The following is a 52405-nucleotide window of genomic DNA, read 5'->3' as shown; positions in this document are numbered from 1 at the left end:
GGGGTATCGCCAAGCGGTAAGGCACCAGGTTTTGATCCTGGCATCCCCAGGTTCGAATCCTGGTACCCCAGCCATTCTCTTCTCAATTCCCTATCTAAAACATGACGTAAATACATTTATTACGGTATTTATTTAATGCTTTTAAAAATTACTTTTTGCCTTTAAATTTCCTTTTAACTTTTTCAAAAAACATTTGATACATCCCATTTACCTTTACGCAACTTTTATATCGGAATTGTGATATGAGTCATTTTCACGTAACCAAGTAAAGTGGTAATCTTGCGGCGAATTGCAGTTAGATTAGATTAGTAATACGTAAGCCCCCTTTCGTCTGAAATAATTAGTCCAACTTTCCAATCCATCTCAACTCAGTTGTAAAAAAACCAATAATTATAATTGCTATAACACAATATTTTTACAGAGAAAACTTATGCGAAACATAATAAAACAACCACTATATAAAATTTTATATGTGCAGGTCATTGTCGCCATCACTCTTGGTATTGCCCTTGGGCATTTTTTCCCAGACATCGGAGAGTCGTTAAAACCGTTGGGTGATGCGTTTATCAAAATCGTGAAAATGATCATTGCCCCAGTCATCTTCTTAACCGTTGTGACGGGTATTTCTGGCATGACAAACATGAGAGCGGTCGGAAGCGTGGCAGGTAAAGCTATGCTGTATTTCATCACGTTCTCAACCGTTGCTCTGATCATTGGTTTGATCGTCGCAAATATCATCCAGCCAGGCGCTGGACTGAATATCGACCCAGCAACATTGGATAATGCTAAGGTTGCAGGTTATGTAGAAAAAGCTCACGAATCTTCCATCGTTGGGTTCTTCATGAATATCATCCCTGACACAGTCATCAGCCCCCTCGTTAACGGGAATATTCTGCAAGTTCTATTTATTTCTGTAATTTTTGGTTTAGCGCTGGCAGCAACGGGTAAACACGGTGAGCCAATTGTTAAACTGCTACAGAATTTCTCTGAGCCAGTTTTCAAGATGGTTGCTATGTTGATGAAACTGGCACCTATCGGGGCATTCGGTGCGATGGCATTTACCATTGGTAAATACGGAATTTCGTCTATCGGTAACTTAATGATGCTGATTATGACGTTCTACATCACCTCGCTGCTGTTTGTTCTAGTCGTACTGGGTGCAGTGGCTAAATATAACGGCTTCTCGATTATCGAGCTTATCAAATACATCAAAGATGAATTATGGTTAGTTCTGGGTACCTCTTCCTCTGAAGCGGCATTACCAAGCTTAATGAGAAAAATGGAGCACGCTGGTTGCGAAAAATCCGTCGTTGGATTAGTGATCCCTACCGGTTATTCATTTAACCTCGACGGCACCAACATCTATATGACGATGGCGGCGCTGTTTATTGCTCAAGCAACCAATATTGAACTCACGCTCTGGCAGCAAATTTCCCTGCTGTTAGTTGCAATGATCAGCTCTAAAGGCGCAGCGGGTGTAACGGGGGCTGGTTTCATTACCTTAGCAGCAACGCTGATGGTAGTACCAAGTATTCCAGTTGCGGGTATGGCACTGATTCTAGGTATTGACCGCTTTATGTCTGAATGTCGTGCTCTGACCAACTTAGTGGGCAACGCTTGTGCCTGTATCGTGGTTGCTCGTTGGGAAAAAGAGTTAGACACTGAAAAACTGGCTCATGCATTCGCAACCAAAAACGAATCATTAGATTCAATGATCACTGAAGATGAAGCGGCTCAAGCTACAACTTCTGTTGATATTGCTAATAATAAATAATTTACTTATACCCTACGAAAATAAGCCGCAAATGCGGCTTATTTTTTATGGCGTGAATTAAAGTTCAGTCACAATCTCATCCAATGGAAGCCTAGCCTTAGGTAATGACGAATTAAAATCGTCATCTGTTTTATACCCAAGAGCTACAACCGTCACCGCATTCAGTCCTTTCTCATCTAAACCAAACTCATCATTCAGTATTGAGAAGTCAATGCCTTCCATCGGTAATGCATCAACTCCCAATACCGCGGCACCCAATAATAAAGCCCCCATATTTAAATAGACTTGTTTTTCTATCCAATGAGGTAAATCCTGAAACTCATTCTTATGCAAATTCACGAAAAATGTTCGAGCCATATGGTTCTGCTCTTTAAATTCACTTTTCAGATACCGCCCCTCTTGCTCTTCAATATCTAAAAGATGAAGTAAGTAATCTTCAGGCAGCTCTCTTTTTCCACACATCACAATCACATGAGACGCATTGCGGATTTTTTCTTCATTAAAAGAATATCCCCCAGCCGTAGCATTAATAATTTTTTGTTTCGCTTCGGGGCTACTCGCTAACAAAAAATGCCAAGGTTGTACGTTAACACTAGAAGGGCTTAACTGGAGCAGCTCTTTTATTTGAACCAATATTTCATCGGGGATAATTTTATTAGGATCAAAGCTTTTTGTCGCATAACGAGAGTTCAAAATATTTGTTAAGTTCATGGTGTCCTCTAAGTAAAAACAAACTTTATTGAATTTTGGTCATCCTAATGTTAAAAGTACAAACTAACAAGTACGCACAATAATGGCACATACTATACAAATGGATACTGTCAAAAAAAGACGATATAGCAACTACACCTACGATGGATGCCCTGTTGAAGCCTCATTAGAGCTAATGGGAGGAAAAGGCAAAGGTGTGATTCTGTATCATTTACAGGGAAAAACGCTTCGATTTAATGAGTTAAAAAGAAAATTAATTTCTATCACACCGCGTATGCTGACAAAACAGTTACGGGAACTCGAAAGTGATGGGTTAATTATTCGACATGTCTACCCTGAAGTTCCCCCTAAAGTCGAGTATTCAATGACCCCAGAAGGGGAATCATTGAGTGACGTGCTTCATGCCCTACAAGCGTGGGGGGCAAAATATGGGATCCCGCTATTAGATAAAAGAGAACAAGATCTAAGTACTAGAGAACAATAACGGGAAAGTTACCCAGAACAATAATCTGGGTAACTGATTGCAATAGGCGAGTTCAACACTGTGACTAGCAAGTGAAACTACAATCCCAACGCATATTTTAGCGCTAATTTTTTCGCCTCACCCGCACGTTGTGCAGCCATCAAACCAAAATTTCTCAGCATTTTTAAACCAGGCAAGTTTTCACTAAATGCCATATAGAAAACATCCATTCCCGCTTGCATCATGAGATTATCAGGTAAACGACGACGCTGGTAACGCTTAAGCACATCCAAAGACTCCCATGCTTCGACACACTCACGCGCTTGATAAATTACCTTCAATAACACGTCCACATCACGATAGCCAAGGTTTACCCCTTGTCCCGCTAATGGGTTAATCGTATGAGCTGCATCACCGATCAGAACCAAACCATCCAGAACATAACGGCTAGCATGATGGCGTGTCAGAGGGAATGCGCCTGACGCTATCGCTTTTACTTCGCCAAGTCGCTCAGGGAACGCTTCAGTAATCGCACCGGTGAGTTGCTCCATAGACATACTTTGCAAACGGCGGATTTTCGCAGGGCTGTCATACCAAACAAGTGACGCCCAATTGTCATATAGAGGTAAAAAGGCTCTTGGACCCGAAGGGAAAAACTGCTGCCATGTCCGGTCTTGTTGTGGTTGATTCGTTTGAATCGTGATCAACATACAAGATTGGCGATATTGCCAGCCTCGGCTACCAATACCTGCCATTTTACGCACTTGAGAATTTGCCCCATCAGCGCCTACCACGAGTTTAGTTTCCAGAACGAGACCATCTTCAAGCTCAACCATCCAATGCTTTTGCCCATGCGGTTGGTATAAATTGACCAACGTGGCTGGGCACACCAATTCTAGATTGCTGTACTGTTCACATTCACGCCATAATGCCAGCTGTAACACGCGATTTTCTACCATAAAGCCAAGTTCAGGCAACCCCAAACTTTTAGCATCAAAAATGACATTACTTCCCGGCTCTTCCCATGTTTCTAACTCACGATAAGGCACACTGCGCATTGCTTCCACGTGCTTCCATGTACCTAATTGTTTTAGCAATTCAATGGAAGCGCTGCTAATTGCAGAAATGCGGACATCCGGCCTACTGTTTGCGTCAAACTCCACAGGCTTGGCTTTCTCAAGTAAAGCCACTTTCATCCCTTCTTGGGCAAAGCCGAGCGCTGCCGCTGCGCCAGTCATTCCTGCGCCAACAACGACAACATCATAAAATTCAGTTAGTTTATTCATCATGATAGCTACTATTAACTGTTTGATTTCGTTAGTATACCGAAAAATTCTTACCCCCGCAGGCAATATCTGCGCTTGGGCTCTGGTCACTGATGCCTCAAATGAATACAATACTCGTTAATCTTTAAAACAATAGGCAAATAGCCTGCCCTTAAGCATTTGGTGATGATATTATTTTAGCATGTTATTACTGGGTAATTTTTGCATTTAATCCAATCAAGAACGCTGTTCTTAATCAAAATGCGGTGAATTCCCTCATCATCAAAGGGTAGGACTTTGGATTTACAACGCGTTTCGAAGTCCACATTTTAGGATTCGAAAACACCGGATATACGACATGTCGACAAATAAAAAGTTATATATGAAAACTTGGGGCTGCCAGATGAACGAATACGATTCATCTAAAATGGTCTCTTTATTAGAAAGCACCCACGGCTATCAACTGACTGACATTGCTGAAGAAGCAGATCTGTTGTTATTAAACACTTGTTCTATCCGTGAAAAAGCCCAAGAGAAGGTCTTCCACCAGCTTGGTCGTTGGAAATTCTTCAAAGATAAAAAACCTGACATCATTATTGGTGTGGGTGGCTGTGTAGCCTCTCAAGAAGGTGACTTTATTCGCCAACGTGCACCTTGTGTTGATATTGTTTTCGGACCGCAAACACTGCATCGTTTACCGGAAATGATTAACCAAATTCAGGGTAACCGTAGCCCGATTATTGATATCAGCTTCCCTGAAATTGAGAAATTTGACCGCCTACCAGAGCCACGCGCTGAAGGTCCGACCGCGTTTGTCTCTATTATGGAAGGCTGTAACAAATACTGCACATTCTGTGTAGTTCCATACACTCGTGGGGAAGAAGTTAGCCGTCCATGTGACGATATTCTGTTTGAAATCGCTCAGTTAGCCGCTCAAGGTGTACGTGAAGTTAACTTATTAGGTCAGAACGTTAACGCATATCGCGGCGAAACCTTTGACGGCGAAATCTGTTCATTCGCAGAATTATTACGCTTAGTCGCGTCTATCGATGGTATTGACCGTGTACGCTTCACCACCAGTCATCCAATTGAATTTACCGATGACATTATCGAGGTTTATCGCGATACACCAGAGCTAGTCAGCTTCTTACATTTGCCTGTGCAAAGTGGTTCCGACCGCATACTGACCATGATGAAACGCGCACATACTGCATTAGAATACAAAGCGATTATCCGTAAATTACGTGAAGCACGCCCAGGTATTCTGATCAGTTCCGACTTTATCGTTGGCTTCCCAGGGGAGACTACCGATGATTTCGAAAAAACCATGAAGCTGATCGCGGATGTGAATTTCGATATGAGCTATAGCTTTGTCTATTCAGCTCGCCCGGGTACACCAGCGGCAGATTTACCGGATGATGTCAGCGAAGATGAGAAAAAAGAGCGCCTGTACTTACTGCAACAGCGCATTAATCAGCAAGCAATGAGCTTCAGCCGTGCCATGCTGGGAACAGTGCAACGTATTTTAGTGGAAGGCACTTCACGCAAAAATGTGATGGAGCTTTCAGGTCGTACCGAAAATAACCGCGTAGTGAACTTTGAAGGCACACCGGACATGATCGGTAAATTTGTGGATGTCGAAATCGTCGATGTTTATACCAACTCTTTACGCGGCAAAGTGATTCGTACCGAAGATCAAATGGATCTGCGTGTTCACGAAACACCAGCATCCGTGATTGCACGTACTCGTAAAGAAGATGAACTTGGCGTTGGCAACTTCCAACCCTAAAGATAGGATACTCAGTGACCGATAACAAACCTTTGCAAATCGCAACACAAGAGATTTTTTTAGAGCCCGCAGATAATCAGCGTTTAATGAGCCTTTGCGGGCCATTTGACGACAATATTAAGCAATTAGAGCGTCGTCTTGGCATTGAAATCAATCGCCGAGACAACCGTTTTAAGCTTTCGGGTAAAGCGCTTAATATCCAAGCTGCCAGTAAAATTTTACGCCAGCTATACGTTGATACCGCGCCAATCCGCGGTGTGATCCCCGACATTGATCCTGAAAATATTCACCTTGCGATTGTTGATAGCCGAGTGCTTGAGCAATCCGCAGAAAGCGTACCAGACTACGGCAAAGCGGTGAATATCAAGACCAAGCGCGGAGTGATCAAACCACGTACCCCAAATCAGGCACAGTACATTGCCAATATCTTAGACCATGATATTACGTTTGGGATCGGTCCTGCGGGAACCGGTAAAACTTATCTTGCTGTTGCCGCTGCTGTCGATGCATTAGAGCGCCAAGAAGTGCGCCGCATTTTACTCACCCGCCCTGCGGTTGAAGCGGGAGAAAAATTGGGGTTCTTACCGGGTGATTTAAGCCAAAAAGTTGACCCGTACTTACGCCCACTGTACGACGCACTATTTGAAATGCTAGGTTTTGAAAAGGTTGAAAAACTGATTGAGCGTAACGTCATTGAAGTCGCACCACTGGCTTACATGCGCGGTCGCACACTCAACGATGCGTTTATTATTTTAGATGAAAGCCAAAACACCACCATCGAACAAATGAAAATGTTTTTAACCCGTATTGGCTTTAACTCTAAGGCGGTCGTGACTGGAGATATCACTCAAGTCGACTTGCCAAGAGGGAGTAAATCCGGCTTGAGACATGCCATCGAAGTGTTATCGAATGTGGATGATTTAAGCTTTAACTTCTTCCATAGCGAAGACGTGGTACGTCACCCTGTCGTGGCTAAAGTCGTCATGGCATATGAAGCGTGGGAAGAGCAAGACAGTAAGCGTCGCCAGCAATTGAAAGCAGAAAAAGAGCAGCAACGTGAGCTTGAAAAGCAGGAAAATAACTAAATGAGCGATGTTATTCTCGATTTACAGATAGCAAGCGAAAATACCGCGGGCTTACCCACTGAAGCTATGTTCCAGCGCTGGGTTAATGCGGTATTACCTAAGTTCCAAGCAGAAAGTGAAGTCACTATTCGTGTCGTTGATGAAGCCGAAAGCCATGAATTGAATCTCACTTATCGCGGGAAAGATAAACCAACCAACGTATTGTCATTCCCCTTTGAAGCACCGCCTGAAGTCGAGTTACCGCTGTTAGGTGATTTAATTATTTGCCGCCAAGTTGTGGAACAAGAAGCAGCTGAGCAGCAAAAAAGTGAAGAAGAACATTGGGCACACATGGTGGTTCACGGTTGCCTACATTTACTGGGTTATGATCATATCGAAGATGATGAAGCCGAGGAAATGGAAGGATTAGAAACTGAGATCCTCGCAGAAATGGGTTATGCCGATCCGTATCTTGCGGAAAAAGAGTGAGCTCTCTATAATTTTCATTCGAATGCAATTTTTCGATATTCGACACAAATTTGTACCGCTAACCCATAAATTGTCTAGCCAATAAAAATGTTTTAAGCTAAACAATTCATTACCCAATCATATGGGTTAGCCATTTTTATTAATTAACTGAGGAATAATAAATTTAACGCCATGAGCGACGATAACTCTTCGAGTAGTGATAACCCTGGACCTAAGAAAGGTTTTTTTGCGCTATTAAATCAACTTTTCCATGGTGAACCAAAGAACCGTGATGATTTGGTCGAATTAATTCGTGATTCTGAACAAAACGATTTAATTGACCCAGATACCCGTGAAATGCTGGAAGGCGTGATGGATATCGCCGATCAGCGGGTACGTGACATCATGATCCCTCGCTCTCAAATTGTTACCTTAAAACGTAACCAAAGCCTTGATGAGTGCCTCGATGTCATCATCGATTCTGCCCACTCTCGCTTCCCTGTTATCAGCGAAGATAAAGATCATATTGAAGGGCTGCTAATGGCTAAAGATTTACTGCCATTTATGCGAACTGATGCAGAACCTTTCAGTATCGATAAAGTGTTACGTCAGGCTGTTGTTGTTCCTGAAAGTAAACGAGTAGACCGCTTACTCAAAGAATTCCGTTCTCAGCGCTACCATATGGCCATCGTTATCGATGAATTTGGCGGTGTCTCTGGTCTCGTGACCATCGAAGATATTTTAGAGCTGATTGTCGGTGAAATTGAAGATGAGTATGACGACCAAGATGATGTGGATATCCGTCAACTGAGCCGCCATTCATACTCAGTTCGTGCTTTGACCCAAATTGAAGACTTTAATGATGCCTTTGGCACGCATTTTAGTGATGAAGAGGTAGATACCGTTGGAGGCTTAGTGATGCAAGCCTTTGGTCACTTACCATCCCGTGGTGAAACCATTACCATTGATAACTACCAGTTTAAGGTTTCTATGGCTGATAGCCGTCGAATTTTACTGCTTCAAGTTAAAATTCCTGACGACGCGCCAGTGCCTACTTTGGATGAAGAACAGAGTTAATGAACTTATCCTCTCGTTATCAAAGCCAGTGGCTGCGTCTGCTGCTGGCCTTACTATTCGGAGCCAGTGGTACACTGGCTTTTTCGCCTTTTGACTTCTGGCCAGCCGCACTTCTTTCTGTTTTATTTCTCCAATTATTAACTCTACAAAGAACCGCTAAGCAAGCTTTTGCAATTGCATTCGCTTGGGGATTTGGTTTATTTGGTAGCGGTGTCAATTGGGTATACGTCAGTATCGCGGATTTTGGCGGTATGCCGGAGGCCGTTAACGTCTTTATCGTTATCTTGCTGGCGGCATACTTATCACTCTACCCAGCCCTGTTCGGAGCACTACTCACCAAATTGACCCCTAATGCCAACGTATGGCGTTTGGTCTTTATGGCTCCCGCGTTATGGCAAGTGACCGAGTTCCTTCGAGGCTGGGTACTAACAGGCTTCCCATGGCTACAGTTTGGGTATACCCAAATTGACGGACCAATGAAATCATTAGCACCGATTTTTGGTGTTGAGATGATCACCCTACTGCTATTTAGCATTAGTGGTTTGATTGCCCTTGCAATCATTCGCCGTAACCTGATCCCTCTTGCGTGTGCTGCCGTTTTATTACTGGCACCGTTGCTCGCTAAAAATCTTCAGTGGTTTACGCCATTGAACGATAAAACAATGGAAGTCGCGCTAGTACAAGGAAATATTCCTCAATCCATGAAATGGGAAGCGGGCTTTTTACAGCAAACCAAAGATCGCTATATCAAACTTTCTAGCCCTTATATTGGCAAGGCCGACATGATTATTTGGCCCGAATCCGCCATTCCTGTCGTTGAGCTGGAAAACCAAGCTTGGTTAAAAGCACTAGATACTCTGCTGAATGAAACTAAAACACGGTTAATCACAGGGACCGTGGATGCCAAACCTGTCAATGGTGACTCTGTATTCTATAATTCCATTATTGTATTGGGAGACAGAAAGCCGTATCTCTATCCCACTCAAAACCGGTATAACAAACACCATTTAGTGCCGTTTGGTGAATTTGTGCCTTTAGAAGATTTACTGCGCCCACTGGCTCCATTCTTTAACTTACCAATGTCAGGCTTTAGTCGTGGAGATTATCAACAAGCCCAATTGGCTATTGGTAATATTCATCTGACAGCAACCATCTGCTATGAAATCATTCTAGGTTCCCAAGTCAGAGACAATTTCAAACCAGATAGCGATTATTTGTTAACGATTTCAAATGATGCATGGTTTGGCGAATCTATTGGTCCATGGCAACATTTCCAAATGGCAAGAATGCGCTCACTTGAGCTGGGTCGCCCACTGTTACGTGCAACAAATAACGGTGTGACTGCGGTGATCAACGCGGATGGCTCTATTCAAGATATGCTACCACAATTCCAAGCTGCGGTTCTGGCTACTGAAGTGACACCAACGACAGGATTAACCCCTTATGCTCGCTGGAGTAATTGGCCGATGTGGGGTCTGGTCGCTATATTTGGCATTGTCGGATTTACGCTTAACCGCCGTCAAAAACGTCACTAATTGACGCTTTAAACCAATTAAAAATCCCCGACATCTCGATTGATAATTCGGGGATTTTTTTAACCTAACCAATTAATAACCCCTGAGTTTCTGCTATCCCAATAGATGCAATGCAACCTGCATTAAAATTCAAATAATCCTCCTCGAGACCATCTGAAAAAATCACCCCGTTTTCAGGCATTAAAGATTCTAGCTGTAATGGCGTATTTGGCTCGATAGTGCCAAAAACTAATGTCGTTCCCGTCGTTTTACTACGAAAAGGTTCTCGTACACTAAACTGCAACCGCTTTTCTCCCCAACCAAATCCTTCAGATAAAGGATGTGACTGAGTTCCAGCGATGGCTTGTGCCCCAGCAAGAATAGACTGAAACCATCCAGTAGAGCCCAACCCTGTCGACACAATAATACCTGATGAGGATTGAAACTCTTGCTGTCCTTGCCACGCTAACCGATAGCGGGCAGAAGTATGACTTTTAGGTCCAATGAACAAATCATTGACGGCGAGTAACGTTTGCCCATCATTGGTTGTTGCCTGTGCAAACGTCACGGATTTTTGTTCCACTTTTCCACTGAGTGTACGAGTGACCACATCAGATAGCTGTCCGATTTCAAAGGGAAGTAACTGCCCATCCCAACGTGCTGGTTCAGGATTGATGGCTATCACAGGCTGTCCATTAAGATATTTGAGTGTATTCGCCACTAAGCCATCTTGCCCTATCACCACAACAATATCCCGCGCCGAAAACTGATAGCTAGGCAACAGCTTCCTTTCCAGTAATTGAAAGCGCCCTATCGCTTTTAAAATCGATTCTGCCTGAATCAACTGCCGCTGATAAATATCATGTTCGAGTAAATAATCACTTACTTCAACATCGTTATGCTCTAGATAAAACTTCGCTTGCGACCATGTATTAAAACGTTCAATTAATTCCTGCATACGTGTTTTACGCATCACTAACACGAAGCGAACATCATCAAAATGGCTCATTATTTCGCGCCTTTTTTCATCAATTGACCAAATAAATCAGGCGAGAAATTAATTTCACCAATTTTGCCAGCATTTTGTGCCAATGATTCGAATGCCATCGCCATCAACTGCTCTGGGTTCATTTTTGCTAATGCCATCGCTTTCAAGTTTTCAACTGGCAGCTGGCTATACGCTTTCATTTTCGCTTCAATAGCATAAGCGTCAGCCTCCGATTGAGTGCGCTGATTTTCGACACTTAGTGCCACCAGCTCATTACGCTTAGCTTCTAGATTAACCTGTGCAATTAATTCTTCTTGCTCAATTTCAGCACGGTCTCGCAATAATGTCCGTTCATTTTCGAGTCTCGCTTCTTCAATTTGCTGCTGCTTGGCTTGTACCGATAAATCCGTTTCTAATTCGGCTTCTTTTATCGTTCTTTCCTGTTCAACGGAGAATTTACGTCTCGCGTAAATCGCATCATCCGCTTCTTTTAAAATTGACTCTCTCGCTTGTGCTTCAAGTGCTTTGAGTGTCTCTGGAGAAGGCGTAATGGCTGAAATCGCCACATCCAAAATTTCGATCCCCAAGGATTCAAGAGCAGGATGCTCAGACAGTTGTTGAGAAACCAACATCACCAATGGTTGCCCCATGAGTAATGCATCTCGCAAATTGGTACTTTGCGTTTTTGCTTGGATGACAGTTTGCGCACTACGAACCACCCTATCACTCAGCTTTAAAGGGTCTTCTGACGCATAAGATTTACCATCTTGAGCAAGGTTAAAATTCAAGACATCCGCTGTTTTTTCTGGGTATTTCACCTGAAATGAAATTTGTCCTTGAATACGTAAGCTTTGGAAATCCGCCGTCTGTAAATTAAAAATAAATGGCGCTTCTTGGGCGTTCAAAGGTAATGCCGCAATGGACGTTTTATCTGCGTTATACCAAAAACTTAATCCTTTACCTTGCTTATGTACTGCCCCATTGATGGATTGAATAATGAATGTCGATGAATCTGATTTGAAGTATTTAAAATTTAACATGTCCTACCCCGCTTAGTGTCTTTGTGAAATTAATTAGTGTCTTTATGACCTTAATTAATTATTGTCCTATAGACACAAATAAGTCAACACATAAATGTCTTAATGACACTAAATATGTTTTCACGTATGATTTAACGCAAGACTAAAAACAGGGGAAAGGATCTTAATCACATGACAGAAAAAGAATTTTTATCTAATTATGATCGGCGAGATTATTTAACTCCTTTGCTCACGGTGGATACCGTATTATTCACTTATCATGAAAACACCTTAAAAGTGCTGCTCGTGGAACGCGCTAATTACCCGCAAAAAGGCCAATGGGGGTTACCGGGTGGGTTCGTTGATGAAAATTGTGATACCACGTTAGACGATACGGTATATCGCAAACTAAAAGAGAAAACGGGGGTTGTTCCTCCTTATATCGAGCAGTTATGTACCGTAGGAAATTCAGAGCGAGATCCTCGCGGCTGGTCCGTAACAGTCTGCTATACCGCACTTATTGCTCACCAAGCCTGCGAAGCGCACATTGAAAGCGTTCATTCCGTTAAATGGGTCTCCATCGAAGAAATTGAAGGCATGGCACTGGCTTTCGATCACTACCAGCTTTATTTACAAGCCCGCGAACGTTTACGCCAGAAATCCCTTTATTCCATTGTGCCGGGATTTGCGCTACCAGAAGTATTCACCTTAGCCGAGCTGCAACATGTTCATGAGGTTTTAATCGGCAAAGCCATACAGAATAAATCCTTCCGCCGCCGTTTAGAGCAAGCTGATTTACTGATTGATACAGGAGAAAAACGCCAAGAACGCGGGCGCCCAGCCAATCTTTATCGCTTAAAATCACAATCGGCTGACTATCGGTTTATTCGTAATCTCGAATTTTGATGAGAGAGTTTGAGAAAAGAGTTTAATCAACAAAATGCCCTTGATAATCATACCAAGGGCATTTATTTAGAACGATGCAAGCCATAGGCGGCTTTTTAAGCCTAAGTAGCTCGTCCAACCAGACGTAAAGCTGACCATCTCGCCTTTATCGATAATCATAAAGGTTGGCGTTGCGGTCACACCAACTTGTGCAGCAAGCTGCCCATGGGTGTCATTGACGACAGGAAACGCCAATTCCTTTTTCTGCATCCCCGCTAACAGCCGAGAACTATCCCCAGAGCGGAGTGCCACGGTCACCACAGGAACCCCTGACTTCGCTAAATCCGAAACGATTGGAGATGTGATACTACAAACACCACACCATGTTGCCCAAAAATAGACGAGAACAGGCTGCTTCTGGCTAAGTTCAGCAATAGAAACCTCATCTCCTGTTGCAAGGGTCAGAGGTTCTAATAACATAGGGGCAAGGCTTTGCGGTTTACGCCAAAAATCCATCACCGTAAAAGCAATGACAAGAATAATCGCTAAAACGAGAAGCTCTTTTGACCACTTCTTGAGTCTCCCCATCATGTCATTATTTCGCTTTGCTGAGCTGTTCTTTCACGATGCGTTCAAATTCTTGTGCATCTACAGCGCCTGGGATCATTTCATCACCCACTAACGTTGCCGGTGTGCCGTTCACACCCAGCATATTAGCTAGCTCAAGGTTTTTACGGATTGCCGCACGGCTCTTATCACTCGCTTTTAACTTACCATTACCGGTTGCTTGTAGCGCTTCTTTGATATTCGAATCCGACAGCATGCCCTGTTTCGCCATCAGTTTTTGGTGCAATGCTAAGAACGCTTTTGGATTTTCTTGCCATAACGTCATCGCTAATTGCGAAGATTCCAACGAAGTTTCCCCTTTGAATGGCAGGTACTTGATGACTACTGCAACATCAGGGTTTTTCTTCACCATCTCTTCTAACAGTGGGTCAAAACGTTTGCAGTATGGACAGTTAAAATCCGTAAAGTTAACTAACACTAATTTCGCGTCTTTCGAGCCAATGCGTGGGCTGGTCGGATCATTGAACAGCGCATCATGCTGATCTTTTAATACCTGCTTCATTTGTGCTTGTTGCTTCTCACCTTGTTTGGCTTGTAAAGCGACAATTGCTTCCTCAAGAATTTCAGGGTTTTCAACTAAGGTGTCACGTACCAATTTGCGCACCTGAGCTTCTTGATCCGCAGTCAGTGGTGCCGCATGTGCTGTTGCCCCTAATACTAACGAAGAAAATAAAACCGCTAACATTGTCTTTTTCATTTTTTTGGCTCCTTTGGCCTCAGTCATAATTGATACTACAGATTCACGATCAAGTATTGTTGACAGTATTTTCCCCTCTGTCAGATTAGGGCCATAAATCTGGTTGAATGGTACAGCAACTTGCCCTCGGCGCTGTAAAAATGCCGAAATCTCTGGAGAAGGTTTGGTCCAATCCCCTCGCAATGCCACCACATCCGGTTCACTCAATAAATTCTGAATCTCTTCGTTGAGTAACACATTGTATTTATTTGCTTTGCAGGTCACACACCAATCTGCCGTCACATCAATAAACACGCGCTTATTCTCCGCTAGTGCCCGTGTGATAGCGTCTTCCGATAGTGTTTCCCACTGCACTTTATCCGCAGCTAACGTTTGATGCCCTTGATGTTGATCTAACGCCATCCAAATAAACCCTGCACCGAGTGCCGAGAATAATAGGAAAGGGAAGATAGCCGCGCGTACACCGCGATTTTTCAGAATAAACAACACAAGAATCAGTAAAAACAGTACCGCGATGATGATTGCCGTCATTGCACCAAAATGGGGCATCAGTAAGCTGATTAACCATAAGCAAGAGACCAACATCATTAAGCCTAGTACAGCACGCAATTTCAGCATCCATGTCCCCGGCTTCGGTAGTGCTTTTGCAATCACAGGGAAAGCCGCAATCAGAAGCCAAGGAAGACTCATTCCAACACCAAGTGCGGTAAAAATCAGCCACAGTTGTGACATCGGTGCCGCCAACGCAAATGCCACTGCCGTGCCCAAAAATGGTGCAGAGCATGGTGTTGCAAGTAATGTTGCGAAAACACCTTGCCAGAAATGTCCACTATTGCCCTGCCCACCTGCAGTCGCCAAGCGCGTGTTGGCCTTGCTGCCTAAATGAATCTCAAACAGCCCAAATAAATTCGCTGTAAATAATGCTGTGATAAGGACCATCAAGCCGATAAACCATGGGCTTTGGAACTGAATTCCCCACCCAACAACTTGCTGTCCCCATCGTAAGAGAGTCATTAGCAATGCCAATAACCAAAATGAGACTAAAATCCCTGATGAAGAGAGTAAAAATTGCCGGCGAATGGTATTTTGTTCCCCTTGAGGAACCAATAAGACAGAACCGAGTTTCATTGCCAATACAGGTAATACGCATGGCATTAAGTTAAGGATCAGACCGCCAAGCAGGGCAAATAAAACGACCTGCCATAAGCCAATCGACTGTCCACTATCATCACTCGATATGACACTCACATAGGGTTCAACCGTGCCATGAATTTGCTGGGATAACTCTCCATCAACAACAACAAATGAAACCGTTTTACCGACAAGGTTAGGTGCTTCCCCACCCCAATCATCGCTGACATCAATAGTTGCCGTTAATTTATCACCTGAATATTTTAAGGTAGGAACCCCCAAACTCGCACCATCAACCACATCAGTGTACAGATGTGGATCAATCCACGTATTGTCAGCGGCTTTTTGTAATTCTACCGTCAGCTTATTTCCAGCAAATCCATACTTAGCCTGCTCGACAAGACCACTCACTGCTGGAACATGACCTTTTGCTTGGTTAAATGCCCAACTGAAATCCGCAGGCGCGGGCTCAGTCAGATCTAACTCAAAAGGATAGTCCGTTAAAATACACACATTGCTACAAGTCGATAGCGTCAATGTGCCTGATAACTTATCGAGCTTTTCGCTCGTACTCACCGTGATAGGGAAAATCACATCCCCCATGTAACCTTGAGTGGAAACCCCTGCAACATCAAAACGACCCGGTGTTGGCCACAGCCATTCCACCGTTTTTACCGGTGATGACCACGTTATCTCCGGCGCAACTCCTCCTTCACCTGGTGAGCGCCAATACGTTTTCCAGCCATCATCAAGTTTTACATCCAATAAAATATCGACTTTGCCCTCTTTTTGGGCAGAGCTAAGCAAGCGAACCTGAACATGGCTCGGAGTATTTGCGGTCATGAACCCCGTATTCGCAGGTTGTAACCAGCCTGTATCCGCAGCGTATAAGCTGCTAGAAAATACAGTAAATAACACAATTAACGCATTAATAAAAAAACGCATGATCCCTCCAGAATAAATAACAGCGACGAATGACAACCCGCTGCTTTCTAATCCCGAAGATTACAGAATTGTAGATGACGCCTAACGCTAGGTGGGGAATGGCTCTCTTCACGGTTTGCTCTATATATAATAAATAGCCTAGTGCAAAAGATAGCGAATGACGCTAAAGAAAGAAATACAAAAAAGAGAGGCTCAATCACGACAGGGACAAGAGTGAGGAGTGATTTTGAACTTAATTCGCAGGTTGAAAGCTTTACAGGCTCACTACCTTCTTTATTTGCATCAGAAAAATAAGTATCTGAATGAAGCTGAAGGTGTTCAGCAGAAAGAGGAGAAAACATGGACGTCGAGGTAAACATAGAGGCGAATACGCGCTCTCCGACAGCTCTTTGGTTCATACAAAGCAGCACCATCAGACAGGCAAGCAATACTAATCCTTTACCTAACTTCATCGACCTATTCATGTCTGTCTCAGTTTATCTTCCTGAATTCTCAATAATTAGATAATTAAGTTAATAGAAGGTTACATATTACACAGCCAAATAAGCAACACAAGCAGCATCATTTAACTTTACAAATAACGCCCCTTAAAAAACTCACTATTTTTTTGCATTTTTTCTTAAAAGTGGCACGGAACTTGCAATCTATTTAGTGAATAGAAAAAAGAAATTATTTTGCACACTTTCGGTGCACGATAATCAAGTTTAGGTAGTTTGTCGTTTTATTAGTGCCGCAGCTCACAACTGCCTAAATAATATGCGAGACAGCTCCCGAATTTAAAACAATTCATTTTCAAAACTCATATTTTTTAATTACTTTTTAACAATAATAAAACATACAGCCGATGATCGTGCCATGATTAAAACCTCACGAAACATCTGCAAACACAACACCACAAAACCAAAATAATTCGAGCAATATGTTGTTAGAACACAGAACTCGAAATATGGCGGATTGACACCGATGTTCTAAAGGAGCTGTAATTATGCGTATTAGCAAGCTTGTTTTAACAATGATGCTTTTGGGTGCGACCTGCGCAGTTCAAGCAGAAGAATTAAACGGTACTCTGAAGAAAATCAAAGATAATGGCGTGATTGTGGTGGGTCACCGCGAGTCATCTGTGCCATTCTCTTACTATGATAATAATCAGAAAGTTGTTGGCTACTCACAAGATTATTCCAATCTCATTGTTGATGCAGTGAAAAAGAAACTCAATATGCCTGATTTACAGGTGAAGTTGATTCCTATCACGTCACAAAACCGTATCCCATTACTGCAAAACGGCACATTTGACTTCGAATGTGGCTCGACAACAAATAACCTAGAGAGACAAAAGCAAGCCGCATTCTCCAATACTATTTTCGTTGTTGGTACTCGACTGCTGGCGAAAAAAGACTCTGGCATCAAAGACTTTGCTGATTTAGCTGGCAAAAACGTCGTTGTGACCTCAGGTACAACGTCGGAAGTGATTCTGAATAAGCTAAATGACGAGAAAAATATGAAGATGCGCATTATCAGTGCTAAAGACCACGGTGACTCATTCCGTACTTTAGAATCTGGTCGTGCTGTTGCCTTTATGATGGACGATGCCCTATTAGCCGGTGAACGCGCAAAAGCGAAACAACCGGATATCTGGGAAATTGTAGCAAAACCGCAAACTGAAGAAGCTTACGGCTGTATGCTGCGTAAAGATGATCCACAATTCAAAGCATTAGTCGATGATACTATCTCAACTGCACAAAAATCTGGTGCAGCAGAGAAATCATTCGATCGCTGGTTCAATCAACCAATCCCACCGAAGAACCTGAATCTGAAGTTTACGTTATCTGATGAAATGAAAGCGCTGTTCAAATCACCAAACGATAAAGCATTAAACTAATAAAAAAGACAAACAGGGTGTTACTGAAGTAGGAGTCGCAAGGCGGTCGTTCCCGCCTTGCTTTCTCTTATTGCGGTATTCGGGACAATCAAATTGCCCACAGGAAGTCATATTATGTCAATTAGTTGGAATTGGGGGATATTCCTTGAGAATGCCCCATTTGGGAATACCACCTATTTAGGGTGGCTAATATCTGGCTTAGAAGTCACCGTCACGCTATCCATCTGCGCATGGATCATTGCATTTCTCGTTGGCTCGTTCTTTGGTATTTTACGTACCGTCCCCAACCGGTTCTTAGCTTTCTTAGGAACGGCTTACGTTGAATTATTCCGTAACGTGCCGCTTATCGTTCAGTTCTTCACTTGGTATTTAGTGATCCCTGAACTGCTGCCTCAATCCATCGGCGACTGGTTTAAAATGGAGTTAGATCCTAACTACCAGTTTTTTCCTCTCCTCTATGCTATGCCTTGGTTTATTCACCGCTGCGCGAATGACTGAGCAAGTTCGTGCTGCTATTCAGTCCTTACCTAGAGGACAACGCAATGCAGCACTCGCGATGGGGCTGACACTACCGCAAACATACCGTTATGTACTGTTACCGAATGCTTATCGCGTTATTTTACCGCCGATGACTTCGGAAATGCTGAACTTGGTGAAAAACTCCGCTATCGCATCCACTATCGGGTTAGTGGATATGGCGGCACAAGCAGGAAAATTACTCGATTACTCCGCCCATGCTTGGGAATCTTTCACAGCAATCACGCTCGCATATGTCGGTATCAACTTGATTATTATGCTGCTAATGAGCTTGCTTGAGCGCAAAGTGCGCTTACCCGGCACACTAGGAGGACGCTAAGATGGCTTATCAATTTGATTGGAGTTCCATTGAGCCAAGCATCCCATTCTTAGTGGATGGCTTTATTATCACAGCCAAAATTACGGCAGCTGCCATTGTGGTTGGGATTTTATGGGGAACCGTACTGGCAGTCATGCGATTATCCAGCATTAAACCTCTGCGTTGGCTGGCGGCGTTTTACGTCAACACCTTCCGGTCAGTTCCATTAGTTATGGTACTGTTTTGGTTCTATTTAGTTGTGCCTAACATATTACAAAATGTTCTAGGCTTATCACCAAAAAATGATATTCGTTTAATATCCGCAGTGGTAGCCTTCTGTCTTTTTGAAGCGGCTTACTACTCTGAAATTATCCGTGCAGGTATTCAAAGTATCTCGAAAGGTCAGGCAAGCGCCTCCCTCGCTTTAGGTATGACCCAAATGCAAACCATGCGTTTAGTCGTCTTACCGCAAGCGTTCAGAGCGATGGTGCCATTATTGCTGACCCAAGGTATTGTATTATTCCAAGATACCTCTTTAGTGTATGTTCTTGGGTTGACCGACTTTTTCAGAACCGCGACCAATATTGGTGAGCGTGACGGTACGCAAGTCGAGATGATACTCTTTGCAGGTCTCATCTATTTTATTTTCAGTTTCGGCGCTTCAATGCTGGTGAATTATCTTAAGAAAAGGACTGTTTCATGATTACCCTGAAAAATGTATCTAAATGGTATGGCCAATTTCAGGTGCTCACAGATTGCACAACTGAGGTCAAAAAAGGCGAAGTTGTCGTTGTATGCGGGCCGTCTGGTTCTGGTAAATCCACATTAATAAAAACAGTAAATGGGTTGGAGCCAATTCAACAGGGTGAAATTTTCGTTAACGATATCCAAGTTAATAATAAAAAAACTGACCTTGCGAAGCTGCGCTCAAAAGTGGGGATGGTATTCCAGCACTTTGAGCTATTCCCACACCTTTCCATTATTGAAAACCTAACCTTAGCGCAAGTTAAAGTGCTAAACCGTGACAAAAAAGCGGCAGAAGCTAAAGGATTAAAACTACTGGAGCGTGTTGGTTTAGCAAGCCATGCCAACAAATTTCCAGCGCAATTATCCGGTGGTCAGCAGCAACGTGTCGCCATCGCCCGTGCATTGTGTATGGACCCCATTGCTATGCTGTTTGATGAACCAACCTCCGCCCTTGACCCAGAAATGATTAACGAAGTGCTGGATGTTATGGTTGAGCTGGCTAACGAAGGCATGACCATGATGGTCGTCACCCATGAAATGGGCTTTGCAAAGAAAGTTGCCAATCGCGTTATTTTTATGGATGAAGGGAAAATCATCGAAGACAGTAAAAAAGAAGATTTCTTCGCGAATCCTAAATCTGATCGTGCGAAAGATTTCTTAGCAAAAATCTTACATTAATCGCCCTTTGAGTTGCAGAAAGTCCGACAGGGCTTTTTGCAACTTTTCTCTCAGCTTTTCTTACCGACACAAAATTCACCTCGTTTTCTTAATTGGCACTTTTCCGCGCTTGAAATCTCTTAAAAAAATTCTCTAACGTGTTCTAAGTTCAAATAAAATTGCGAACAAAGCAAATTCACCCTGAAATAGTTCAAGTTTTAGGTAGAAAATTGAATTATGATAGGCGATACGCTTATTATTTTGTGCGCGATCTTAGTTTCATCAACGTATGGCAATATCAACGTATCGCCAACCACTATGTAGCACAAAATATAACAAACAGCTGAAACAGCAAGACCAAGTCCCTGTAAATTCATCTAATCGACGATTCATCGTTTTTTACAGACACAATGGCTTTCGGCATTGTTGTTTTCATGTGTGATCCGCTATGCTATGCGGATCCATTTTATAGACAAGACATTCACCTGCTACAGACTAAACTGTAGCGATTATTCACCATAGGATTATCGGTGCCATGCAAGAACAATATCGTCCAGAAGATATAGAGCCTAAAGTACAGCGTCACTGGGATGAACACCAAACGTTCAAAGTGACAGAAGACAACAGCAAAGAGAAATACTACTGCCTGTCCATGCTACCTTACCCTTCTGGTCGACTACACATGGGCCACGTTCGTAACTACACCATTGGTGACGTGATCTCCCGCTACCAGCGTATGCTGGGTAAAAACGTTCTGCAACCAATTGGTTGGGATGCGTTTGGTCTGCCAGCTGAAGGTGCTGCTGTTAAAAATAACACCGCGCCTGCACCATGGACTTATGCCAATATCGATTACATGAAAGGTCAGCTGAAAATGCTGGGCTTCGGTTACGATTGGAACCGCGAAGTGACCACCTGTACGCCAGAATACTACCGTTGGGAACAGTGGTTCTTCACTAAGCTGTATGAAAAAGGCTTAGTGTATAAGAAAACCTCTGCAGTGAACTGGTGTCCACACGACTTAACCGTTCTCGCAAACGAACAAGTTATCGACGGCTGCTGCTGGCGCTGCGATAGCCAAGTTGAGCGTAAAGAGATCCCTCAGTGGTTTATCAAAATCACCGACTACGCTGAAGAGCTGCTCAATGACTTGGACAAACTGGAAGATTGGCCAGAACAAGTTAAAACCATGCAGCGCAACTGGATTGGTCGCTCAGAAGGTGTGGAAATCACTTTTGATGTTGCCGACCGTGCAGAGAAATTAACTGTCTACACCACCCGCCCAGATACCTTTATGGGAGCGACCTATGTAGCGGTTGCAGCAGGTCACCCATTAGCGCAAGAAGCTGCCAAAGCGAATAGCGAATTAGCCGACTTTATCGATGAGTGCCGTAATACCAAAACTGCGGAAGCGGATATGGCAACCATGGAGAAAAAAGGTCTGGCAACAGGTCTGTATGTCGTTCATCCATTAACCCAAGAAAAATTACCAATTTGGGTCGCGAACTTTGTTCTGATGGAATACGGTACAGGCGCAGTGATGGCGGTTCCAGCTCACGACCAACGAGACTGGGAATTTGCTCATAAATACAATCTGCCAATAAAAGCAGTGATTGCAGATGCTGAAGGCAACACGCCTGACTTATCTCAAGAAGCGATGACTGAGAAAAATGCCCTGATCAACTCAGGTGAGTTTACTGGTTTAAGCAACGAAGCTGGCTTCAATGCTATCGCAGATAAACTAGTTTCGCTTGGTGCGGGTCAACGCAAAGTCAATTATCGTTTACGTGACTGGGGTGTTTCCCGTCAACGTTATTGGGGGGCGCCAATTCCAATGGCGACCTTAGAAGACGGTACCGTTGTTCCAGTTCCTGAAGACCAATTACCGGTTATTTTACCGGAAGATGTCACCATGAACGGCATCACTAGCCCAATTAAAGCGGATCCTGAGTGGGCAAAAACGACGATTAATGGTCAACCAGCGCTGCGTGAAACCGATACGTTCGATACCTTTATGGAATCATCTTGGTACTACGCTCGTTATACTTGCCCACAATACGATGATGGCATGTTGAACCCAGAAGCAGCAAACTACTGGCTGCCAGTGGATCAATACATCGGCGGTATTGAACACGCCATCATGCACTTAATGTATTTCCGCTTCTTCCACAAATTAATGCGTGATGCAGGTCTGGTGAACTCTGATGAGCCAGCAAAACGTTTACTGTGCCAAGGTATGGTGCTGGCAGATGCCTTCTACTACACCGGTAGCGATGGTCAGCGCGTGTGGGTTTCTCCTGCGGATGCAATTGTTGAACGTGATGACAAAAACCGTATTACTAAAGCGGTAGACAGCGAAGGCCATGAACTGGTTTATACTGGTATGAGCAAGATGTCTAAATCTAAGAACAACGGTATCGACCCGCAATTAATGGTCGAAAAATACGGTGCTGATACCGTCCGTCTGTTCATGATGTTTGCAGCGCCACCAGAATTAACCCTTGAATGGCAAGAATCTAGCGTTGAAGGAGCTAACCGTTTCGTTCGTCGTGTATGGCGTTTAGTTCATGAACACGCACAAAAAGGTGCAACTCAGCCATTAGACATCAGTGCATTAACGGCAGAACAAAAAGATTTACGTCGTGATCTCCACAAGACTATCGCGAAAGTGACTGACGATGTGGGTCGCCGTTATGCTTTCAACACGGCTATCGCGGCTATTATGGAGTTTATGAACAAATTAGTTCGTGCTCCACAAGATACAGAGCAAGATCGCGCTTTAGTTCAAGAGTCTTTAGATGCGATTACCCTGATGTTATCACCAATCATTCCACACGCTTGTTTCGAAATGTGGAAAGCATTAGGTCACAACGAAGATATCGACTTTGCAAACTGGCCTGTAGCAGATGAAAAAGCCATGATTGACGATACAAAACTGGTCGTTGTTCAAGTTAACGGTAAAGTGCGTGGTCGTATTACGGTTCCTGCGGATGCTAACCAAGAATTCGTTCAGGAAATGGCATCACAAGAAGCAAGCGTCACTAAATACCTTGAAGGCGTGAGCATCCGTAAAGTCATTTATGTACCAGGTAAATTACTGAACTTAGTTGTTGGCTGATAAGGAGCCCAAGTGCGCTATCTGATAACTCTATTTCTCAGCCTGTCGGTGCTTGTCACCGCAGGTTGCGGTTTTCGTCTTCAAGGGACAACTCAACTTCCTGAAGAATTGAAAACGTTACAATTAAGTTCTGGCGACCCATACAGTTACCAAACGCGTGTGGTCAGAGAACAGCTTCGACTCAATAACGTAACCTTGTTAGATTCCGGTCGTGCTGATGTGCCTATTTTAAAACTGGTAGGCTCAACAGAAAGCACGGATACCGTTTCGATTTACCAAGATGGTAAAGCGGCGGAAAAACAACTGACATTGGTCATGAAGGCACAAGTATTAATGCCTGATGGCGCTATTTATCCGCTGGAAACTAAAGTTGTGCGGACTTTCTTTGATAACCCGTTAGAAGCGCTCGCTAAAGATGCTGAGAACGAGATTGTAAAGCAAGAGATGCAACAACAAGCAGCACGTAACATTGTGCGCAAATTGCTTCTGGTTCACAGCGCTGAGTTAGAAAAAGCGAAAGCAAAAGCGGCTGAGAAACCTGTTGCCGAATAATGATACGCATTTATCCTGAACAGCTGGCCTCTTCGTTACAAGAGTCTCTAAGAGGCCGCTATCTCATTTGGGGCTCCGAGCCCCTCCTTATTCAAGAAAGCCAAGATGCTATTCGCCTAGCTGCTCGCCAGCAAGGATTTGAAGAGCATTTTACTTTCGCGTTAGAGCAAAATACCGATTGGGACGAGATTTTTAGTCTCTGTCAGGCGCTAAGCCTTTTCGCTAGCCGGCAAATGCTCACCTTATTTTTACCTGAAAATGGTCCCAATGCCGCAATGGCGGATAAACTCGCTCAGCTGGCAAGTTTGCTTCACCCAGATCTACTGTTAGTCCTGCGAGGACATAAACTGACTAAAGCACAAGAAAACAGTGCTTGGTTCAAAGCGATTAGCCAAGATAGTGTCTATGTCAGTTGCTTAACACCTGAGTACCAACGCTTACCTCAGTGGGTATCTAAGCGTGCTAGTCAGATGAGACTCGCATTAGAAACAGAGGCAAATCAGCTACTGTGTTACTGTTATGAAGGGAACTTACTGGGGCTTGCTCAAGCGTTAGAACGCTTATCACTGCTCTACCCTGACGGTAAACTGACCTACCCTCGCGTCGAAAGCGCAGTTAATGATTCTGCGCATTTTACGCCCTATCATTGGGTTGATGCGATTTTAGCGGGAAAACCTCGCCGTTCATGGCATATCCTTGAGCAGCTCAAGCAAGAAGATGTTGAACCCGTGATTTTGCTGCGCGCTATTCAACGCGAACTCATGTTATTGATTACGTTAAAACGTCAGTCTACGAGCACGCCATTGAAAACCTTATTCGACCAGCATAAAGTCTGGCAAAACCGCCGAGGTTTGTTAGGTGAAGCACTCCAACGTTTGAGCCTACATCAATTACAATCTGCCTTGATGTTACTCACTCAAGCGGAAATTCATACTAAACAAGATTTCTCTCACTCTTCATGGCCAGACTTACAGTCTCTCTCCATGGTGTTGTGTGGTAAAACGGATGCGGAACATTTTATTCAGCATCCATAATGCACGATGTATAGATAAGTCACCTGATATCAATAGGTAACGAACAATGAACGCGAAACCACAAGGTCTACAAGCACTCTTTGGCGGAACATTTGACCCCATTCATTATGGACACCTGCGCCCTGTTGAAGCACTCGCAAAACAAGTCGGATTGCAAAAAGTAATTTTGCTTCCCAATCACGTTCCTCCGCATCGACCTCAACCTGAAGCAAGCCCTGCCCAGCGTTTAGAAATGGTAAAACTCGCAATTCAAGATAACCCATTGTTCTCTGTTGATACCCGTGAACTACGACGTGATACGCCTTCTTTTACGCTTGAAACACTGAGTGAATTACGCCAAGAGTTAGGAGAGCAGCAACCTCTTGCGTTCATTATTGGGCAAGATTCTCTTCTATCCATCAACACGTGGCATGGTTGGACTCAGCTATTAGATAAATGCCATTTACTCGTTTGTGCAAGACCCGGTTATGCAACGCATTTCGATGCCCCCGATATGCAGCAATGGCTGCAACAGCATCAAGTCACAGAACCGCAAATATTGAGCGAGACACCGAGTGGTTCAATTTTCATTGGTGACACTCCACTGGTGAATATTTCTGCCACTGAAATCCGGGAACAACTGGGTTTAGGACAGGCTTGTGATGATTTATTGCCGCGCGCTGTTTACCACTATATTCAGCAGCAGAATTTGTATCAAAAATAAGCAGTTTTATTTCGACTATTCGAATGGAAATATCAATAAATAATTGATTCTCTTTTATTCGCTTATTTTCAATTTAATTAATTGCACAACCCCATGCATATTCTAGAATATGGGTACGCGAGAGGTAGCGATATTTTGTTTGTAAAGTTACGATAATTATCTTGCCGAATGGATAAGATATCCCTATAAATTGCCCTCTTACATCAATAAAAAATAATTTAGCCGATTTTTCCGAAAATCTGGGGTAAAATAGCGGCGCTTTATTGGGGGATATCTCCCCTGAAAGTACAGCGATAAATCGTGTTTAACAAGAGATTCTCTCAATTTGAATAAAGGTGAACCTTTTGCAAGGAACTGAACTCCAAAAATTTATTATCGATCAACTTGAAGATGCGAAAGCAGAAGATATTACATCGATCGATGTCCATGGGAAATCAAGTGTTACCGACCAAATGATTATCTGCACAGGGACTTCAAGCCGTCATCTCATGTCCGTTGCTGATCGTTTAATCGATGCATGCCGTAAACAGGGTTTGATGCCTTTAGGTGTAGAAGGCCAAGGTATTTCAGACTGGATTGTTGTCGACCTTGGTGATGCCATTGTGCATATCATGCAAGATGAAAGTCGCCGCATGTACGAACTAGAAAAACTCTGGAGCTGAGTTTGAAATTACAGCTCATCGCCGTCGGTACAAAAATGCCGGACTGGGTACAGACCGGCTTTATGGATTATCTTCACCGTTTTCCTAAAGATATGCCTTTCGAGTTAACCGAAATTCCCGCAGGAAAACGAGGAAAAAATGCAGACATCAAGCGTATTCTCGAAAAAGAAGGCGAATTGATGCTTGCTGCTGTTGGTAAAGGCAATCGCATCGTGACATTGGATATTCCAGGGGATCGTTGGGACACACCTAAACTTGCCGTTCAGCTGGATAAATGGAAACAAGATGGTCGTAATGTCAGTTTATTAATCGGTGGACCGGAAGGACTTGCACCTGCGTGTAAAGATGCTGCAGAGCAAAGCTGGTCGCTATCACCGTTAACACTACCCCATCCGCTCGTTCGCGTCCTTGTTGCCGAAAGTCTTTATCGGGCATGGAGTATTACGACTAATCATCCGTATCATCGGGAATAGTTAGGAATTAATTTGTACACAATGGCAATGGGATGAAACAACAACGCACCCCTTTTCGCGACCATACCGCAGAATCAGTTTTGTTTATTCGCCGAGCATTAATTGCTTTCGGCGTCATTGTCATACTTACCTCAATCCTCGTGACCAATTTGTATCATTTACAAATTGTCCGTCATGAAGATTACCAAACTCGCTCCAATGATAACCGCATTAAATTGGTGCCAATTGCCCCTAGCCGCGGCATTATTTATGATCGTAAAGGTACTCAGTTAGCCCTTAACAGCACTTTTTATCAGTTAGAAATCGTGCCTGAGAAAGTGGAAAACTTGCAGGAAACCCTTGACAAATTACGCGATGTGGTCGACCTCACAGACGAAGACATCACAAACTTCGAAAAAGAGCGTAAACGCTCCCGCCGCTTTACCTCAATTGCACTGAAAACTCAGCTGAACGAAGTTCAGGTAGCGCGTTTTGCGGTCAATCAGTACCGCTTTCCGGGATTAGAAGTCAAAAGCTATCAACGCCGTTCATATCCATACGGTTCAGCATTAACCCATGTCATTGGCTATGTTGCAAAAATTAACGATAAAGACGTTGAGCGCCTCGATAAAGATGGCTTGCTACCAAACTATGCCGCCAGTCATGATATCGGAAAATTAGGTATTGAGCGTTATTACGAAGATGTGTTGCACGGCAAAACAGGCTACGAAGAAGTTGAGGTGAATAGCCGAGGTAGAGTTATTCGTCAACTTCACGAACAACCACCTCAAGCAGGTCGCGATGTCTATTTAACTATCGACCTTGAATTACAGACCTACATCGAAAAAATTCTGACCACCAGCCGTGCTGCGGTCGTGGTTACCGACCCTCGTAATGGCGAAATCCTCGCTTTGGTATCAACACCTAGTTACGATTCAAACTTGTTTGTGAACGGAATTTCCAGCAAAGATTATCAAGAGCTACTAAATAACCCTAATAGACCGCTGATCAACCGAGCAACTCAGGGCTTATATCCACCCGCATCCACGGTGAAACCATTCATTTCAGTGGCAGCCTTGAGTGAAAAAGTGATTACACCGAATACCACTATCTATGATCCAGGTTGGTGGCAGCTCCCCGGCTCTGAAAAACGTTATCGTGACTGGAAACGTTGGGGACACGGCAAACTGAATGTGGTCAAATCCATCATTGAATCTGCCGATACCTTCTTCTATCAAGTGGCTTATGACATGGGGATTGATCGCCTGTCTGATTGGATGACTCGTTTTGGTTATGGCGAATACACTGGTATCGACCTTTCCGAAGAGCGTCAAGGTATTATGCCAACTCGTGAGTGGAAGCAAAAACGCTATAAAAAACCTTGGTATCAAGGGGATACTATCCCTGTTGGGATCGGTCAAGGCTATTGGACATCAACGCCAATTCAAATGTCTAAGGCGCTGATGACATTAATCAATGATGGTAAAGTGAAAACGCCACATTTGCTGTATGGAACTAAACTCGGCAATGCCATGGTGCCTTATGAAGATAAAGAAACCCGCCAGATTGGTGATATCCACTCAGGTTATTGGGAGCTAGCTAAGACGGGTATGTATGGTGTCGCCAATGCGCCGAATGGTACGGGTAAACGCAGCTTTGTTGGCACACCATATAAAGTGGCAGCGAAATCAGGAACAGCCCAAGTATTTAGCTACGAAACCTATAACGCAAGCAAATTAGCGGAACACCTGCGCGACCATAAACTCATGATTGCGTATGCCCCTTACGATAACCCCACAATTGCCGTTGCGATTATTTTAGAGAACGGTGGTGCAGGTCCTGCGGTCGGTGATATTGTTCGCCAAATCTTTGACCATGTCCTGTTAGGTGATAACAAGACCCAAGTTGAAACCTCGGGTGCCAGTGCAGAGGAAGATCGTTAATCATGACAGACGATAAACGAAAACTATCACTATCAACACGTCTGCACATTGATGTGCCAATGTTATTGATTATCATAGCATTGCTCGCGTATAGCGCATTTATTATGTGGAGTGCTAGCGGGCTAGACCCAGATATGATGGAAAGAAAATTGGGGCAAATTTTTTCTGGCTTCGTAGTCATGATCGTGATGGCGCAAATCCCCCCACGAATGTATGAAAGCCTTGCGCCACATCTGTTTATTTTCTGTGTCATATTATTGGTTTTTGTCGATGTATTTGGGCAAATCAGTAAAGGGGCTCAACGTTGGCTCGACCTAGGTTTTGTGCGTTTCCAACCATCGGAAATTGCTAAAATTGCCGTCCCCTTAATGGTGGCTCGCTTTATGAACCGAGATACATGCCCGCCTTCATTTAAAAACACCTGTATTGCACTTGTCTTTATCTTCGTTCCAACGTTGCTCGTCGCAGCACAACCGGATCTCGGTACTTCGATTCTCGTTGCCGCATCAGGTCTATTTGTTCTATTCCTAGCAGGAATGAGCTGGCGATTGATTGCCGTTGCTGCCGTTGCGCTCGCCGCCTTTATCCCAATGCTTTGGTTCTTCTTAATGCATGATTACCAACGTGCACGAGTCATGATGTTACTTGACCCAGAAAGCGACCCACTCGGTAAGGGATACCATATTATCCAGTCTAAAATTGCCATTGGCTCCGGTGGGTTAATGGGAAAAGGCTGGCTGGAAGGCACTCAATCCCAGCTAGAATTCTTACCTGAACGACACACTGATTTTATCTTCGCTGTATTAGCCGAAGAACTCGGACTCATTGGTGTATTAGTCTTACTGGCGCTCTACATTTTGCTCATCATTCGTGGGCTCTATATCGCCGCGAGTGCGCAAAACACCTTCGGGCGAGTCATGGTCGGTGGATTAATCCTAATCCTATTTGTGTATGTGTTTGTTAATATTGGCATGGTCAGCGGTATCTTGCCTGTCGTTGGTGTTCCCCTTCCCTTAGTCAGTTATGGTGGCTCCGCCTTAATTGTTTTAATGGCTGGATTCGGTATTATCATGTCTATCCATACCCACAGAAAATTTCTATCTAAGAGTTTATAACATGAGGCTTAGTATGCGTTTACAATGGATTATGCTCGCCATGGCAACCACATTGCTCAGTGGTTGTATTAACGAAGACGTTAAGCAGCAGCCAACAGTACCAACCAATATCCCAACACAAGATGTCTTGGGTGCTGAGCCACATTATGAACCTTATCACCCAACGGCGAATAATGATTACCAACGTAATGGTAAACAGTATCAAATCGTGCGTGATCCGGCGCAGTACTCTCAAGTTGGTTACGCATCAATTTATGGACAAGAAGCCTCTGGTCAACTGACAGCCATTGGTGAACGAGCGAACCCAGTAGAGTTAACAGCTGCTCACCCAACCCTGCCAATTCCAAGTTATGCACGTATTACCAATATGATGAATGGTCGCATGATGGTGGTGCGTATTAATGACCGAGGTCCATATACACCGGGTAAAAGCATTGCCGTATCTCGTGCGGTTGCAGATCGCTTAAATCTGATGACAACGACAAAGATTAAAATTGATGCTATCCAAGTTGCACCCGATGGCAGCTTATCGGGTCCCGGTACAGTAGGTTCAAACTTTGTTAAGCAAAGTTATGCGCTCCCCGACCGCCCACAGTTAGGGTCTGGTCCATTAGGCACGCCAGTGATGCAAGAATCCCCAGCACCAACAAATTCACTGCCCGTCCAACAACCTGTTGAACCCATGCAACCGGCTATGCCTGATATGAACATCAAGCCACAGGAACCGCAAGCTGCGCCACAAGCAACCGCAACAGAATCGGTCCCTGAGCGTGGATTTTTAGTCCAAGCTGGTGCTATCAGTAGTAAAGCGAATGCACAAAGCATGTTAGACAATTTAAAAAACCAGTTTAAGGTTCCAGGACGCCTGCAACCCTACAATGGCATCTACCGTGTTCAATTAGGACCTTTTGCAACCAGACAACAAGCCGTAGAGATTCAATCTCGCTTACAGTCCGAGCGTAATCAACAATCTATGGTTGTCGCGCCTTAGTCTCCCAATAGCCGAATAATTTACGTTGTAAGGGGAAATAAATCCTTATTTCCCCTGCAACTTGAAGTAGAACGGGTATAAACTAGCGTAAATTTACCTGCACAGCGCAAGAGCTTCTTTTATCTGCCTTTGAACTTTTGCTAAACTGCGCTTTCTTGTGTTAACCGAATGCCGGATATAATGATACAACCATGAAAAATGTCTTCCCATCACGCTATGTCTTTCTGTCACGCATTGCGCGCCAGACTGCCTTGGCTTCTGCACTGATCGTTTCTACTGCTAATTTTGCAAATGCAGATGAAGCATTTCCAAATACATCAATTCCCGCAGTGCCAGACATTGATGCGGCTGCCTATATCTTAATTGATTACAATTCAGGTAAAGTCCTTGCCGAAAGCAATGCAGACCAACGCCGCGATCCTGCCAGTTTGACCAAAATGATGACCAGCTACGTTATCGGTCAAGCCATTAAATCAGGCAAAATCGGTGCGAATGATATGGTTACGGTTGGCGATGATGCATGGGCGACAGGTAATCCAATCTTCAAAGGCTCATCATTAATGTTCTTAAAACCAGGGGATCGCGTGAGTGTTTCTCAGCTGACCCGTGGTATTAACTTACAGTCAGGTAACGATGCTTGTGTAGCAATGGCGGATTATGTTGCTGGTGATCAAGCTAACTTCGTTAACTTGATGAACACCTACGTAACTAAACTGGGTCTGCAAAATACCCACTTCCAAACGGTTCATGGTTTGGATGCCGCGGGTCAATACAGTTCTGCTCGCGATATGGCGTTGATTGGTCAAGCACTGATCCGTGATGTACCGGAAGAGTACGAAATTTACAAAGAAAAAGAGTTTACGTTTAATAATATCCGCCAAACTAACCGTAATGGTCTACTATGGGATAAAAGCCTCGCCGTTGATGGGATTAAAACCGGTCATACTGATGCAGCGGGTTATAACTTAGTGGCATCAGCGAAAGATGGCGATATGCGCCTGATCTCTGTTGTTATGGGTGGAAAAAGCAGTAAAGGTCGTGATGCAGAAAGCAAAAAACTGCTCACTTATGGCTTCCGCTTCTATGAAACAGTTAAGCCACTGCAAGCCGATGTTGAGTTCGCAACTGCTCCCGTTTGGTTTGGTGATGACAGCGAAGTTAAATTAGGCGTCGTTGAAGACCTTTACCTCACCATTCCTCGTGGTCGTTTAAAAGACTTGAAAGCAAGCTACGAATTAACCACAACTGAAATTGAAGCACCGCTGAAAAAAGGCCAGCAAGTCGGAACGATTAGCTTCCAATTAGACGGCAAAACAATTGAACAACGTCCTTTAACGGTATTAAAAGATGTTGAAGAAGGTGGCTTCTTCAGCCGCTTGATCGACTACATCAAACTATTATTCCATCGTTGGTTTAGTTAATACTTGAAATCGAAATAAGTTAACCCCATATAGTTTGTATCTGAAAGCCTGTAGTGAAATACAAACCCCTAGTGGGGTCATGAATTGGCTGGCGAAATCTATTTTCTTCCAGCCAATTTTTATACAGGCGCTAATTAATCTTTTAGGAGTGCCCATGAAAACGAAATTAGGTGAACTGCTTGAGTTCCCATGTCCATTGACCTACAAAGTGATGGGCCTAGCGCAGCCAGAATTAGTTGACCAAGTCATTGAAGTTGTTCAACGCCATGCTCCGGGTGACTATGCACCGGATGTGAAACCGAGCAGCAAAGGTAACTACCACTCAGTTTCTATTACGATTAACGCGACTCACATTGAGCAAGTTGAAACGCTCTACACTGAGTTAGGCGCATTAGAATTAGTCAAAGTTGTCCTGTAATGAACAGCGCAAAAAGCCGAGCCATGTGCTCGGTTTTTTATTGCTCGTAATGTTGAAATATACTGCAAAATAACACATTTATAACAAGCTAAACTGGTGGTAAAGCTTTCACAGCGTTATACTGCCATTCATCTTTACAGCCTGTGGACACCGAATTTTGTCGAAGAATAGCATCATCATCCGCGACTTAGGTCTGGCTCCCTACGAGAGCACATCTGAGGCAATGCATCAATTTACTGAATCCCGTACTTCTGATACCTGCGACGAAATTTGGCTGGTACAGCACCCTTCTGTATTTACTCAAGGGCAAGCAGGTAAAGCTGAGCATGTTCTCGCGCCAGGAAACATTCCTGTCATCCAAAGCGATCGAGGTGGACAAGTGACGTATCATGGTCCCGGTCAGCAAGTGATGTATGTTATGGTGGATTTAAAGCGTAGCCATATTGGTGTCCGTGAACTGGTTAGTGCTCTAGAAACCTGCGTGGTGAATACCCTCGCTCATTTTAATATCAGTGCGTACCCACGCCCTGATGCCCCCGGAGTGTATGTCAATGGAGACAAAATCTGCTCCCTTGGTTTACGCATCCGCAAAGGCTGTTCGTTCCATGGATTGGCACTGAATGTTGATATGGATTTAGAGCCTTTTAATCGCATTAACCCCTGTGGTTATAGTGAGTTGAAAATGACACAAGTGCGAGCACTGTCGCCAAATATTACATTAAGCGATGTTCAACCAGTGCTTATTAGTCAGTTCTGTGACACACTTGGATTTCATATTGTTCAATAATAATGCTATAATTTTTTAACATTTTTCAAAAAAATTTTAATGGCAAACAGATAACTGGAACCGGCACATTATGAGTAAACCAATTCAGATCGAGCGTGGAATTAAATATCGTGACGCCGATAAAATGGCACTGATCCCTGTTAAAAACGTGGTGACGGAACGTGAAGAAATTCTACGTAAACCTGACTGGATGAAAATCAGATTGCCAGCTGACTCTACGCGAATTCAAGGCATCAAAGCCGCAATGCGTAAAAATGGCTTGCACTCCGTCTGCGAAGAAGCGTCATGCCCTAACCTCTCTGAATGTTTTAACCACGGAACTGCCACCTTTATGATTTTAGGTGCAATCTGTACTCGCCGTTGCCCATTCTGTGATGTTGCCCACGGTCGCCCAAATGCCCCTGATGCCAATGAGCCTGAAAAATTAGCCCAAACTATCAAAGATATGGCTCTACGCTATGTGGTTATTACTTCCGTAGACCGTGATGATTTACGTGATGGCGGCGCACAGCATTTCGCTGACTGCATCAGTGCAATCAGAGAAAAAAGCCCATCGATTAAAATTGAAACGCTTGTACCTGATTTCCGCGGCCGTATGGATCGCGCATTAGAGATCCTTACCGCTACGCCACCGGATGTGTTTAACCATAACCTTGAAAACGTTCCACGCATTTACCGCCAAGTTCGCCCTGGCGCTAACTATGAATGGTCCTTGAAATTACTGGAAAAATTCAAAGAAGCACATCCAGAAATCCCAACAAAATCAGGTTTAATGGTTGGCTTAGGCGAAACCAATGAAGAAATTATCGAAGTTATGCGTGACTTACGTCGTCATGGCGTGACGATGTTAACATTGGGACAATACTTGCAGCCAAGCCGCCACCATTTACCCGTTAAGCGTTACGTCAGCCCTGCTGAGTTCGATGAAATGAAAGAAGCGGCTATGGATATGGGCTTCACACATGCAGCATGTGGTCCATTTGTGCGCTCTTCTTACCATGCTGACCTACAAGCAAAAGGTGAAGAAGTTAAATAATATTTACCATTTTACCCAACGATGCTTGCAGAAAAACCCTGATGATGCATATTGCACATTGGGGTTTTTTATTAATTATCTAATTTATCACTAATACAAATTATTATTCGGTGAATTTGATCAATAAAAAAACTCGCGCTAGCAATGCTAGTGCGAGTTTAGTGCTGTTCGTTTCTAAGTATTTAATTACAAAGAGACAACGTTAGCAGCTGATGGACCTTTCGCGCCTTCAGTGATTTCGAATTCGACTTTTTGGCCTTCTGCTAAGGTTTTGAAACCGTCGCCAGAAATCGCAGAGAAGTGAACAAAAACATCTTTGCTACCATCTTCTGGAGTGATGAAACCAAAACCTTTAGATTCATTGAACCACTTAACGTTACCTTTAACTTTAGACATCAAATTATTACCTTTAAAATAAAATAGACACACCATCTGTATCAAGCTCAGTACATCAGATATGTAACTTACTTGTCTACAACCTAGATCACGAAAATTGATTTAAATGATAAAAAAATATTATTTATCCACACGTTTCCCCAAAAAAACGGAAATAATTCTTATCAATAGTAATTAACGCAAAGATAAGTATTACTAATAGTTAATTTTTCAGCGTTTACTTCTCGTGAATAAGTAGCCAATCTTTAATATCCAGACCCCCTGTGTAACCCACCAATTTTCCATCATGCCCCAACACACGATGACAAGGCACAATCAATGAAATAGGATTACGGGAATTTGCCATTCCTACAGCTCGGCAATAGTTAACAGAACCTAATTTTAAGGCGAGATCTTTATAACTCCAGCGCTCACCATAAGGAATTTCGCACAAATGCTTCCAGACTTTTTTCTGAAACTCAGTACCTTGCGGATTCAGTGCGACAGAAAACACTTTCCGCTTATGATTGAAATATTCTTTTAACTCTTTAGCACACTGCTTTGAGAATTCGTTCTTCGACTCTTTCTCCGTTTTTTCATCAACAAAATAGATACTCGTCACACCTTCATCATCAGCCGTAATATGGATCCACGGTTTCGGAAAGTTTTCTGGGGCTACTAAATATTGATGGTACATAACATCTCCTCAAAAGGATTCACTTACCTGATTGTATATACAGTTATAAGGTAAATTATTTCTACTTTGCAATGATATTTTTTCTCAGTGTAGCTAACTGAATCATCTCCCCCTGAATTTTTTTATTTCCAATGTTAATAACAGCATAGCTAATAATTTGAATGATTATCATTCAAATTAAGAAATCACTATATATTGTGTGGTTGAAATATTTTTTATCAATATATAGGATCAAACCATCTTGGATACACCACTATCACGTAACTACCACGTTCTGAAAATATTAAGGTGAAAAAAATGACTGAGATTACCATTTATAGTAAGCCTAACTGCGTCCAGTGTAATGCCACCTACCAAGCTTTTGAACGCAAGCAACTTCAATATAAAGTCATCGACCTATCTGAAGATAATCAAGCCATTGAATTTATAAAAAACTAGGTTACCAACAACTTCCCGTTGTTATCGTGGGAGAGCAACATTGGTCAGGATTTCGCCCTGACAAAATCAATGCTTTGATTGAGTAAGTGAGGCTGATATGACCACACAGCCACTGATTTATTTTTCGAGCCATTCGGGCAGCTGCCATCGGTTTATCGAAAAATTACAATTGCCAGCAACCCGCATCCCCATCGGTCATTTACCTGAAAATGCCATTTTAGCAACTCAGCCTTATGTACTGCTGCTACCGACCTATGGTGGAGGCTCTTCCCATGGTGCAGTACCTAAAGAAGTTGTGCATTTTCTCAATATCCCAACTAATCGTGCGTTGATTCGCGGTGTTATTGCGGCAGGTAATACTAATTTTGGGGAAGCTTACGCGCTCGCCGGCAGCATTATTGCTCAAAAATGTGCTATTCCCTTCCTCTATCGCTTCGAATTATTAGGTACTGAGCGAGATGTACAGTCCGTAAAACAAGGATTGAAAACATTCTGGGAAAGCGCTCATACAAAGGAACCAATCAATGGATAACCCACAAAACAGCCGCAATGCGGATTATCATGCGCTAAATGCGATGTTGAACCTCTATGATAATGAAGGTCGTTTACAGTTAGATAAAGACAAGCAAGCAGCATATCTCTACTTCCGCCAGCATGTGAATCAAAACACCGTCTTTTTTCATGATTTAAAAGAGAAACTTGATTTTTTAGTGAATGAAAAATACTACGAAGAAGAGGTCCTCGCACAGTACGATTTTCCGTTCATTAAACAACTTTTCAAGCAAGCCTATGCTCATAAGTTTCGTTTTCAAACGTTCTTAGGCGCTTTTAAGTATTACACCAGCTACACACTTAAAACCTTCGATGGAAAACGCTATCTTGAACGTTACGAAGACCGCGTTTGCATGGTGGCACTCACCCTTGCACAGGGTTCTAAATCTCTCGCCTCCCTCTTCGTAGATGAAATCATCACTGGGCGCTTCCAACCTGCAACGCCAACGTTTCTCAATTGTGGGAAGAAACAGCGCGGGGAGCTAATATCCTGCTTTTTACTGCGAATTGAAGACAACATGGAGTCTATCGGGCGCTCAGTGAATTCAGCACTACAACTGTCTAAGCGCGGGGGTGGTGTTGCTTTCTTGATGAGTAATTTACGCGAACAAGGCGCCCCGATTAAACAGATCAAGAACCAATCCTCTGGCGTCGTACCTGTCATGAAAATGCTGGAAGATGCATTTTCCTATGCAAATCAATTAGGGGCGAGACAAGGTGCAGGTGCCGTTTATCTTCATGCTCACCATCCTGATATCCTGCGCTTTTTAGATACTAAACGGGAAAATGCGGATGAAAAAATTCGCATTAAAACACTCTCTCTTGGAGTCGTGATCCCTGACATTACATTCCAGCTCGCGAAAAATAATGAAGACATGTACCTATTTTCCCCTTATGACATTCAAAAAATCTACGGGGTACCCATGTCAGAAATCAGTGTTACAGAAAAATACCACGAAATGGTGAACAACAAAGCCATCAAAAAATTCAAAATTAATGCGCGGGAATTTTTCCAAACTATCGCTGAAATCCAATTTGAATCAGGCTATCCGTATATTTTATTTGAAGATACCGCGAATCGTGCCAACCCCATTGCTGGGCGCATCAACATGAGTAATTTATGCTCTGAAATTCTACAAGTAAACCAAGCCAGCCAATATGAAGATGATTTAAGTTACCAAGAAATTGGTAAAGATATTAGTTGCAACTTAGGCTCTATGAATATCGCAAATACCATGGATTCACCAGACTTTGCATTGTCGATAGAAACCGCTATCCGCGCTCTAACTGCGGTTTCAGATATGAGCAATATTGGCTCAGTTCCTTCTATTGCTAAAGGTAACCGACAATCCCATGCCATTGGTCTTGGTCAAATGAACTTGCATGGTTTTTTAGCCCGAGAACATATCCACTATGGATCTGAAGAAGGATTAGATTTTACTAATATTTATTTCTATACCGTGGCTTACCATGCCTTAAAAACATCAAACCAATTAGCCATTGAACGCCAACAAACCTTTGATGGCTTTGAATCATCCTCCTACGCTAGCGGCGAGTATTTTGATAAATATATCAACAACACATGGTTACCAAAGACTCAAACCGTTCAGGAATTATTCCGACGCTCGGGCATCGAAATACCCACACAAGCAAACTGGCAAGCCTTAAAGCAGTCAGTGATGACCAATGGAATGTATAACCAAAACTTGCAAGCGATCCCACCAACAGGATCTATTTCCTATATCAACAATTCGACCTCCAGCATTCACCCTGTAGTTGCTCCTATCGAAATTCGTAAAGAAGGCAAAATTGGGCGTGTTTACTATCCCGCACCATTTATGACCAATGAAAATCTTCAGTTCTACCAAGATGCCTATCAAATTGGTCCAGAAAAAATCATCGATACCTATGCAGAAGCGACCCAGCACGTTGACCAAGGTTTGTCGCTAACACTGTTTTTTGATGGTAATGCAACCACCCGCGATATCAATAAAGCGCAAATCTATGCCTGGCGAAAAGGAATAAAAACCTTGTATTACATTCGATTACGCCAAACTGCTCTCGAAGGTACCGAAGTAGAAGGCTGTGTTTCCTGCTCACTGTAAAAGGATAAAGAATATGACCACCAGCACGCCTAATCGCCCAATTCAAGCAATAAACTGGAACCGTATTCAGGATGATAAAGACCTCGAAGTATGGAATCGGCTAACCAGTAACTTTTGGTTGCCAGAAAAAATTCCACTGTCAAACGATACTGTTTCATGGAATACACTAAAAACAGACGAGCAACAGCTCACCATTCGTGTATTTACGGGATTAACACTTCTGGACACCATCCAAAATACTGTTGGTGCGCCTTGCTTAATGGAAGATGCACAAACGCCCCATGAAGAAGCCGTTCTCTCCAATATCAGCTTTATGGAAGCGGTACACGCACGTTCCTATAGCTCGATTTTTTCTACATTATGCTCCACCGTAGATGTTGATGAAGCTTATCGCTGGAGTGAAGAAAACACTGCATTACAAAATAAAGCTAAAATTATTCTTTCTTACTATTGCGATTCCCATCCACTCAAGAAGAAAGTCGCCAGCGTTTTTTTGGAGTCCTTTCTATTTTACTCTGGCTTTTATTTGCCAATGTACTGGTCAAGCCGTGGGAAACTGACCAATACCGCAGATTTAATTCGGCTGATCATTCGCGATGAAGCCATTCATGGCTACTACATCGGTTATAAATTCCAAAAAGCGCTAGCTCATTACTCAGAACAAGAACGTAATGAAATTAAAGATTTCACTTTCTCATTGCTACTTGATTTATATGAAAATGAAATCAAATATACTCAAGAGTTGTATGATGGTGTTGGCTGGAGCGAAGACGTCAAAAGTTTCCTACACTATAACGCCAATAAAGCGTTGATGAACTTGGGCTATGAAGCACTATTCCCAGACTCAATTACACAAGTGAGCCCTGAAATTTTGTCCGCACTTTCACCTGACGCCAATGAAAACCATGACTTTTTCTCTGGCTCTGGCTCATCCTATGTCATTGGCAAAGCGGTGAGTACTGAAGATGATGATTGGCTTTTTTGAATAACATCAACAAAAATATCACGCATCAATGTTCTGAAAAAAATAATAAAATAACCTCATGCATTAACTCATTGAACAATAATGGTGGGTTAGGCTTAAAGCCTGCCCACTGAATAATAAATTAACACTTATATTCGAAGCATAATGAGCATAAAAACACCACAAGCGGAACTGACTACGGGCTTAACGCTCTTAATGGCAATTGCCACCGGACTCGTCGTTGCCAGTAACTATTACGCGCAACCTCTACTCGATACCATCGCACTCCAATTTAACCTCACCACTAACATGGCTGGGTTTATTGTGACGGCAGCTCAATTAGGCTATGCCGTTGGGTTACTATTTTTAGTTCCTCTCGGTGATCTTTTCGAACGAAAAAAGTTGGTCATCATCATGACGACATTGTCAGCGAGTGGTTTATTAATCACGGCGCTTTCTGACAATATTTGGCAAATTTTGCTCGGTACGGCTTTAACCGGATTATTCTCCGTTGTCGCGCAAGTCCTTGTTCCTATGGCTGCCTCTATTGCGAAACCGCATCAAAGAGGGAAAGCTGTCGGAACAATTATGAGTGGGCTACTTTTAGGTATTTTACTTGCCAGAACTATCTCTGGCGGGGTTGCCATGATCGGGGGATGGAGAGCCATTTACTGGGTCGCCTTTGGATTGATGATGATCCTCGTCCTTGTTTTAGCGCTCAAACTACCCCGCTATCACCAAAAAACTGATCTTAACTATTTTCAGCTCATCTGCTCCATTGGACGCCTGTTTTTTACAACCCCCGTATTAGGAACTCGAGCTTTACTTGGAGCCTTAACTTTTGCAAATTTTGCTCTGTTATGGACTGCCATGGCATTCTTGCTTGCTAGCCCCCCATTCAATTATTCGGAAGGGACTATCGGACTATTTGGTCTTGTTGGTGCGGCAGGAGCATTAATGGCAACTCAAGCGGGTCGCTTAGTTGATAAAGGCAAAGGTAAATTAATCACGACCCTTGGCTTAGTGTTACTACTGTTATCTTGGATCCCCATTGGCATAGCGAAGTATTCGTTAATTGCCTTTATTATCGGTGTATTAGTCCTTGATTTGGCGGTTCAAGCCGTGCATGTCACAAACCAAAGTACCCTTTATCGTATTATGCCTGAAGCACGTAACCGCTTAACCGCAGGTTATATGACCAGTTATTTTATTGGTGGTGCATTAGGTTCATTACTTTCAGGATATGCATATGAACATGCGGGCTGGCTAGGCGTTGCAATTTCAGGGGCGGTCTTGACCGGAATAAGCTTAATCATTTGGGCTATTGGTGCTCGATTTGATCCAAAAATTACTTCAGAGCAATAAATACATTTAATTCTCTCAATGCATAGCCGCTAAATAGATTGCGGTTATGCATATCCAGCTCACTTAATATCAATCACATTCTTTCCTGGTCCATTATTTAACCTATTATTATGTGGCTATGATAATAATCATCTTATCAAATAGCTAACAATGATAAATAATTAGTGCAAGGTATAATTTACTTAGAAAAAGTTAATTAGTGACACAGTTAAGCAAAAAGTATACCTTCATCAAATGGTATACTTCTTGCCCATAAAATATTAACCCAGTATCACTCAGTACCCTAGGCTCCTTCTCTTGGTATTTACCCCCAAAAAGAGAGATCCTTCTATCTTGTAATTATTGAGTAATAAAAAAAATGGTATTGAGTTAATGCGATGTGATTATATATTGTTTTATATGATTTTATTTGTCGTATAAAACGCAATTATACTTTGATCTATTTATCTGCACGATAGTAAGAAAGCAGTGATTGTTAATTGAACTATACTAAATGCGTTAAAACACATTCATAAAATTTATGAATGATGTATCATTGTCAAAATAAAATGGATGAAATTAATTAAGTATAATTGCTAATTCTATCTTTTAATATACCATTCACATGGTTGATTGCAGTTGAAACATTACCAACTGAAACTAATAAGGTATCCAAATAATGGAAAGTTCATTTACACCGACAGAAGAATTACTTAACGCCCGTGTCGCGCAACAAGTTTCACTGGAAAATACCATTCCTTACCAAGAAATTTTATTAACGCGCCTGTGCATGCACGTGCATGGAAAACTGTTGGAATCACGTAACAATATGCTAAGAGCTCAAGGAGTCAACGAAACGCTGTTCATGGCGTTAATGATCCTTGATACCAAAGATTCTCATAGCATTCAGCCATCTGAACTTAGTGCAGCATTGGGATCTTCACGCACTAACGCTACGCGTATCGCAGATGAATTAGAAAAGAATGGCTGGATTGAACGTAAAGAAAGTCATAATGACCGTCGTTGCTTACACCTGCATTTAACTGAAAAAGGCTCTGAGTTTTTAAGCGGATTATTGCCACCACAACATAAAGCCTTAATCGATATTTGGTCGGCATTAGACACTGATGAAAAGCAGCAGCTTGATAAATTAATGCGCAAGTTACTCATCAAGCTTGATAGTATCAAAGAGTGATTATATTAACCACAATAAATTAATGGTTAATGTTTTTGAGGCATTCTGTGGTTTAAACTGAAAAAAAACCTTTTCACTCACTTATATTTCATTATCCTTTCAGTGATATATTGCTACATCCCATCGAGCAACGAAATCATTTGTCGTCTTAGTTTCCAGTAGTTAATACTAACTGCTGGAAACAGCCGTTATTTTTATCCATTGAATATGGGGAACCATCAGTATGAGCGCCCGCGAGGATCTACCGGAAACGCAAACACCGCCATTAAACAAAAAAAGACAGCGCAGAAATGCTCTCATGTTCTTAACCTTTATTTTTGTCACTATTGGCATCGGGTGGACGGCATACTGGTATATTGTCCTACGCCATTACGAGTCCACAGATAATGCTTATGTAGCCGGAAATCAGGTTCAAATCCAAGCTCAAATATCAGGCAGCGTCATGACGGTCAACGTCGACAATACCGATTTTGTTAAAAGCGGAACGGTATTAGTGGAACTCGACCCTCGAGATGCTGAATTAGCTCTCGAAAAAGCAAAAACTGAACTTGCTAACAGTGTTAGACAATCCCAGCAGCACATAATCAATAGTCGACAATTTCAAGCTAATATTGATGTTAAACGCTCTGAACTATCCCGTTTGCAAAATGATTTAAAACGTCGTGAAGTTCTAGGAAATAGTAATCTGATTGGAAAAGAAGAACTACAACACGCGAGAGAAGCGGTCGTCAGCGCTAAAAGTGCTTTGGATGTGGCAATTGAGCAATATAATGCCAACCAAGCCATCGTGCTCAATACCGCCCTAGAAAAACAACCTCTCGTTGAACAAGCGGCAACACAAGTGAGAAATGCGTGGCTTGCTCTACAACGAACCAAAATTGTCAGCCCTGTGGATGGCTACGTGTCACGCCGCAGCGTACAAGTCGGCTCGCAAATCACGCCAAATACCCCATTAATGGCAATCGTGCCATCTAGCGGTATGTGGATTGATGCCAACTTTAAAGAAACACAACTTTCCAGCATGCGGATTGGTCAGCCCGCAAAAGTCACGACCGATTTCTATGGTAAAAATGTGGTATTCAACGGTACGGTCGTTGGATTAGATATGGGTACAGGTAGCGCATTTTCATTATTACCTGCGCAAAACGCCAGCGGTAACTGGATTAAAGTAGTACAACGCCTCCCGGTACGTATTGCTCTTGACGAGGCTCAGTTAGATGAATACCCATTACGTATTGGGCTTTCTACGGAAGTTGAAGTGGATACCGCCAACAAAGACGGGAAAGTGTTATCAAAAGGTCTACGTGATGCACCGGCTTACCACACGACGGCTTTAGCTGTGGATATGTCTCCTGCTGACAAGATTGTTGCTGAGATTATTCAGAATAATGCCGGCAATAAGTAAACGGAGACTCTGACGTGACAAATGCACCGTTAACTGGCTCAAAATTGGCTTGGATGACGATTGCCTTATCTTTGGCAACTTTCATGCAGGTATTGGATTCGACCATTGCTAACGTCGCTATCCCCACTATTGCGGGTAATCTGGGTGCATCTAACTCACAAGGCACATGGGTGATTACGTCGTTTGGCGTAGCGAATGCTATCTCTATCCCTGTCACTGGTTGGCTAGCTCGCCGTATTGGTGAAGTTCGACTCTTTTTATGGTCTACAGGGCTTTTCGCACTCACCTCATGGTTATGTGGGATCTCTAACAGCTTAGAAATGCTCATCTTATTCCGCGTATTACAAGGTTTAGTTGCAGGTCCTCTGATTCCGCTTTCCCAAAGTTTATTGCTAAACAACTATCCTCCAGCCAAACGCAGTATGGCGCTTGCATTATGGTCAATGACCATTGTTGTCGCCCCTATCTGTGGACCTATTCTTGGTGGATATATCAGTGATAACTATCACTGGGGATGGATTTTCTTTATTAACGTGCCATTTAGTATCGCCATTATTTTTGCCATCATGCGAACCTTAAAAGGACGTGAAACAAAAATATCCATCAAACCAATTGATACAGTTGGACTTGTCTTACTGGTCGTCGGTATTGGCGCACTCCAAATTATGCTCGACCAAGGGAAAGAGCTTGATTGGTTTAATTCAACAGAGATTATTGTTCTGACAGTGATTGCAGTTGTCGCAATTGCCTTCTTGATTGTTTGGGAGTTAACAGATGAACATCCTGTAATCGACCTTTCACTCTTCAAAGAACGCAATTTTACCATTGGCTGCTTAGCGCTCAGTTTGGCATATATGCTCTATTTCGGCACTATCGTTCTATTGCCGCAATTACTCCAAGAGGTATACGGCTATACGGCAACTTGGGCAGGCTTAGCATCGGCACCGGTCGGTCTATTGCCTCTTTTAATCACGCCTATTATTGGTCGCTTCGGTAACCGTATCGATATGCGTTACTTAGTTACCTTCAGCTTTATTATGTATGCAGTGTGTTATTACTGGCGAGCTTATACCTTCGAACCAGGAATGGGATTCGCGGCGGCTGCATGGCCTCAGTTTGTTCAAGGCTTAGCGATTGCCTGCTTCTTTATGCCACTAACAACCATTACGTTATCAGGCTTACCACCTGAAAGAATGGCGTCAGCATCTAGCTTATCTAACTTTACGCGAACATTAGCTGGGGCAATTGGTACCTCTATCACAACCACTCTGTGGACACAACGTGAAGCGATGCACCATGAAAACTTAACGGAATTTGTTAATCCATATAATCCTAATGCTCAACATATGTACAGTGAGCTCGCGCAAATAGGCATGAATGAGCAGCAAAGCGCCGCTTATATTGCACGCTCAATCACAGAGCAAGGGCTAATTATTTCGGCGAATGAGATTTTTTGGATGTCCGCGGGGGTCTTTATTCTACTCATGGTCATAGTTTGGTTTGCGAAACCACCATTCGGCGCAGGATCGAAAGAGGGTGGAGGCGGCGCTCACTAACCCCTATTCTCGCTATCATGTTGAAACGAAAAAAAACCATACACAATTTTGTGTATGGTTTTTTCTTTAAGCTCATGCTAATGCACGATTACTTAACTTTGTTTTGTGACCACCACTGAGATAGCATGATACCGGTTGCCACAGAAACGTTCAGGCTTTCAACTTTACCTGTTCCGCCAATGTACAAACTCATATCGCCCTGATCCCAAGTGCTATCACTTAATCCATCACTCTCTTGACCTAACACCAGCACCATTTTCTTCGGTAATTGAACTTTAGCAATATCCTGACTACCTTTATGGCTTGATGTGGTGACAATGGTATAGCCCGCTTGACGGAACTTATCCAATGTTGTCGTGAAGCCATCCGCGTCAATCGCTTTAATATGCTCAGCACCACCTTCAGCAGTACGAATTGCCGCACCAGACTCTAACATTCCGGCATCTTGTAAAATTACGCCTTTCACGCCAAAGTGAGCACAACTACGCATGATCCCGCCAAGGTTATGTGGATTACCCACATCTTCCAATGCTAAAACACAATCGGTATCTACCGCATTTTCTAAGTAAACCTCAGCCGCCATACCACCACGTTTTTTAATGATGAAGCACACACCACCATGGTGTTCAGTACCAGATGCTTTCGCAAGCTCTTCTTCATCAACAACATGGTATGCTTTACGGTTTGCCGCCATCCATTTTAATGCATCACGAAAACGGGGAGTCACTGACTGTAAGAACCACGCACGAACAATGCCGTCTGGACGGTTTTTAAACATCGCTTGGCAAGCATTTTCACCATAAATGCGCGTCTCTTCTTGACGCTGTTTACGCAGTTGTTCAGGGTCAATTTGGCTTTTCCCTGAAATACCACCATGGTCATTTTCTAATTCATCACTACCTGGTTTTGATACAGTACGCCATGGTGACTGCTCGCGAGGTGCGCTATCACGTGGGTTGGAACGTCTATCGCTGTCAGAACGTCTTTCTGAACGACCACCTTCTGGGCGGTTTGAACGACCTGAACGATCGTTGCGATCGTTACGCCCACCAGAACGTTTGTCACCGCGTCTATCATCGCGCTTATCATCACGACCGCTGCGGCGCTTATCATTACCTTTATTATTGTCCTGCTCTTCGCTACGGACATACATCACTTTTACTTTGCCGTTTTTACCACTAAAATCATTCGTGTCGTTCATCGCTATCCCCTACTAAGCTATGGCGCGAAGATTACATGAAGTTGCAAAGCTACGCTACCGATCCTCACTATTATCTCACCGAAAAGTTGTTGAATATACTTCTATCGTATGCAAATCGTTTTGCGTACAATATGCCCCTTATTTTGTTGCAATGAAAAGTACCCTATCAACCATGAGTCAGAACGCTGTCTATCTCCTGCGCCAACAACGCTTAGCTCTTTCAACAAAACCTTTTAAAGCAAGAGGTTGTCGAGTAAAACGTTGCCATTTTTGCCTACTACCTGTTCCACAATGTTTATGTGAAGAGACTGTTTCTGCGCAAGCAAAAAGCCAATTTTGTCTCATTATGTTTGATGGTGAGGTTTTTAAACCTAGCAATACAGGAAAACTGATTGCGGATGTACTTCCTGATACGCAAGCTTACCAATGGTCCAGAACAGATCCTGATAGCCAGTTATTAGCGATACTGCAAGATCAGACTAGACAACCTTATCTGATTTTCCCAGAAAGCTACGCACAAAATGATCGTATTGTTGTTAACCAACCGACGCTTTCCCACAAACCTGCATTGTTCATCTTATTAGACGGAACTTGGCCGGAAGCCCGTAAAATGTTTCGAAAAAGTCCTTACTTGGACCAAATTCCCATGCTATCCATTAACACCAAAGCGAGAACAGATTACCTCCTACGTATCCCATCAAGGGAAGAGCAACACTGTACGGCTGAAGTCGCCGCCACTGTATTGGAACAAGCTGGGGATATCGATGCATCTCAAAAGTTATTTGCTCATTTTAATCTGTTTCGCCACAAATACTTGGAAGGAAAACCCCACCACCCGACCGCTCAAATGCTCCTATCTCAGCCCTTAAAATAACGCTTATTAGGTATTCTTTACGTTATTTATACATCGCGCTTTCCAGCAATTTATATTTTGAAAATCACCTTCACAACAAAACGTGAGGGTGCTTGTATTATTCAATAAAATTCCCTCTATAAACTGGCGCTTCTCCCAATATACGGCATAGTATTGCTTACGAACTCAAGATCAATTGGGCGGTATTTACGCTCACCACATAAAAGGTTTGCCAGCATGGGGTTAGTGAGTCAACTAGAGTCATTATTTAGGCCAAAATCCATCGTTGTCGTAGGCGCTTCAGAAGATCCTAGCCGAGCAGGTTCCGTCATGATGAAGAACTTACTGAGCAGTGGCTTTAAAGGTCCTATCCTGCCCGTTAATCCGAATAGAAACTCTATTCTTGGCGTCCTCGCTTACCCGTCAATTGATAAACTGCCATTAAAACCTGATCTTGCCGTCATCTGTACCCACTATTCTCGTAACACCGAATGCTTACGGCAACTTGGAGAAGCTGGCTGTAATGTTGTGATCATACTGTCATCCCCTTCTATTCAGTTTAACGAACTGAAAAAAGTGGCGCAGCAATACCAAATTCGCTTGCTAGGTCCCAATAGTTTAGGCTTCTTTGCCCCATGGCAAGGACTCAATGCCAGCTTTTCCCCTATTCCTATTTTAAAAGGCAAATTAGCGTTTATTTCACAATCTGCCGCAGTTTCAAACACCGTATTGGATTGGGCGCGTCACCGAGATATCGGTTTTTCGTATTTTATTGCTCTAGGAGATAGCATCGATATTGATATCGATGATCTGCTGGACTACCTAGCCCGAGATAGCAAAACCAGCGCAATTTTGCTGTATTTAGAAAATATCAGTGATGCAAGGCGCTTTTTATCTTCATCTCGTAGTGCATCACGTAATAAACCAATTTTGGTTATCAAAAGCGGTCGCACTCGAAAAGCACAAGAATTACTTGGTGAAAAACCAAGTTTAGATGCCGCCTATGATGCGGCTATCCAACGCGCAGGTTTACTGCGAGTACAAGATACCCATGAAATGTTTTCGGCAGTCGAAACTCTAAGCTATATGACCCCACTGCGAGGGGAACGTTTATCAATAATGAGTAATGGCTCCGCACCTGCTGCGATGGCACTTGATGAGTTACTACTGAGAAATGGAAAACTCGCGAAACTTGGCGTAGAAACAGAAAATGAATTAAGCTCCTTGCTCCCTCTCGATTTATCAACGCAAAATCCAATTGATCTCGGCGATGATTCCACGGTAGATAGATACCTTAACGTATTGAACAAAATGCTCGATAGCCACGATCATGATGCATTGCTTTTGATCCACACACCCAGTGCCATAACCCAAAGCAAATCTATGGCAGAAAAAGTGATTAAAGCAATTAAACAGCATCCACGAGGAAAATGGCTAACGATATTAACAAATTGGTGTGGGGAATATACATCCCAAGAGGCAAGAAGGCTCTTTAGCGAAGCAGGTATTCCAACTTATCGAACACCTGAAGGTGCTATTACTGCCTATATGCATATGGTGGAATATCGTCGTAACCAAAAACAATTAAAAGAAACCCCTGCCCTTCCTATCGGGATTACTGCGAATACTCAGCAAGCCCATACATGCATTATGCAGGCAATTGAAAATAACAAATTACATTTGGATACCCATGAAGTTCAGCCTATTTTAAAAGCTTATGGATTAAATAGCCTACCAACATGGATAGCGCATTCTAGTGAACAAGCTGTTGAAATTGCTGAAAAGATTGGTTATCCCGTTGCATTGAAATTACGGTCCCCTGATATTGTGCACAAATCAGAAGTTCAAGGGGTTATGCTCTATTTAAGGAATGCCAAAGAAGTTGCAGAGGCAGCTGATGCGATCATAGAACGCGTTTCTACCAACTTCCCTCAAGCACGGATTGAAGGCTTATTAGTACAAAGTATGGCGAATAGAGCCGGTGCTCAAGAGCTCCGTATTGCGGTAGAATTGGATCCCGTATTTGGTCTACTAATCATGCTTGGTGAAGGTGGTATTGAATGGCAGCAAGAGAGCCAAGCAGCCGTCGCGCTTCCTCCACTGAATTTAGCTCTGGCGCGTTATTTGGTCATCAATGCCATTAAAGGACATAAAATTAAAGCCCGTAGTGCTTTAGAACCATTAGATATTCCAGGGCTAGCTAGCTTACTGGTTCGGGTCTCTAATTTAATTATTGATTGCCCTAATATCAGCCGATTGGATATACACCCGCTGCTAGCCGCAGGCGATGAATTCACATTGCTTGATGTTTCAATGACATTAAGCTCTACAACTGATAGCCCAAATACTCGACTTGCCATTCGCCCATATCCAAATGAATTAGAAGAGACAATCCACCTAAAAGATGATCTGACTTGCTTGCTAAGACCGATTCTTCCGGAAGATGAGCCTTTACTGAAATCCTTTATTGAACAAGTCACCAAAGAAGATCTGTATTACCGCTATTTTAGTGAAATTAGTGAGTTTACTCATGATGATCTCGCCAATATGACTCAAATAGACTATGACCGAGAAATGGCATTTGTCGCCGTTAAAAATAGCAAGACACAACCTGAAATTATTGGCGTTACCCGTGCGATGGCGGATCCTGACAATCAAGAAGCAGAATTTGCAGTGTTAGTTCGTTCAGATATGAAAGGGCAAACTCTAGGCTATCAATTGATGCAAAAGCTTCTGAATTACACCCGCGCACATGGTATTAAAAAATTGACCGCAATCACCATGCCAGAAAATCGCAATATGATCAGCTTGGCAAAAAAACTAGGGTTTCAAATTGATGTTCAATTTGAGGATGGTGTCGTGAATCTGACCCTGCATCTATAATAAAATTTAGGAATACACTGTAATCTGCATGGTAAGCAAACCAATTACCAATTTATTCCTAATGAACGATGTAAATATGATATCATCGACAGATCATTCGCTTAAATATTTGTATAAAGCGATTTGCTATTAGACTAACAAGAGAAAATTCACACTGTGATGTTGTCAAAATTAAAACAAGCAAAACATCAACAACACTTGGCAAATATGCCTAAATTGTCTCAGTCAGTTGATGATGTTAAAACGCTCTATAAGACGGAAGATTTTCGTGGTGCTCTGCTTGAACAAATCTCGCAAGCTAAAAATACAGTCTACATTACGGCGCTGTATTTAGAAAAAGACGATGCGGGTAAAGACATTCTTCATGCTTTGTATGCTGCTAAGCAAGCAAATCCTAATCTAGATATTAAAATTTTAGTTGATTGGCACCGAGCTCAACGAGGGCGTATTGGTGCAGCAGCTAATCTCACTAATGCCGATTGGTATTATGAAGTCTCTCAACAATACCCTCATATTGAGATTCCTGTTTTTGGAATTCCTGTTAATACACGGGAGGCATTGGGCGTACTACATTTAAAAGGCTTCTTATTTGATGATACATTGCTATATAGCGGTGCAAGTATCAACGATGTGTATTTACATCGTCATGAAAAATATCGCTATGATAGATATCACCTGATCAAAAATAGCCATCTCACCGCGACGATGAAGAAATTCATTGATGACTCTCTTCTATCATCAGATGCTATTCATCTACTCAATACGCCTAATCGACCAAAAACTGCGGAATTCAAAGGGTTAATCAAACAATTTCGTTTATCATTACGTGGGGTAAACTACCAATTCGTAGGAAATGCTAGTAATGATGAGCTCGCTGTTATCCCCTTTGTTGGTCTAGGTAAAAAGAATGAGTTAAACCGTACGATCACACATTTAATGAGCTCAACCTCTGAAAAGCTGACCATCTGTACACCATACTTTAATTTACCTGCCGTTTTGGTCAGGATTATCAGTAAATTACTGCGTGATGGAAAAAAAGTTGAAATTATTATTGGTGATAAAACGGCTAACGATTTTTATATCCCGCCAGAAGAACCATTTAAGATTATTGGTGCATTACCTTATCTCTATGAAATAAACTTGCGCCGTTTTGTCAGCCGCTTACAACGCTTCATTGACAGTGGGCAACTGACTGTTCGTTTATGGAAAGATGGTGATAATACCTACCATCTCAAAGGAATGTGGGTTGATAATCAGTGGCAATTGATTACAGGTAATAACTTGAATCCACGAGCTTGGGGATTAGATCTGGAAAATGCTGTTTTGATCCACGATCCGAAACAGCAACTCCAAGAACAACGCCAACATGAGTTAGATTGTATTCGCACTCATACTAAAGTTGTTCATCACTACCGTGAATTGGACAGCATTCAAACTTACCCGGTTAAAGTGAAAAAGCTGATCCGCCGATTACGACGGATCCGCGTCGACCGCCTAATTAGTCGAATACTTTAATTATTATCTCTTTAAAGCGCCGATCATGTGGCGCTTTTTATTATCTATTGAACTCTAACTCACGAGTTGTTGTAGAGGCTCAAGATATGTCATCTATCACATATAAACCATTAGCTTTAATTTTTTCATTAATAATCATCACTGGCTGCTCAGGGTTTCATTGGTCAAATGATAACTGGAAAGGTAAGGATAAAGCACAACATTTCGCCTTTTCAGCTGCGATGGCAGCTGCAGGAAACGCTTATGCCGATAGACAAAACATGCAACATAGACAAGCAGCCCAATTCGGCATGGTATTCTCTATTTCTCTAGGGGCAGCAAAAGAATTCTATGATAGCCGCCCATCGGGTACTGGCTGGAGTTTGCATGATTTTGCTTATGATATCGCTGGGGCTGTTGCAGGTTATACGCTCTACCAAAACTTTAAATAGTATTCATAAGATTTAAAATCTGACGCAGCAGGTAAGAAATAGGTACAGGTACAGGAAGTGATCTTTGAAATAGCATGTTACTGAAAAACAAAAACCCCGTGATTTTCATCACGGGGCTTGCTAT

44 protein-coding genes and 4 pseudogenes are annotated in these 52405 nt (G+C 42.9%); 37 read left to right on the top strand and 11 right to left on the bottom strand.

Annotation, left to right across the window (positions count from 1 at the left end):
- The first annotated feature begins 430 nt into the window (after positions 1-430).
- A complete protein-coding gene (locus PROVALCAL_RS18915; protein WP_006660967.1) occupies positions 431-1774 on the top strand; it encodes a dicarboxylate/amino acid:cation symporter in 1344 nt (447 codons plus the stop codon).
- Between the two features lie 57 nt (positions 1775-1831).
- Here PROVALCAL_RS18915 and nfsB read toward each other — a convergent pair whose 3' ends face one another.
- On the bottom strand, positions 1832-2485 hold the full coding sequence (gene nfsB / locus PROVALCAL_RS18910; RefSeq protein WP_006660966.1) for an oxygen-insensitive NAD(P)H nitroreductase: 654 nt from the start codon (positions 2483-2485) through the stop codon (positions 1832-1834).
- Positions 2486-2585: 100 nt separating this feature from the next.
- Between nfsB and PROVALCAL_RS18905 the strand changes: the two genes are divergently transcribed.
- Positions 2586-2969, top strand: a complete 384-nt coding sequence (locus PROVALCAL_RS18905) for a winged helix-turn-helix transcriptional regulator (protein WP_039862496.1) — start codon at positions 2586-2588, stop codon at positions 2967-2969.
- 77 nt (positions 2970-3046) lie between these two features.
- Here the strand turns inward: PROVALCAL_RS18905 and ubiF are convergent, their stop codons facing one another.
- Positions 3047-4234, bottom strand: coding sequence for a 3-demethoxyubiquinol 3-hydroxylase (ubiF, locus tag PROVALCAL_RS18900; protein WP_039862494.1), 1188 nt, complete (start codon positions 4232-4234; stop codon positions 3047-3049).
- Between the two features lie 337 nt (positions 4235-4571).
- On the opposite strand from ubiF, the gene miaB reads away from it, so the two are divergent.
- From miaB to lnt, 5 genes are all read left to right on the top strand, one after another.
- Positions 4572-6002: a tRNA (N6-isopentenyl adenosine(37)-C2)-methylthiotransferase MiaB gene (gene miaB / locus PROVALCAL_RS18895; protein ID WP_006660963.1), complete on the top strand. Its 1431-nt coding sequence runs from the start codon at positions 4572-4574 to the stop codon at positions 6000-6002.
- Positions 6003-6034: 32 nt separating this feature from the next.
- Complete coding sequence (locus PROVALCAL_RS18890; RefSeq protein WP_036974545.1) at positions 6035-7087, top strand: PhoH family protein; 1053 nt, start codon at positions 6035-6037, stop codon at positions 7085-7087.
- Complete coding sequence (gene ybeY, locus PROVALCAL_RS18885; protein WP_006660961.1) at positions 7088-7555, top strand: rRNA maturation RNase YbeY; 468 nt, start codon at positions 7088-7090, stop codon at positions 7553-7555.
- Between the two features lie 171 nt (positions 7556-7726).
- Positions 7727-8611, top strand: coding sequence for a CNNM family magnesium/cobalt transport protein CorC (gene corC, locus PROVALCAL_RS18880; RefSeq protein ID WP_006660960.1), 885 nt, complete (start codon positions 7727-7729; stop codon positions 8609-8611).
- Positions 8611-10146: an apolipoprotein N-acyltransferase gene (lnt, locus tag PROVALCAL_RS18875; protein WP_006660959.1), complete on the top strand. Its 1536-nt coding sequence runs from the start codon at positions 8611-8613 to the stop codon at positions 10144-10146. The genes corC and lnt overlap by 1 nt, the downstream gene beginning before the upstream one ends.
- Positions 10147-10210: 64 nt before the next feature.
- On the opposite strand, the gene PROVALCAL_RS18870 is transcribed toward lnt, so the two are convergent.
- Both PROVALCAL_RS18870 and PROVALCAL_RS18865 read right to left on the bottom strand, forming a co-directional pair.
- Positions 10211-11134 carry a diacylglycerol kinase catalytic domain-containing protein gene (locus tag PROVALCAL_RS18870; protein WP_006660958.1) on the bottom strand — a complete coding sequence of 308 codons (924 nt, stop codon included), beginning with the start codon at positions 11132-11134 and terminating at the stop codon, positions 10211-10213.
- Positions 11134-12153, bottom strand: coding sequence for an SPFH domain-containing protein (locus tag PROVALCAL_RS18865; protein WP_006660957.1), 1020 nt, complete (start codon positions 12151-12153; stop codon positions 11134-11136). Before PROVALCAL_RS18865 ends, PROVALCAL_RS18870 begins: the two co-directional genes overlap by 1 nt.
- Before the next feature lie 171 nt (positions 12154-12324).
- Here PROVALCAL_RS18865 and PROVALCAL_RS18860 point away from each other — a divergent pair, with 171 nt between their 5' ends.
- Positions 12325-13038 (top strand): NUDIX hydrolase, encoded by a 714-nt coding sequence (locus PROVALCAL_RS18860; protein ID WP_006660956.1) that lies wholly within the window; start codon positions 12325-12327, stop codon positions 13036-13038.
- 66 nt (positions 13039-13104) lie between these two features.
- Here PROVALCAL_RS18860 and PROVALCAL_RS18855 read toward each other — a convergent pair whose 3' ends face one another.
- From PROVALCAL_RS18855 to PROVALCAL_RS19425, 4 genes and pseudogenes are all read right to left on the bottom strand, one after another.
- Positions 13105-13608 carry a protein disulfide oxidoreductase gene (locus PROVALCAL_RS18855; RefSeq protein WP_006660955.1) on the bottom strand — a complete coding sequence of 168 codons (504 nt, stop codon included), beginning with the start codon at positions 13606-13608 and terminating at the stop codon, positions 13105-13107.
- A 4-nt stretch (positions 13609-13612) separates the two neighbouring features.
- A pseudogene (locus PROVALCAL_RS20140) lies at positions 13613-14248 on the bottom strand (DsbA family protein); the annotation flags it as partial.
- 93 nt (positions 14249-14341) lie between these two features.
- Positions 14342-16417, bottom strand: a pseudogene (locus PROVALCAL_RS18850) (protein-disulfide reductase DsbD family protein); the annotation flags it as partial.
- A 47-nt stretch (positions 16418-16464) separates the two neighbouring features.
- Positions 16465-16815, bottom strand: a complete 351-nt coding sequence (locus PROVALCAL_RS19425; protein WP_006660953.1) for a hypothetical protein — start codon at positions 16813-16815, stop codon at positions 16465-16467.
- 587 nt (positions 16816-17402) lie between these two features.
- Here PROVALCAL_RS19425 and PROVALCAL_RS18845 point away from each other — a divergent pair.
- From PROVALCAL_RS18845 to lipA, 17 genes and pseudogenes are all read left to right on the top strand, one after another.
- A complete protein-coding gene (locus PROVALCAL_RS18845; RefSeq protein ID WP_006660952.1) occupies positions 17403-18296 on the top strand; it encodes an amino acid ABC transporter substrate-binding protein in 894 nt (297 codons plus the stop codon).
- A 114-nt stretch (positions 18297-18410) separates the two neighbouring features.
- A pseudogene (locus PROVALCAL_RS19420) lies at positions 18411-19152 on the top strand (amino acid ABC transporter permease).
- 1 nt (position 19153) lies between these two features.
- On the top strand, positions 19154-19834 hold the full coding sequence (gltK, locus tag PROVALCAL_RS18830) for a glutamate/aspartate ABC transporter permease GltK (RefSeq protein ID WP_006660949.1): 681 nt from the start codon (positions 19154-19156) through the stop codon (positions 19832-19834).
- On the top strand, positions 19831-20556 hold the full coding sequence (locus tag PROVALCAL_RS18825) for an amino acid ABC transporter ATP-binding protein (RefSeq protein WP_006660948.1): 726 nt from the start codon (positions 19831-19833) through the stop codon (positions 20554-20556). Before gltK ends, PROVALCAL_RS18825 begins: the two co-directional genes overlap by 4 nt.
- Before the next feature lie 514 nt (positions 20557-21070).
- On the top strand, positions 21071-23653 hold the full coding sequence (gene leuS, locus PROVALCAL_RS18820; protein ID WP_006660947.1) for a leucine--tRNA ligase: 2583 nt from the start codon (positions 21071-21073) through the stop codon (positions 23651-23653).
- Positions 23654-23665: 12 nt separating this feature from the next.
- On the top strand, positions 23666-24205 hold the full coding sequence (lptE, locus tag PROVALCAL_RS18815) for an LPS assembly lipoprotein LptE (protein ID WP_036960188.1): 540 nt from the start codon (positions 23666-23668) through the stop codon (positions 24203-24205).
- Positions 24205-25239: a DNA polymerase III subunit delta gene (gene holA, locus PROVALCAL_RS18810; protein WP_006660945.1), complete on the top strand. Its 1035-nt coding sequence runs from the start codon at positions 24205-24207 to the stop codon at positions 25237-25239. Before lptE ends, holA begins: the two co-directional genes overlap by 1 nt.
- Before the next feature lie 46 nt (positions 25240-25285).
- The gene (nadD, locus tag PROVALCAL_RS18805) at positions 25286-25942 is read left to right on the top strand and encodes a nicotinate-nucleotide adenylyltransferase (protein ID WP_006660944.1); all 657 of its coding nucleotides are present in this window, start codon (positions 25286-25288) and stop codon (positions 25940-25942) included.
- Positions 25943-26277: 335 nt separating this feature from the next.
- On the top strand, positions 26278-26604 hold the full coding sequence (gene rsfS, locus PROVALCAL_RS18800) for a ribosome silencing factor (RefSeq protein WP_006660943.1): 327 nt from the start codon (positions 26278-26280) through the stop codon (positions 26602-26604).
- Positions 26605-26606: 2 nt separating this feature from the next.
- Positions 26607-27077: a 23S rRNA (pseudouridine(1915)-N(3))-methyltransferase RlmH gene (gene rlmH, locus PROVALCAL_RS18795; protein ID WP_006660942.1), complete on the top strand. Its 471-nt coding sequence runs from the start codon at positions 26607-26609 to the stop codon at positions 27075-27077.
- A 32-nt stretch (positions 27078-27109) separates the two neighbouring features.
- A complete protein-coding gene (mrdA, locus tag PROVALCAL_RS18790) occupies positions 27110-28999 on the top strand; it encodes a peptidoglycan DD-transpeptidase MrdA (protein WP_006660941.1) in 1890 nt (629 codons plus the stop codon).
- Positions 29000-29001: 2 nt separating this feature from the next.
- Positions 29002-30114 (top strand): peptidoglycan glycosyltransferase MrdB, encoded by a 1113-nt coding sequence (gene mrdB, locus PROVALCAL_RS18785; RefSeq protein WP_006660940.1) that lies wholly within the window; start codon positions 29002-29004, stop codon positions 30112-30114.
- 13 nt (positions 30115-30127) lie between these two features.
- The gene (rlpA, locus tag PROVALCAL_RS18780; RefSeq protein WP_039862481.1) at positions 30128-31105 is read left to right on the top strand and encodes an endolytic peptidoglycan transglycosylase RlpA; all 978 of its coding nucleotides are present in this window, start codon (positions 30128-30130) and stop codon (positions 31103-31105) included.
- Between the two features lie 191 nt (positions 31106-31296).
- On the top strand, positions 31297-32526 hold the full coding sequence (gene dacA / locus PROVALCAL_RS18775; protein WP_006660938.1) for a D-alanyl-D-alanine carboxypeptidase DacA: 1230 nt from the start codon (positions 31297-31299) through the stop codon (positions 32524-32526).
- A gap of 154 nt (positions 32527-32680) precedes the next feature.
- Positions 32681-32944 carry a DUF493 family protein YbeD gene (ybeD, locus tag PROVALCAL_RS18770; protein WP_006662335.1) on the top strand — a complete coding sequence of 88 codons (264 nt, stop codon included), beginning with the start codon at positions 32681-32683 and terminating at the stop codon, positions 32942-32944.
- Positions 32945-33101: 157 nt separating this feature from the next.
- Entirely contained in the window at positions 33102-33731 is a 630-nt protein-coding gene (gene lipB, locus PROVALCAL_RS18765; RefSeq protein WP_179897764.1) for a lipoyl(octanoyl) transferase LipB, read from the top strand.
- A gap of 70 nt (positions 33732-33801) precedes the next feature.
- A complete protein-coding gene (gene lipA / locus PROVALCAL_RS18760) occupies positions 33802-34767 on the top strand; it encodes a lipoyl synthase (protein ID WP_006660935.1) in 966 nt (321 codons plus the stop codon).
- Positions 34768-34953: 186 nt separating this feature from the next.
- Here lipA and cspE read toward each other — a convergent pair whose 3' ends face one another.
- Together cspE and PROVALCAL_RS18750 are read right to left on the bottom strand one after the other, a co-directional pair.
- A complete protein-coding gene (gene cspE, locus PROVALCAL_RS18755) occupies positions 34954-35163 on the bottom strand; it encodes a transcription antiterminator/RNA stability regulator CspE (protein WP_006662336.1) in 210 nt (69 codons plus the stop codon).
- 217 nt (positions 35164-35380) lie between these two features.
- The gene (locus PROVALCAL_RS18750) at positions 35381-35839 is read right to left on the bottom strand and encodes a methylated-DNA--[protein]-cysteine S-methyltransferase (RefSeq protein WP_006660933.1); all 459 of its coding nucleotides are present in this window, start codon (positions 35837-35839) and stop codon (positions 35381-35383) included.
- A 297-nt stretch (positions 35840-36136) separates the two neighbouring features.
- On the opposite strand from PROVALCAL_RS18750, the pseudogene nrdH reads away from it, so the two are divergent.
- The 8 genes and pseudogenes from nrdH to emrB all read left to right on the top strand — a co-directional run bounded on the left by nrdH (position 36137) and on the right by emrB (position 45398).
- Positions 36137-36363: pseudogene (gene nrdH / locus PROVALCAL_RS18745) on the top strand (glutaredoxin-like protein NrdH).
- An 11-nt stretch (positions 36364-36374) separates the two neighbouring features.
- Positions 36375-36809, top strand: coding sequence for a class Ib ribonucleoside-diphosphate reductase assembly flavoprotein NrdI (gene nrdI / locus PROVALCAL_RS18740; protein WP_006660931.1), 435 nt, complete (start codon positions 36375-36377; stop codon positions 36807-36809).
- On the top strand, positions 36802-38934 hold the full coding sequence (gene nrdE / locus PROVALCAL_RS18735) for a class 1b ribonucleoside-diphosphate reductase subunit alpha (RefSeq protein ID WP_006660930.1): 2133 nt from the start codon (positions 36802-36804) through the stop codon (positions 38932-38934). The genes nrdI and nrdE overlap by 8 nt, the downstream gene beginning before the upstream one ends.
- Before the next feature lie 13 nt (positions 38935-38947).
- On the top strand, positions 38948-39919 hold the full coding sequence (gene nrdF, locus PROVALCAL_RS18730; RefSeq protein ID WP_006660929.1) for a class 1b ribonucleoside-diphosphate reductase subunit beta: 972 nt from the start codon (positions 38948-38950) through the stop codon (positions 39917-39919).
- Positions 39920-40063: 144 nt separating this feature from the next.
- The gene (locus PROVALCAL_RS18725) at positions 40064-41263 is read left to right on the top strand and encodes an MFS transporter (RefSeq protein ID WP_006660926.1); all 1200 of its coding nucleotides are present in this window, start codon (positions 40064-40066) and stop codon (positions 41261-41263) included.
- A gap of 658 nt (positions 41264-41921) precedes the next feature.
- Positions 41922-42437, top strand: a complete 516-nt coding sequence (gene mprA, locus PROVALCAL_RS18720; RefSeq protein WP_006660925.1) for a transcriptional repressor MprA — start codon at positions 41922-41924, stop codon at positions 42435-42437.
- 223 nt (positions 42438-42660) lie between these two features.
- The gene (gene emrA / locus PROVALCAL_RS18715; RefSeq protein WP_006660924.1) at positions 42661-43842 is read left to right on the top strand and encodes a multidrug efflux MFS transporter periplasmic adaptor subunit EmrA; all 1182 of its coding nucleotides are present in this window, start codon (positions 42661-42663) and stop codon (positions 43840-43842) included.
- A gap of 14 nt (positions 43843-43856) precedes the next feature.
- Entirely contained in the window at positions 43857-45398 is a 1542-nt protein-coding gene (gene emrB / locus PROVALCAL_RS18710; protein WP_006662343.1) for a multidrug efflux MFS transporter permease subunit EmrB, read from the top strand.
- Positions 45399-45486: 88 nt separating this feature from the next.
- On the opposite strand, the gene PROVALCAL_RS18705 is transcribed toward emrB, so the two are convergent.
- Complete coding sequence (locus PROVALCAL_RS18705; RefSeq protein WP_006660922.1) at positions 45487-46599, bottom strand: tRNA/rRNA methyltransferase; 1113 nt, start codon at positions 46597-46599, stop codon at positions 45487-45489.
- Positions 46600-46771: 172 nt separating this feature from the next.
- Here PROVALCAL_RS18705 and PROVALCAL_RS18700 point away from each other — a divergent pair, with 172 nt between their 5' ends.
- The 4 genes from PROVALCAL_RS18700 (at position 46772) to PROVALCAL_RS18685 (ending at position 52281) form a co-directional block, all read left to right on the top strand.
- Positions 46772-47473 carry a tRNA-uridine aminocarboxypropyltransferase gene (locus PROVALCAL_RS18700; protein ID WP_006662345.1) on the top strand — a complete coding sequence of 234 codons (702 nt, stop codon included), beginning with the start codon at positions 46772-46774 and terminating at the stop codon, positions 47471-47473.
- Between the two features lie 216 nt (positions 47474-47689).
- Positions 47690-50335, top strand: a complete 2646-nt coding sequence (locus PROVALCAL_RS18695; protein WP_006660920.1) for a bifunctional acetate--CoA ligase family protein/GNAT family N-acetyltransferase — start codon at positions 47690-47692, stop codon at positions 50333-50335.
- Positions 50336-50494: 159 nt separating this feature from the next.
- Complete coding sequence (gene pssA, locus PROVALCAL_RS18690) at positions 50495-51850, top strand: CDP-diacylglycerol--serine O-phosphatidyltransferase (RefSeq protein WP_006660919.1); 1356 nt, start codon at positions 50495-50497, stop codon at positions 51848-51850.
- 86 nt (positions 51851-51936) lie between these two features.
- The gene (locus PROVALCAL_RS18685; protein WP_006660918.1) at positions 51937-52281 is read left to right on the top strand and encodes a YfiM family lipoprotein; all 345 of its coding nucleotides are present in this window, start codon (positions 51937-51939) and stop codon (positions 52279-52281) included.
- Positions 52282-52405: the final 124 nt, after the last annotated feature.

This window comes from Providencia alcalifaciens DSM 30120, assembly GCF_000173415.1.
GTDB lineage: Bacteria > Pseudomonadota > Gammaproteobacteria > Enterobacterales > Enterobacteriaceae > Providencia > Providencia alcalifaciens.
This window is presented reverse-complemented; position numbering and strand designations above follow the sequence as displayed.

Coding starts and splice junctions, on each gene's coding strand:
- PROVALCAL_RS18860 (WP_006660956.1), top strand. CDS start 12,325: ATGACAGAAAAAGAATTTTTATCTAATTATGATCGGCGAGATTATTTA.
- gltK (WP_006660949.1), top strand. CDS start 19,154: ATGGCTTATCAATTTGATTGGAGTTCCATTGAGCCAAGCATCCCATTC.
- mprA (WP_006660925.1), top strand. CDS start 41,922: ATGGAAAGTTCATTTACACCGACAGAAGAATTACTTAACGCCCGTGTC.
- emrA (WP_006660924.1), top strand. CDS start 42,661: ATGAGCGCCCGCGAGGATCTACCGGAAACGCAAACACCGCCATTAAAC.
- PROVALCAL_RS18845 (WP_006660952.1), top strand. CDS start 17,403: ATGCGTATTAGCAAGCTTGTTTTAACAATGATGCTTTTGGGTGCGACC.
- PROVALCAL_RS18905 (WP_039862496.1), top strand. CDS start 2,586: ATGGATACTGTCAAAAAAAGACGATATAGCAACTACACCTACGATGGA.
- nrdI (WP_006660931.1), top strand. CDS start 36,375: ATGACCACACAGCCACTGATTTATTTTTCGAGCCATTCGGGCAGCTGC.
- ybeY (WP_006660961.1), top strand. CDS start 7,088: ATGAGCGATGTTATTCTCGATTTACAGATAGCAAGCGAAAATACCGCG.
- nadD (WP_006660944.1), top strand. CDS start 25,286: ATGAACGCGAAACCACAAGGTCTACAAGCACTCTTTGGCGGAACATTT.
- PROVALCAL_RS18685 (WP_006660918.1), top strand. CDS start 51,937: ATGTCATCTATCACATATAAACCATTAGCTTTAATTTTTTCATTAATA.
- ubiF (WP_039862494.1), bottom strand. CDS start 4,234: ATGAATAAACTAACTGAATTTTATGATGTTGTCGTTGTTGGCGCAGGA.
- PROVALCAL_RS18700 (WP_006662345.1), top strand. CDS start 46,772: ATGAGTCAGAACGCTGTCTATCTCCTGCGCCAACAACGCTTAGCTCTT.
- PROVALCAL_RS18855 (WP_006660955.1), bottom strand. CDS start 13,608: ATGATGGGGAGACTCAAGAAGTGGTCAAAAGAGCTTCTCGTTTTAGCG.
- PROVALCAL_RS18870 (WP_006660958.1), bottom strand. CDS start 11,134: ATGAGCCATTTTGATGATGTTCGCTTCGTGTTAGTGATGCGTAAAACA.
- PROVALCAL_RS18695 (WP_006660920.1), top strand. CDS start 47,690: ATGGGGTTAGTGAGTCAACTAGAGTCATTATTTAGGCCAAAATCCATC.
- ybeD (WP_006662335.1), top strand. CDS start 32,681: ATGAAAACGAAATTAGGTGAACTGCTTGAGTTCCCATGTCCATTGACC.
- lipA (WP_006660935.1), top strand. CDS start 33,802: ATGAGTAAACCAATTCAGATCGAGCGTGGAATTAAATATCGTGACGCC.
- mrdB (WP_006660940.1), top strand. CDS start 29,002: ATGACAGACGATAAACGAAAACTATCACTATCAACACGTCTGCACATT.
- cspE (WP_006662336.1), bottom strand. CDS start 35,163: ATGTCTAAAGTTAAAGGTAACGTTAAGTGGTTCAATGAATCTAAAGGT.
- PROVALCAL_RS18865 (WP_006660957.1), bottom strand. CDS start 12,153: ATGTTAAATTTTAAATACTTCAAATCAGATTCATCGACATTCATTATT.
- nrdF (WP_006660929.1), top strand. CDS start 38,948: ATGACCACCAGCACGCCTAATCGCCCAATTCAAGCAATAAACTGGAAC.
- PROVALCAL_RS18825 (WP_006660948.1), top strand. CDS start 19,831: ATGATTACCCTGAAAAATGTATCTAAATGGTATGGCCAATTTCAGGTG.
- rlpA (WP_039862481.1), top strand. CDS start 30,128: ATGCGTTTACAATGGATTATGCTCGCCATGGCAACCACATTGCTCAGT.
- PROVALCAL_RS18705 (WP_006660922.1), bottom strand. CDS start 46,599: ATGAACGACACGAATGATTTTAGTGGTAAAAACGGCAAAGTAAAAGTG.
- PROVALCAL_RS18915 (WP_006660967.1), top strand. CDS start 431: ATGCGAAACATAATAAAACAACCACTATATAAAATTTTATATGTGCAG.
- PROVALCAL_RS18750 (WP_006660933.1), bottom strand. CDS start 35,839: ATGTACCATCAATATTTAGTAGCCCCAGAAAACTTTCCGAAACCGTGG.
- nfsB (WP_006660966.1), bottom strand. CDS start 2,485: ATGAACTTAACAAATATTTTGAACTCTCGTTATGCGACAAAAAGCTTT.
- mrdA (WP_006660941.1), top strand. CDS start 27,110: ATGAAACAACAACGCACCCCTTTTCGCGACCATACCGCAGAATCAGTT.
- PROVALCAL_RS18725 (WP_006660926.1), top strand. CDS start 40,064: ATGAGCATAAAAACACCACAAGCGGAACTGACTACGGGCTTAACGCTC.
- miaB (WP_006660963.1), top strand. CDS start 4,572: ATGTCGACAAATAAAAAGTTATATATGAAAACTTGGGGCTGCCAGATG.
- holA (WP_006660945.1), top strand. CDS start 24,205: ATGATACGCATTTATCCTGAACAGCTGGCCTCTTCGTTACAAGAGTCT.
- PROVALCAL_RS19425 (WP_006660953.1), bottom strand. CDS start 16,815: ATGAACCAAAGAGCTGTCGGAGAGCGCGTATTCGCCTCTATGTTTACC.
- dacA (WP_006660938.1), top strand. CDS start 31,297: ATGAAAAATGTCTTCCCATCACGCTATGTCTTTCTGTCACGCATTGCG.
- leuS (WP_006660947.1), top strand. CDS start 21,071: ATGCAAGAACAATATCGTCCAGAAGATATAGAGCCTAAAGTACAGCGT.
- nrdE (WP_006660930.1), top strand. CDS start 36,802: ATGGATAACCCACAAAACAGCCGCAATGCGGATTATCATGCGCTAAAT.
- lnt (WP_006660959.1), top strand. CDS start 8,611: ATGAACTTATCCTCTCGTTATCAAAGCCAGTGGCTGCGTCTGCTGCTG.
- corC (WP_006660960.1), top strand. CDS start 7,727: ATGAGCGACGATAACTCTTCGAGTAGTGATAACCCTGGACCTAAGAAA.
- pssA (WP_006660919.1), top strand. CDS start 50,495: ATGTTGTCAAAATTAAAACAAGCAAAACATCAACAACACTTGGCAAAT.